Source organism: Mesorhizobium sp. WSM1293 (genome assembly GCF_000513875.1).
Lineage (GTDB): Bacteria > Pseudomonadota > Alphaproteobacteria > Rhizobiales > Rhizobiaceae > Mesorhizobium > Mesorhizobium ciceri.
Genome location: NZ_AZUV01000014.1, coordinates 1 through 55,413, shown reverse-complemented (window position 1 = coordinate 55,413; position 55,413 = coordinate 1). Strand labels below are relative to the sequence as shown.

Genomic DNA, 55,413 nt, shown 5'->3' with positions numbered 1-55,413 from the left:
CCCTGATCAGGGCAGCGGCTGCCTGCCGCTGCCCTTCCGGATCTCTGATCCGCGCCTTCATGCCTTCCAGCCCGTCGAGCAGCATGTCGGCAAGCAGTTGCGCCGACAGGCCCCTGGCCGCCAGATCGACGCCGTTCCTGGCTGCCTCGCCCTCTATCGCGGCGCCGATGTGTTGGCCAAGCCCGCCGCGCCAGCAGCCCACCAGATCGCCAAGGCTCGATTTCATGTCCAGCAATTCGGCGCCGTGCGGCGAGGCAACGACCGCGCTCATCATCGAAATAAAGGCCTCATCGATGGCTCGCATCATGCGCTCGTTGAAAGGGCCATCGCCGGCTAGGGCAAACCTTGCCGCCTCGACCGAGCGCGACAGGATCATCATGGCGATGGCGCGGAAAATGTCGGTCTTGTTCTTGAACAGGAGATAGAGCGCCGGGCGCGACATGTCGGCGGCACGGGCGATGTCGTCCATGGTGGTGCGCGAGAAGCCATAGGCCAAAAACACCTTCATCGCGCCATCCAGAATACGGGCGCGTTTGGGATCGGCGGTGGCGATGTCTTCGATCTGGTTCATCGAGCAATTCTATCCTGCAAAATCCTAATTGACAAAATGACGAAATTTGTCAATCTGTATCGGAGCGAAACGGCCGGGAGGCCGCTTCGCCCTTGGCAGTGGACGACAACAAAGGGTATCCCCATGCGCCTCACCGTCGACGGTCAGTCATTCGATATCGACGCCGATCCGGACATGCCGCTGCTGTGGGCACTGCGCGATCTCATTGGCAAGACAGGGCCAAAATTCGGCTGCGGCATCGCCGCGTGCGGCGCCTGCACCGTGCATGTCGACGGTCAGCCGGCGCGTTCCTGCTCACTCCCAGTTGGGCAGGTCAGCGGCGCTGTCACGACTATTGAAGGCATCGGCACGGCAGGCGGACTGCATCCGGTGCAGCAGGCATGGCTGGAGGAACAGGTCGCGCAATGCGGCTACTGCCAGGCCGGCCAGATCATGAGCGCGGTGGCGCTGCTCGATGAAGTCGCCGACCCGAGCGATGCCGACATCGACAACGCCATGGGCGGCAATCTCTGCCGCTGCGGCACCTATCCCAAAATCCGCTCGGCCATCAAAAAGGCCGCGGCGCTCAAGACGGCGGGGCTCTGACCATGGCCAGTGTCGGAAAGATCGCCCGCCGCACGTTTCTGATTGGCGCTGCCGCTGTCGCTGGCGGCGTTGCCGTCGGCTATTACTACTATCGCAAGCCGTTCCCGAACCCGCTCGAGGCCGAGCTTGGCAAGGGCGAGGCGACGTTCAACCCTTATGTGAAAATCGGCGCCGACAACACCATCACCATCGTCGCGCCGCGCGCCGAGATGGGGCAAGGCATTTCGACGACGCTTGCGGCCATGGTCGCAGAGGAACTCGACGTCGGGCTCGACCGGGTCATGGTCGAGCATGGACCGGCATCCCATGCCTACTACAACGCCGCGATCCTCGAGGAGGGCGGTCCGTTCGCCTTCTTCGATGAAAGCCTGACCGCGCAGGCGGTGCGTTCCGGTCTCGGTGTGGTCGGCAAATTCCTTGCCCTGCAGGGCACCGGCGGTTCGGCTTCGACACGCGACGGTTTTGACAAGATGCGGCAAGCGGGTGCCGCTGCCCGGCAGATGCTGGTCGCAGCGGCAGCGCAAAAACTGGGTGTCGCGGCGGCCGATCTGGAAACGGCCGACGGTTCGATCCTGCACAAGGCGTCGGGCAAATCGCTGACCTACGGCGCGGTCGCCGCGGCTGCCGCCGCGATGGCGCCGCCGGCCGAAGTCAGGCTCAAGGACCGGGCCGACTGGAAGCTGCTGGGAAAGCCGCAGAAGCGCATCGACATGCTGGCAAAGCTCACCGGGGCGCCGATCTTCGGCATCGATGTCCGGCTGCCGGAGATGGTCTACGGCACGGTCAAGATGAGCCCGCGCTTCTGGTCGAAGCCGGTCAAGGCGGACCTCTCCAAAGCCGAGAAAATGCCTGGGGTGATCAAGATCGTGCCGCTCGAGACGAATTACGGCCATGGCTTCGGTATCATCGCGAATAATACATGGGCAGCATTCAAGGCGGCCGAGGCGATCGACGCCCAGTGGTCCGATCCTGAATATCCGCTCAGCAGCGCCGCCATTTCAGATGTGCTGAAGCAGGCGCTTGCCACCAAGGGGTCGGTGATGCGCGACAATGGCGATGTCGAAACCGCCTTTGCCGACGCGCCGCGCGAAAGCATCATCGAGGCAGACTATGCCGTGCCCTATCTGGCGCATGCGACGATGGAGCCGATGAACGCCACGGCACAGTTCAGGGACGGTGCGCTCGACATCTGGTGCGGCAACCAGGCGCCGACCCTGGTGCGGCAGCTTTGCGCCAACGCGGTCGGCATCGAGCAGGACAAGATCAATGTGCACACCACCTTCATGGGCGGCGGTTTCGGCCGGCGCGTCGAGATGGACTACGCGCTGTGTGCCGCGCTGATGGCGAAGGAGACGGGCGGACGCCCGATCAAGGTGACCTGGACGCGTGAAGAAGACATGCGCCACGACGCCTATCGACCGGCCGCAATAGGCAAGTTCCAGGCGCGGCTCGGTGACGATGGCATGCCGATCGCGGTCGACATGAAGATGGCCTCGCCATCGGTGATCGCCGGTACGCTGCGCCGGCTGTTTCCCTCGATATCGCCGCTCGGTCCCGACAAGACCATTGTCGACGGCGCCTATGACCAGCCCTACACCATCCCGAATTACCGGGTCAGGGGTATCGCGGCGCCGGTCTCCATCCCTGTCGGCTCCTGGCGTTCGGTCGGCAGTTCGGTCAACGGCTTCTTCCATGAGGGCTTCATGGACGAGATCGCGGTCGCCGGAAAAATCGATCCGGTCGAGATGCGCAAGAGACTGATGGCCGCCTATCCCTCGGCGGTGAAGGTGGTCGAGAAAGTCGCCGCGATGGCGAAATGGGGCGAGGCGCTGCCCGCCGGCAAGGCCAAGGGCATGGCCTTCACGCTGTCCTTCGGCAGTTGGGTCGGCGAGATCGTTCAGGTGGCGGACACGCCGGCCGGCATCCGCATCGAGAAGGTGTGGATCGCCGCCGATGTCGGCACCGCGCTCGATCCCGGCATCATCGAGGCGCAGTTGATTTCCGCCGCCATCTACGGCCTTTCGGCAGCGATGGGTCAGGAAATTACCTTCGCCGACGGCATGGTCGAACAGTCGAACTTCCACGATTTCGATGCCATGCGGATCTTCCAGTGCCCGGTCTTCGAAGTCGCCATCCTGGAAAATTTCCACAAGATGGGCGGCGTCGGCGAGATCGGCACACCGCCGGCGGCTCCAGCACTCGCCAACGCCATCTTCGCGCTCACCGGAAAGCGCATCCGCACGCTGCCGCTGTCGAAAACGGTGGCCTTCGCATGAAGAAGCTCCTCATCATGCTGACGCCTGCTGCCATGCTCGTGCTCGCAGCGCCGTTTGCGATTGCGCAAGAGAGCCAGACGCCGGCGCCGGCGACCGTCGACGCGGCGAAAGGCCTGTCCGAATGGGACAAGGTCTATGCGGTGTTCTCGCATCCGCGCTGCGCCGACTGTCATGTCGCGGACGACCGGCCGCGATGGTCGGGTGCGCACTATCGCGGTACGCGCGTTCACGCCTTCAATGTCCAGCGCGGTGCTGACGGGTCGGGCTTCGGCAATCCGGGCCTGCGCTGCACGACTTGCCATTTCTCCAGCAATTCCAAGGCATTGCACGGGCCACCCGGGGCCGAGAACTGGCATCTGGCGCCGGCCGAGATGGCCTGGTTCGGCAAATCCTCGGCCGAAATCTGCGCCCAGATCAAGGATCCCCTGCGCAATGGCAACCGCAGCTTGAAGGACATCGCGCTGCATGTTCGCGACGACAGATTGGTCGCCTGGGGCTGGGCGCCGGGGCCGGATCGTGAACCGGCTCCGGGCTCTGCCGAAGCGACCTATCAAGCGATCGAAGACTGGGCCGCGGCGGGCGCATCTTGTCCGCCGGGGCAATGATCTTGCAACTTTCAGACTATATTGCGGTGCAACTTTGATGTAGAAGCGCGCTTCGCCGATCACGGCAAATTGAACACGGCTTGGCGCGCACCCATATCGGCGACGCGCCCGCGTTATGAGGACGCTGGCCGAACCCGCAGTGGAAAACAACGACGATGCCGAGAATCAGGTTTCACAAGCTTGCAGCCATTGTTGTGCTCATTGGTTTCGCGGCGTGGATGGCGACAGGCGAGTTTTCGTCGGTCGGCAGCGTAGCCGCCAACAAAGCCAAGGCAGCCGAAGCCGAACAGGCCAAGGCGCCGGACGCGGCCAAGCCGAAGGCGGCTGAAGCCGAGCCGAAGGCACCGCTGCGCACCGTTGCGGTGGTGACGCCGCCACGCAAGACCTATGCACGCGCCATCCGCATTTCCGGGCTGACCGAAGCCGACAAGCGGGCGGTGCTGGCGACGCGCGTCGCCGGTGTCATCGACAAGCTGCCTGTCAAGCAAGGCGATCACGTCAAGACCGGGGATCTGGTGCTGATGCTTGCAGCGGAAGAAAAGATCTCGATGGTCGACAACGCCAAGCAGTTGGTGGTGCAGCGCCAGGCCGAGTTGGACGCAGCCTTGCGGCTGATGAAGACCGGCAATCTGCCCAAGCTGCAGCTCGACACCGCACGCTCGAACCTGACCTCGGCGCAGTCGCAACTGGAAACGGCACAGGCCGAACTCGACCGCAACGAGGTGAAGGCGCCCTTCGACGGCGTTATCGACCGGGTGCCGGTGGAACTTGGCAGTTCCATCATGCAGGGCGGCGAGGTGGCAACCATCCTCAAGCTCGATCCGGTGATTGCCCGCGGCGAAGTCAGCGAGCGCGATCTCGGCTACCTAAAACTCGGGGACAAGGCCACCATACGGCTGGTCAGCGGCCAGACCGTCGAAGGCACCGTGCGCTACATCAGCCGCGACGCCACTTCGGCGACCCGCACCTTCCGCGTCGAGGTTGCCGTCCCCAATGCCGACGGCTCCGTGCCGGCCGGCATGACGGCGGAAATCGCACTCAGCGCGCTGCCGACCGATGCGGTGCTGCTGCCGCGCTCGGTGGTGACGCTCGGCGACAAGGGCGACCTCGGCATCCGTGCCGTCGGCAAGGACAACAAGGTTGCGTTCTTCCCCATCGACCTCGTCGACGACACGCCGACCGGCCTGGTGCTTGGCGGCATCCCTGCCGATGCGCGCATCATCGTTGCCGGCCAGGAACTGGTGAAGGAAGGCGATGAGGTCAAGCCGGTCGAAGCCGACCAGGCAACCATCCAGAAACTGCTGGGCGAAGCGACCGCCGGCACGCAGTAGCTGGGGTACGGCGGACAGACCCCGGGCGGGGACACTTGGCTGCGACGCAGCTCGTGAAATTCAAGAACAGGCGTTAGCCATGGATATCGTCAGACTCGCAATCAACAATGCCCGCCTGACCATTTCGGTCCTCGTCTTCCTTCTGCTCGCCGGCTGGGTCGCCTATCAGTCGACGCCGAAGGAAGCCGAGCCCGACGTTCCGATTCCGATGATGTATATCAGCCTGATCTATCAGGGCATTTCGCCTGAGGATTCGGAGCGCCTTCTACTGCGGCCGATGGAAAGCAAGCTGAAGAGCCTGAAAGGCCTCAAGGAAATGCGCTCGGCCGCCTTCCAGGGCGGCGGCTATGTGCTGGTCGAGTTCCAGCCGCAGACAAATCTGGCGACGGCCTTGCAGGACACGCGCTCCAAGGTGCAGGACGGCAAGGCCGACCTGCCGCAGGCGGCCGAAGAGCCGGTCGTTACCGAAGTCAACATCTCCGAATTCCCCGTCCTCGTCGTCACCCTGTCGGGCGAATTGCCCGAACGCGTGCTGACCGCCGCCGCGCGCGAACTGCGCGACCGTATCGAGGAAGTGCCAGGCGTCCTGGAGGGCTCGTTGCAGGGTTCGCGCGACGATCTTGTCGAAGTCGTCATCGATCCGATGAAACTGTCGTCCTACGGGTTGCAACTCGATCAGCTGATCGGCGCTGTCGGGGCCTCCAACAGTCTGGTCGCCGCCGGCAATATCGAAGGCTCGGAAGGCAAATACGCCGTCAAGGTGCCGTCACTGATCGAGACGCCCGAGGACGTGGCGGCCTTGCCCGTGGTCGCCGGCCCCAATGCCGTGGTGCAGGCCAAGGACATCGCGACGATCCGCTCGACCTTCGCCGATGCCACGACGATCACGCGCCTCAATGGCAAGCCGGCCATCGCCATCGAAGTCAAGAAGCGCATCGGCGCCAATCTGATCGACACGCTCGCCAAGGTGAGGGAGGTGTCCGACGCCTACGTCAAGACGATGCCGCAAGGCATGAACGTCACCTACACGCAGGACAAGTCGGTCTTCGTCAACCAGTTGCTCGGCGATCTGCAGAACCACGTCATGATCGCCGTCATCCTGGTGTTCATCGTCATCCTCTACGCGCTGTCGGGTCGTGCCTCGCTGCTGATCGGCCTGGCCATTCCGTCGTCTTTCCTGATCGGCATCCTGCTGCTGGCGATGATGGGCTACACGATCAACATGATCGTGCTGTTCAGCCTGATCCTGGCTGTCGGCATGCTGGTCGACGATGCCATCATCGTCACCGAGTTCGCCGAACGGCGGATGAGCGAAGGCATGCCGAAGGCGGAAGCCTTCGCATTGGCCGCCAAGCGCATGGCCGGTCCGGTCATTGCCGCGACGATGACGCGCATAGCCGCCTTCTCGCCACTGCTGTTCTGGCCGGGCATCATCGGCGACTTCATGAAGTACATGCCGATCACCCTGATCGTCACGCTGTCGGCCTCGATGCTCTATGCGCTGGTGTTCGCGCCGACGCTGGGGGCGATCTTCGCCAAGGCGCCGGAGCATCATGAGGATGATAATCGCGACGGCTGGTACATGGCGATCGTCAAGCAGGCGGTGCGGTTTCCGATTACGGTGGTTTTGCTGACGGTCGCTCTGCTGTTCGGCGTCGGCTTTGCCTATTCGAAATATGGCGCCGGTGTCGAATTCTTCCCCAGTGTCGAGCCCGACTACGGCCTGCTCTACGTGCACGCGCGCGGCAACCTTTCGCTGGCCGAAATGGATACGGCGACCAAGATTGCCGAAAACAGGATGCTCGGCTGGCCCGGCATCAAGTCGGTCTACACCCGCGTCGGCAAGACACAAGGCGGCGGCCAGGATGTCCCTGAAGACGTCGTCGGCGTCATCCAGTACGAATTCATAGATTGGCGCGAGCGCAAGTCGGCGAACCAGATCCTGAACGATTTGCGCGGCGTCATGGCCGGCATTCCCGGCGTCGATGTCGAGGTGCGCGTGCCGGAGGCCGGTCCGCCGACCGGCAAGCCGATCCAGATCAGGCTTTCGGCCGTCGACCCCAAGGGGCTCGACGACAAAGCGCGCGCGGTTGCGGCACGCATCGGCAAGGTGCCTGGCGTCATCGACATTTCCGACGGCCTCCCGCCGCCCGGCGTCGACTGGGCGCTCGAGGTCGACCGTGCCAAGGCAGCGCAATATGGCATCAGCCCAACCGCTGTCGGCACAGTGGTGCAACTGGTGACCAACGGGCTGAAGCTTTCGGAATACCGGCCTGCCGGCGCCGACGACGCCGTCGACATCAGGCTGCGTCTGCCGGAAGACCGGCGCACGCTGTCGACGCTCGACGAGCTCAGGGTGCAGGCCTCGCAAGGCTCGGTGCCGATCTCGAATTTCGTCGTGCGCAAGCCGGAGCCGACGGTTGGTATCCTCAACCGTATCGACGGCGCGCGCACGGTGGTCGTCCAGGCAAACGTTGCCGCAGGCGCCCAGGTCGCGGCCGTGCAGGCGGAGGTCACCAAGGCCGTCTCCGAGATGGATCTCGGCAGCGGCATACGTTGGAAGCTGGCCGGCTCGAACGAAGACAGCGCCGAGGCCAGCGCCTTCCTTGGCAAGGCCTTCGGGGCGGCGATCTTCCTGATCTTCCTGGTGCTGCTGATGCAGTTCAACAAATTCACCAGCGTGCTGATGGTGCTGTCCTGCGTGGTCATGGCGACGGTTGGCGTGTTCCTGGGGCTGCTGATCACAGGCGAGACCTTCGGCATCGTCATGTCGGGCATTGGCGTCATCGCTCTGGCCGGCGTGGTGGTGAACAACAACATCGTGCTGATCGACACCTATGACCGGCTGCGCGAAGAAGGCTGGGACAAGATGGACGCGGTGCTGCAGACCTGCCGCGAGCGCGCCCGGCCGGTGGTGCTGACGGCGGTGTCGGCGATCCTCGGCGTGTTGCCGATCGCCTTCGGCCTTGGGCTGGAAATCTTCCATCACGAGACGACGATCAACGCGCCGTCGACGCAATGGTGGATTTCGCTGTCCTCGGCGATCGTCTTCGGCCTGTCCTTCGCCACCTTGCTGACGCTGGTGGTGACGCCGTCGATGCTGATGATTTTCACGCGCAGCAAGAACAGCCGCTTCTATGCGTTTTTCCGCCGGCTGTTCCGGCGCGGCAAGGGAACGGTTTCGCCGACCGACAGGCCTGGCCAGGAAGCAGGCGACGAACCGGAAATCGCCTTTCCGAAAGCCGCCGAATAGACCCCATCGCCGATTTGACCGGCAGAGGCCGCCCGGAACAACCGGGCGGCCTCTGCATTGTCTCTGAGCGAAACGTCGAAGCGAGGGCTTCTCATGCCGATCACCACCATCGTCATCATCGTCCTGATCCTTGTCCTCATCGGCGCGGTGCCGGCCTGGCCGCATTCGCGCTCCTGGGGTTATGGGCCGTCGGGTATTGTCGGCGTCGTGCTGGTGGTGCTCATGGTGTTGCTGTTGATGGGACGGCTCTGAGGCGCCCTCTCGTGGGAGATTGTTCAGTGTGCGGAGGGGCGGCGCCCGTGATCGCGGAAGTCAGGCAGCTTTCGCAACGCCATTCACGGTGGCAATGCCGATATCGCCAAGAGCTTCAGCAACCGCCTGATCCAACGGCGTGTGCGGGATCTCGCCGACGATGCCTTCCAGGCGTATCGAAGCCAGTTGATGCGGCTCGAAGCGCAGGTAGGACATGGAGACGATCTCGCGCCACATCGCGACGAACGGGCTGCCAGCGCGCAGCACCCACCAGGGCATCGAAGTCATCTTGAGCGGACGACCAATAGCCTTCTCGGCAGCGGCCTTGATCTGCAGATCGGTGACCGCGTGGCCCGGAAAGTTCAGCGCTTCATAGAAGCCGAGCTTGTCCAGATTGCGCGCCAGCGCGACGAAGCCCATAGCGAAGTCAGGCAGATAGGCCCATTCATGCACGAGGTCGACCGGGCCAGGCGCGGTGTAGATACCCTTGTTGATCTTGGCGGCAACGATCAGGTCGAACCATGATCCGCTGCCGGTGCCGCCGAAGAAATCGCCGGCCCGCAGAAGAATGGTGCGGACGCGGCCCGCGTCGGCCTCGCGACGAAACAACTCCTCCATGGCGCAGCGGATGCGGCCCTTTTGCGTGGTCGGGTGGAAGGGTGTGTCTTCCGATATCACCGCCGGCATCGGCGAGCCGTAATTGTAAACGGTGCCGGGGAAGAGATGCAGTGCGCCGTTCGCATGGCAGGCGGCCATGACATTCTGCGCCATCGGCAGGCATTTGCCCCAGTTGGTGTAGATCGGGTTGAGGCCGTTGAAGACGATATCGACACCTTGCGTGGCGCGGATGAGGGCCTCGCGGTCGAGAGCGTCACCGGCAACGGCTGTGGCGCCTTTGAGTTCGGCCGGCACCTTGCCGTTGCGGGTGACGGCGCGGACCTCGTAGCCCGCGTCGATGAAGGCCTTGGCGACCACGCGGCCGAGCCGGCCACCGGCACCGAGAATTGCGATCTTGGTCATTGGAAGCACTCCTGGTTGGGATTTAGGTGGTCGGTCGGGCGATCGATATCAGCGACAGCGCGATCGAGATCAGCGGCTGCCGAAGAGATCGCGGTTGCTGCCCTGTGTGACCGGCTTCCGGATGGCCGCATCGGGGTTGTGAATCGAAGCGGTGGCCGTGTCGTCGGTGCTGGTGGCGGCCGGCTGGCTGGCGCCGTTCGAACCAAACTTGTCGCTGCCGGCAAAAGCGGCGCTGATGGAAATGAGGATGGCGGCGGTGGTGAGAGCGATCTTGGTCATCTGAGTTCTCCTGGTTGGTGTTTGCAGTCCGTGTTGGTGTCTGCAGCTGGAATATGGTCGCTCCGAATGCGAATGGAAATTGACTGCAGATGGCGTTCTGATATTCATAAATGAATGGCAGAAATCGACTGGAACCTGATCAAGAGCTTTGTCACCGTGGCGGAATCCGGCAGCCTGTCGGCTGCCGCGCGGAAGCTTTCGGCCAGCCAGCCGACGCTTGGCCGTCACATCGGCGAGTTGGAACAGGCGCTGGGCGTCACGCTGTTCCGTCGAGGACGGCACGGCTACGAACTGACGGAGGCCGGCAGCACGCTGTTCGAACGCGGCAAGGCTGTCAGCGAGCAGGCAAGCGCCTTCTCACTCCTGGCACTGGGTTCGGTCGAGGCTATCGAAGGCACGGTGCGTATCGCCGCCAGCGAGGTCGCGGCGGCCTATGTCCTGCCTGAGATGACGATGCGGCTGGGGATCGAGGAGCCCGGCATCGAGGTCGAGATCGTCGCCTCCAACCAGGTTGAGAACCTGCTGCGTCGAGATGCCGACATCGCCATCCGCATGGTCAAGCCGGCGCAGAACGAGCTGATGGCACGCAAGGTCTGCGACATCGAGCTCTGCGCCTGCGCGGCCAAATCCTATCTCGACAGGCGCGGCCGTCCGCTGAAGCCTGCCGATCTTGTCGACCACGATCTGGTCGGCTTCGACCGCGGCGACGAGATCATCAGGGGTTTTACCCGGCACGGCATCCCCGTCACCCGGAGCAGCTTCCGCTTCAGGGCCGACAACCAGATCGTTTTGTGGGAAGCGGTGCGGGCGGGAAACGGCATTGGTCTTGGCCAGGAGCCGCTGGCCGACAGGGATCCTTTGATTGAGAAGGTGCTGCCTGACCTGCCGCTGCCAGTTCTGCCGGTGTGGCTGGCGATGCATCGCGACGTGCGTACCAGCGTGCGCATCCGCCGTGTGGTGGATTTCCTTCACGAGGAGCTGAAACGCTATTCGGCGGGTGCTGGCGCGAATTCGGCGCGGTGAGCGAGCCCGGCCATCAGCAACACGATGATCAGCAGTCCCGACATGGTGATGAAGATCGGGCCGAAGCTGGAATGCTCGGCAACGAAGCCGATCGCCGACGGCGCCACCAGTATGCCGCAGTATCCGATCGTTGTGACCACGCTCATGCCGGTGCCGGAAGACATGCCTTCCTGGTTGCCGCCGGCCGAAAAGATGATCGGCACCATATTGGCGATGCCGAAGCCGCAAAAGGCAAAGGCTGCAATGGCGAGCCAGGGCGAGGGCGCCAGGCCAGCCACCAGCATGCCGACCGCGGCTACGAGGGCCGACGCGCGTAGCGTCGTCACCGCGCCGAAGCGATTGCGTATGCCGTCGCCGAAGAACCGCGTAACCGCCATGACGCCTGAAAATCCGGCGTAGGCGAGGCCGGCGACGGCGAGATCGGCGCCGAACTCCTGGCGCAGATACAGGGCTGCCCAGTCGAGCACCGCGCCCTCGGAGATCATCGCCAGCAACGCCATCAGCCCGATCAGATAAACCAGCGGGTTTGCCGGCAGTGCGAATTTGTGGTGCTCGGCCGCCTGCGGTCTGTCTTCGGCGAGGAGATGGCGAACGGCCACCGCGATCACCGCGAAGGCAAACGCCGTTACTGCCGCCGCGTGGACGAGGTGGCCGTAATGCTGGATGGCAAAGCCGCCGAGGCCGCCACCGGCAAAACCGCCGAGACTCCAGAAGCCGTGCGAAGACGACATGACGGCGCGGGAGAGCCGCCGTTCGACCACCACGGCGTTGGCATTCATCGCAACGTCCATGCCACCGATCGAGCCGCCGAAGATGATCATGGCAACGGCCGCCAAGGGTACGTCGGGCGCCAGCGCCACGACCATGAGACCGAGGCTGCCGCACAGGGCGAACCAACGCAGTACGGTGCGCGAACCATGTCTGGAGATCAAATGACCACACCAGGTCATCGCGACGACGGCGCCGACCCCAAACAAGAGAATCAGCAGACCGAGCGTGAACTTCGAAATCTCCAGCCGGGTCAGGAACACCGGAATCTGCGGCGCCCAGCTGCCCGTCAGGAAGCCGTTGGCGAGGAAAATGGCCGCGAGCGCCCATCGGCCGCGAATGGCAGTCAGCTTGGCAGTTGACGCGTTCATGAGGCGAATCCCGCAAGAAATGGCTTCGCGCGGCAAATTAGATCGATTCAATTTTCAGTCAAGGCTCTTTCGGGAAGCATTTTTTGAGCCAAACACAGCCTTGAGTGATCGCCGGCCTTAATGGTCCTTGGGGCGCCTTGCCTCGAATTCGGCCTTCTTGGCGTCGGAGGCCTCGGTCTGGTTGAGCGCCTGCCATTGCGCATAGGGCATGCCGTAGACGATCTCGCGCGACTGATCCTTGGTGAGATCGACGCCCTCGGCATTGGCCGCCTCGCGATACCAGTTCGACAGGCAGTTGCGGCAGAAGCCGGCGAGGTTCATCAGGTCGATGTTCTGCACGTCGTTGCGTTCGCGCAGATGCTCGACCAGCCGGCGGAAGGCGGCCGCCTCGAAATCGCGTTGCTGCTCGTCGCTGAGTTCGGTCATCGAAACCTCCGTCATAGCGGCCCGGTGCGCGAGCCGAACATCTTCACCACATGTATATCGGGACGGCGGTCGATGGCGTCAACGATCGGCGCCAGCCGTTCGGCCCAGGCGAGCGCGCCCTTCTGGTCCGATATCAAATCCTGTCGGATCTCGATCAGCGCATGGGCGAAGCCGTTGACGATGGCGTGCTTGTACATGGTGTCGCCGCGCAGCGCGCCGTCATAGGGTTCGTTGTCGCCGACGACGAGGTTCCTGTCCTGCGCCAGCATGTCTATCAACGGCCGCGCCACGCGGTCGTCGAGGTCCCACAGGATGCCGACGTGCCAAGGACGCTGGATTCCTTGCATGGCCGGGGTGAAGGAATGCACCGAGAAGATGAAGGGCGCCTGGGCGGAAGCCTGTGCGACCGAGGCGATCATGGCGCTGACGGCGTCGTGATAGGGCCGGTAGAACCCGTCGAGCCGCCTCTCGCGCTCCTCGGCAGTGATGGGGTAGTTCCCAGGTACGACCGTGCCGTCATAAAGCTGGCGAATGAGCGTCGGGTCGTCTTCGCCGCGATTGGGATCGATCAGCAGCCGCGAAAAATTGGCGAGCACCGCTGGCACGCCCAGCAGGGCAGCCAGTTCGCGCGTCACGCCCTCGACGCCGATGTCATAGGCGATGTGGCGGTCGAACTCCGCTGAGGGCAGGCCGAGGCTGCCATAGTCGTCGGGCAGGTCGCGACGGGCATGATCGCCCAACAGCACGATGCCTCGCTTGCGGTCGCCCTCGATGATGTCGAAAGGCGCGAAAACTGTGGATCGGGTCATTGGCGGGAAATGGTCTGTTCGCTGGCTTCCGGGGAGGATGCTATCGTCATTCCACGAAGACGACGCTTGCGCAATGCCGTTGTTTGGCCAAGGTTTCCCGGGAAATCTGGCACAAGTCGGCGAATTGTGCGCCGGAGCCTTTCTAAATCGATTGGAATTGGACAAAACGGTGCGTTGACATGCGCCCGGACTTTTCCGAAAAGGGGCGCAGAGAGATGCTGATGTGGTTTTTGAGGGGTTTTCGGATGAGTTCCGCCGGCGGGCAGCGCATGCGCTCTGCCTTTGCCATGCCGCTCCTCACTCTTGCCATCGGCCTGTCGGCCATGGTCGTGGCTTCGCCGGCGCGTGCCGATTTCCGCGTCTGCAACGCCACGCAGAACCTGGTTGGTGTCGGCATCGGCTATCGCGCCAAGGCCGGCTGGATCACCGAAGGCTGGTGGCACATCGAGGGATCGAGTTGCAAGACGCTGATCGAAGGGCCGCTGTCATCAAGGTTTTACTATCTTTATGCAGAAGACGCCGAACGCGGTGGACGCTGGGACGGCCCGATCAACATGTGCGTGGCTGAAAAAGAGTTCAAGATCGCAGGCGTAACCGACTGCGTCGCCCGGGGCTTTCAGCGCGCCGGATTCCAGGAATATGACACGGGCGAACAGGCAAGCTGGATGGTCCAGCTGACCGATGAGTCCACAACGGGAGGCGCTCCAGCCACCCCGGGAACAAACAGTCAATGAGACGTAGCCGCAAGGTCAAGATCCTAGCCACCATCGGTCCTGCCTCCTCCTCGGAGGAGATGCTGAAGAAACTGTTCGAAGCGGGCGCCGATGTGTTCCGCATCAATATGAGCCATACCGACCATGAACTGATGCGCACGCTGGTCGGACGCATCCGCGCTGTCGAGGAAGCCGTTGGCAGGCCGATCGGCATCCTCGCCGATCTGCAAGGGCCAAAGCTGCGCGTCGGCAAGTTCGCCAACGGCAAGGAAGTGCTGACGCAAGGCCAGACCTTCACGCTCGACGACAATCCCGAGCCCGGCACCTCGACCAGGGTCTATCTGCCGCATCCGGAAATCCTGAGCTCGGTCGAAGCCGGCCATCGCCTGCTGATCGACGATGGCAAGCTCGAGCTGAAGGCGGTGAAGAGCGACGGCAAGTCGATCGTCTGCACCGTCGTCGCCGGTACCACGATTTCCGACAAGAAAGGCGTCAGCCTGCCTGACACGGACCTGCCGGTCGGCGCGTTGACCGAGAAGGACCGCAAGGACCTCGATGCCGTGCTGGCCACAGGCGTAGACTGGGTGGCGCTGTCCTTCGTGCAACGGCCGGAGGATCTGGCCGAAGCGCGCAAGATCGCACGCGGCCGGGCGCTGATCATGGCCAAGATCGAGAAGCCGCAGGCTGTCGCCCGGCTGGCCGAAATCATCGAACTGTCCGACGCGCTGATGGTCGCCCGCGGCGATCTCGGCGTCGAGATGCCGCTCGAGGCGGTGCCCGGTATCCAGAAGCAGATCACGCGCGCCGCACGCCGCGCCGGCAAGCCGGTGGTGGTTGCAACGCAGATGCTGGAATCGATGATCACGGCACCGGTGCCGACCCGCGCCGAGGTGTCCGATGTTTCGATCGCCGTCTTCGAAGGCGCCGATGCCATCATGCTGTCGGCGGAATCGGCGGCGGGTGCCTATCCCGTCGAGGCCGTGGCAATGATGAACCGTATCGCCACCAAGGTCGAGACCGATCCGACCTATGCCGGCATCATCAACGCCCAGCGCTCCGAGCCGGAAGCGACCGGCGCCGACGCCATTTCGCTGGCCGCGCGCGAGATCGCCGAAACGCTGAAGCTGTCGGCGATCATCACCTACACCGCATCAGGCACCACGGGCCTGCGCGCCGCCCGCGAGCGGCCGCAAGTGCCTGTTATCGCGCTGTCGCCGATCCTCAACACGGCGCGGCGGCTGTCGCTATTGTGGGGCACGCATTGCGTTGTCTCGCCCGACGCCGTCGACCTCGACGACATGGTCAACCGCGCCTGCCGCATCGCCTTCGACGAAGGCTTCGGCAAGCCGGGCGACCGCGTCATCATCACCGCGGGCGTACCGCTGCGGACACCGGGTTCGACCAACATGCTGCGCATCGCCTATATCGGGTCGGACACACAAGTCAGCCGCTAGATTCCTAAAGCGTGTCGGCTCTGAACGGTTCGGGCGACCCGCTTCAGGTCGGCGCGAGTTCGGCCTGCGGTACCTTGATATCGGCGCATCTGCCGGCGCCGTAGGCGTCGCCGGCGATGCGCGCCTCCACGGTCCTGGCCATCGCCTGCAGGTCGATACTCTTGCCGGCGACCTTCTCGATGGCGCCGACGGTCAGGTCGGGCGCGATCCAGTCTGGCTTGTGACCGAGATTGTGCACCCAGACGAGTTCGGCACCGGCAATGTCGCGCGCCAGACCGACCGAATGGATATGTGCATAGACCACCTTGTCGCGATCGCCTGAAATGACCACGGTTGGCGCCTTGATCTCGTTGTAGCGCGGTGCGGCGTCGAGGGCATAGCGATAGAGCCCGGCGACATCGGTGGCGTTGGCGCGAAAGGCTTTTGGTCGCAGCACCAGCGGGATAGAGGCCATTCCGAGATAATTGTCCGGCACCTTGTTGGGCGAGAAAACGCAGGTGGTGGCGTCGGCCATCTGCAGTGTACCGGCCGGATAGGTCAGCGTTTCGGAAAACAGCCAGCCGAGCACGGGAATGGTGGTCAGATCGTAGTACCAGGCGGTTGCGCCGCCCGGCCATGGATGGGTCGCCGGTGCGAGGAAGACCAGTCCAAGTGTCTTGTCTGGATGCTCGCGGCCGAAGGCCGATGTCACCACGCCGCCGAAGGAATGGCCGACGATGACAGCCTTCCTGATGCCGAGATGGTCCATCAGTGCGGCAATGGTGTTGGCCTGCGCCGACGGGTTCTCGTTGTTGGTGCCGCGACCCGACCAGCCATGGCCTGGCCGGTCGAAGAACAGCATTTCGGCGCGGCCTTCGAGCAAGGGACGCAGCGGCATCATCTGGTCCCTGAGATTGGCGCTGGCGCCGTGGATGAAGACGATCGGCGGCAGCTCGGCGTTGGCGGGTGCCGGAACATGGACATAGTGGATGCGGGCGCCGTCGATGTCGGCGAACTCGCCGAACGGCGGATCGCGGTGCTCGATCAGCCATGAGCCGACGCGGGTGATGCCGACAAAGCCGAAGACAAGCGCCATCAGGAAGGCAAGGGCGGCGTAGATCAGGTTCATGGGGGGAGATACGGAGGTGGAGGAGGATAAGTTGTAGGGGAGTAGGGGAGTAGGGGAGTAGGGGAGTAGGGTGTGTTCCGCGGGTGCAATCTGCCCCTACGGTCTTACTGCCCTATTCCCTTACTCCCCTAGAGCAATCAAATGCCTTCACCGGCAAGTTCCTCCGAAATCGTGCCGACCTGGTCCTGGGCGCTGCGCATCATCGGATAGATGGCCAGGACCTTTTGCCAGGCCTCGAGCGCCGATTGCTTGTGGCCGGTCAGCGCCATGATCTGCGCCAGGCCGGACAGCGCACCGAAATGGCGCGGCTCGAGCTGCAGCGTATGGTCGATGTCGGACATCGACTTGCCGTAGTTCTTCATCATGAAATGGACGGTGGCACGTCGGTTCCAGCCTTCGGCATAAGTCGGCTGCAAAGTCACCACTTGGTCGAGGAAATCGAGCGCGACGTCGAACTTCTGGCCCTCGACGGCTTTTTGCGACCATTGCATCATCAGGTCGATCGAGGCGCTGCCGGATTGCGACCACTCGCTCCAGATGTTGCCGGCGATGCGCTCCGCCGCCTTTTCGTTGCGTTCGCGTTTCAAGTCGCTGAACAGCTGATCGAGGCGGGCTTGTTTCGTCGTTGCGGCGGGCGGCGCATCCTGAGTGGCCGGCGGCGCGACAGCACCATCCGCCCATGCCGGGCCATAAATGACGCCGGAAACAAGCAGAGATGTCAAAAATGCAAAAGGAATCCGCATCGCCGGACTCTAGTCCCGGGCGAGAGAACGTCAAACTGAATTTGGCGTGAAAAGGCCGGCAGACGGCGACAAGCATCAAATGGGCGGAGGCGACAGCCTCCTGCCCGAAAACTCAGCCCTGACGTGCCTTGTAGCGCGGGGCGGTCTTGTTGATGATGTAGATGCGGCCCTTGCGGCGAACCAGCTGGTTGTCGCGGTGACGCGCCTTCAGCGCCTTGAGCGAATTCTTGATCTTCATGGTCTTGCCTGTCAGTGTGGACCCGGTTGGGTCGAAATTTTAAGGCGCGCCAGAAGACGCGCCTTTGAACTGTGGGTGGCTCATAAACGAGGAGCCTTGTCCCTGTCAACCGCAAGCGTGCTCCATAGCGGCTGTGAATCATCCCTGTCATCAATTATCCGCCATGTCGGCCTTGCGGCATTGCGCGGCCCTGGGCCGGCTGGGATGATGCGGTCGCCGTGAAATGATTTGGAGACGTCTATGCGCCGGATGTTCCTGTCCGCCTGCCTGGTCCTGCTGGCGGCAGCTTCGGTTGCGCGCGCGCAGGAATGCGACCGCAGCGACGACAGCCAGCAAATGATGAACATCTGTGCCGGCGAGGACTACCAGGCGGCCGACGCCAGGCTCAACACGGCCTATCAGAACCTCACCAGCTCGGACGATGCCAACGGCAAGAGATTGCTGCAGGTGGCGCAACGCGCCTGGATCACTTTTCGCGATGCCGAGTGCGCGCATTCCACCGCCGCCAGCGAAGGCGGATCGATCCATTCGATGGAAGTTTCGCAATGCCTGACCAGATTGACCAATGACCGCGTCAAGCAGCTCGCTGCCGCGGCCAATTGCGAGGAAGGCGATGGGAGTTGCGCCAATCCAGGGCAGGACGAGAGCGACGACGCGCAGTAGGCAACCTTATGAGGCGCGACGTCTGATCCGAGTGAAATGACCCATCTTGCGACCGGGCCGCGCTTCGGTCTTGCCGTAGAGATGCAGCATCAGATCGGGCTCGGCGAGAAGCTCCGGGACGCGCAGCACATCGTCGCCGATCAGGTTTTCCATCACGCAGTCGGAATGGCGGTCCGGGCCGCCGAGCGGCAGGCCGGCGATGGCGCGGATATGCTGCTCGAACTGCGAAACGACACAGGCGGCTTCCGTCCAATGGCCGGAATTGTGCACGCGCGGCGCGATCTCGTTGGCCAGCAGCGAGCCATCGGCCAGCACGAAGAACTCGACGCCGATGACACCGACATAGTCGAGCGCCGCAAGGATCTTCGATGCGGCCGTTCGGGCTGCTTGCGCCGTCTCCGGCATAATGGCGGCCGGCAAGGTCGATGTGTGGAGAATGCCGTTGCGATGGATATTCTCGGCTGGATCGTAGGCGACAACCGCACCGTCCAGCCCACGCGCCGCGATCACCGATATCTCGCACTCGAACGGCACGAAGGACTCCAGAATCAGCGGCACATTGCCCATCGCCTCGCATGTGCCGGCAAAACCGCCGGCTTCCATGTTGCGGAAGACGCGCTGGCCCTTGCCGTCATATCCCATGCGCCGGGTCTTCAGGATGCCGCTGCCGTCGGATGCTTTCAGCGCCGCCGCCAGCTCGTCATCATTGTCGACGGCGTGGAAATCGGCGGTGGCAATGCCGATGCCGTTGAGGAATGTTTTTTCGTCCACCCGGTCCTGCGCCACTTCCAGCGCACGCGCCGGCGGATAGACCGGAACCTTGGCCGCCAGCGCGCTGGCCGCCGCGACCGGGACGTTCTCGAACTCGTAGGTGATGACGGAACTCGACGCTGCCAGGTCGGCAAGGGCGGCCGGGTCGTCATAGGCGGCTGTTATCTGCCGGTTGGCGACCTGTGCGGCCGGGCAATCCGCTTGCGGCTCCAGCACCACGGTGCGGTAGCCGAGACGGGCGGCAGCAACAGCCAGCATGCGGCCGAGCTGGCCGCCGCCAATGATGCCGATGGTCGATCCGGCGGGCAGGCTCACGGCGTATCCGTCGGTTCAGCCGCGACCTTGGCAGTCTGCGCGGCGCGCCAGGCATCCAGACGGACGGCAAGGCTGTCATCGTTCAGGGCCAGCACGGCGGCGGCCAAAAGGGCTGCGTTGGTGGCGCCGGCCTTGCCGATGGCCAGCGTTCCAACGGGAATGCCGGCTGGCATCTGGACGATGGACAGCAGCGAATCCTGCCCGGAAAGCGCTTTCGATTCCACCGGCACGCCGAACACCGGCAATGGCGTCATCGCCGCCGTCATGCCGGGCAGGTGTGCTGCACCGCCGGCGCCGGCGATGATCACCTGGTAACCGGCCGCCTTGGCGCCCTTGGCGAAATCATAGAGCCGGTCCGGTGTGCGGTGCGCGGAGATGATGAGCCGCTTGTGCGGGATGCCAAGTGCTTCCAGCGTTTCGGCGGCATGGCGCATCGTCGCCCAGTCGGACTGGCTGCCCATGATGATGGCGACGTCGGCGCGTTGATCGTCCAAGTCCGTGTTCCCCGGCGACAAAGGCGCGCCTTAGCGGAATTCGCACGAGGCCGCAAGGATAGGCGGCCGCTGCTGCGGTCTGGCAAGACGGAAACCAGCCGGTCAGATGCCGTCGCGCTCGGCCTCTGGCGTCGAGACCAGCAAGGCCGAAGCCGCGTTGGCGGCGGTGATGGCCACCCGCATGGTCTGCCCACGGGCAAGTCCCGCGGCCAGCGCGCCAACGAATTCATCGCCGGCGCCATGCGTGCTGGCGACCTTGACCGGGATGGCGGACAGCGCAAAGGCCTCGCCGCTCCGGTCGCAACAGGCGACACCTTCGCCGCCCGCCGTGACAATTGCCACCGGATAGAGATCGGCCAATAGCCGTGCGGCTTGCGCGGCCCCGTCGAGTGTCTCGACCACTGCCGTGCCAGCCAGGAATTCCGCCTCGATGGCGTTGACCACCAATATGTCGACCAGGGCGATCAACTCCTCGGAGAGTTTGCGCGCGGGGGCCGCGTTGAGCACGACGCGACCGCCCCGTGCCTTGACTGCGCGTGCGGCGGCAATGTTGGCGGCTTCCGGCACTTCGTTCTGCAGCAGGAGCACCGCCGTCTGTCCCACCACATCGGAAGCAGAGGCACTGTCGGCATGGCCCAGTGCCAGATTGCTGCCCGAGACGATCACCGCGCCATAGTCGCCGCCTTGGTCGAAGATCGCCACGCTCATGCCGGAGCCGGCGCCAGCGGCCACCCGCACGAAGCGGCGGTCGACCTTGGCGCGATCGAGATTGGCCAGCAACGCCCGCCCGAAATCATCGTCGCCGACGGCGCCGATCATCGCCGCATACACACCGGCCCGCGCCGCCGAGACGGCCTGGTTGCCGCCCTTGCCACCGCATTTGGGGTGCCAGGCATGGCCGGTCACCGTCTCGCCCTTGCGCGGGCGGTCGGGGGCGTCGACCATAATGTCGTAATGCAGGCTGCCGAACACGGTCACCAGCGGCGTTGTCGTCATGAGCCCCGGTCTTTTCGTTTCGATGTCACCGCCGACATGGTGCGGCCGAGATTGCGCTCCGCCGCCTGATAGTCGCGCTGCGCCACCGCGACGAACAACGCGTCGAGAATGTTGAGCTGGGCAATGCGGGCCGCTGCGTTCTCGCCCATCAGCGGCGAGCCCTGCGCGGTCGAGCACAGAACGATATCGGCGACGGCGGCCAGGGGCGAGTTGTCGTAATTGGTGATGGCCAGCGTGCGGGCACCGTTCTTGCGGGCCAACTGGATGGCGTCGATAACGGCCGACGTGTTGCCCGAATGCGAGAAGCCGACGGCGATGTCGTCGCCGCCGAGCAGCGAGGCCGACATCAGCATCATGTGCGAATCGTCGTAGACGGATGCGCGGATGCCGATGCGCAGGAATTTGTGCGAAACGTCGCGCGCGATCTGCGCCGAGCCGCCGACGCCATAGAAATCCCGGTTCTTGGCACGGAAGAGCAGCTCGGCGGCGCGGTCGAAATCCTCGATGTCGAGGATCGCCAGCGTCTCCTCCAGCGCCTGGATGGAGGTGCGGAACACTTTTTGCACGATCTCGGCCGAACTGTCGTCGGATGACAGTTCCTGGTGCATCTCGGCGGTCGGCAGGCGACTGTATTCGTAGACGGCGGTGCGGAAATCGCGATAGCCGGAAAAGCCGAGCTTCTTGGCGATCTTGACCACCATCGCCTCGGACACGCCGGATTCCTCGGCGATCTGCTTCAGCGGAATGCTCTCGTCGAAGCCGCGCCGGCCGAAGACGGTTTCCACCACCTTCGCCTCCAGCGGAGTGAGATGCGGCATCATCATGCGGATGCGCGGTCCTACCGCTTTCAGGTCCAGCCCGCTCAAGGTCATCCACGCCCCCTCGTCACGCGATCGATAAGCATCGCGGCGAGGATTATAAGACCAGTTGCCAGAAGCTGATAGAAGGACTGGACGTTCATCAGCGTCAAACCGTTGCGCATGGCGCCGAGGATGACGGCGCCCAGGATGGTGCCGACGACGCTGCCCTTGCCGCCCATCAGCGAGGCGCCGCCGATGGCGGCAGCCGCGATGGCGTCGAGCTCCCAGAGATTGCCGAGGATGGGTTCGGCGGCGCCCAACCGGCCGATCAGGATCTGCGCGGCAAGCGCCGCCAGCAGGCCTGAGATCATGTAGGCGGCGATCTTGGTGCGGGCAATCGGCACGCCGGCGATGTAGGCCGCCTCCTCGTTGCCGCCGACGGCGAGCAGATATTCGCCGAAGGGCGTCTTCTTCAAAACGACCCAGGCGACGACAGCCACGCAGGCGACGATGACGACCGCCAGAGGCAGTCCGAACAGCGAACCGTTGAAGACGGCGCGAAAGCCTGGGGGCAGGCCGAGGACCGGATTGCCGCCGGTGTAGATCAGCGCCAGTGCCCGATAGGTGCTGAGTGTTCCCAACGTGACGATGAAGGGCTGCAGCCCAACATGGGCGACGAGCACGCCGTTGACGAGGCCGCAGGCAAGACCAATGGCGAAGCCGGCGGCGATGGCCAGCGGAAACGGCACGCCGGCGACCATCATAGAGGCCGAGATGACGGCCGAGAGTGCCGCCGTCGGCCCGACCGACAGGTCGATGCCGCCGGAGATGATGACCAGCGTCATGCCCAGCGCCAGACAGGCATTGATGCTCGACTGCTGCAGGATGTTGATCAGGTTGCGCTCGGCGAAAAAGCCGGGCACCAGCGCGCCGAACACGGCCAGGATCACGACAAGCCCGATCAGCGTGCCGGCGTCGCGCATGGAAACACCGCGCAGGAATTCGGCCTGGGGCCGCACCAGAGTGGCATCCGACATATCCGTCACCTACTGCCTTGCCGGCTGTGCGGCCGGCGTTTGCGTTTGCGGGATGGCGTGCGCCGCGATCGCCTGTTCTGAGAGATTTGCCCTATCGAGTTCGGCGGCGATGGTGCCGTCGCGCATGACCAACACGCGGTCGGCAAGCCGGATCACCTCGGGCAGTTCGGAGGAGACGACGACCACCGCATGGCCCTCGGCGGCGAGTTCCTCGATCAGATGATAGATCTCCGCCTTGGCGCCGACATCGATGCCGCGCGTCGGCTCGTCGAACAAGAGGATGCGTGTTCCCGCCGCCAGCCAGCGGCCGATGATCGCCTTCTGCTGGTTGCCGCCGCTGAACAGGCGGATCGGCCGGTCGAGCAGGAATGGGCGCAGATTGACGCGGCTCATCTTCTCGGCCGCCACCTGTTTCAACCTGGCGTGATCGATGAGGCCGCGCGGCGCGAACACGGCCATCGAGGCCAGCGCCATATTGCTGGTGATCGAGCGCAGCGGCACGATGCCTTCGCGTTTGCGCTCCTCCGGCACCAGTCCGACGCCGGCGGCAATCGCGTCACGCGGGCTGAAGAACCGTGCCGCCTTGCCGTCGATTGCAATCGTCCCGGCCGTGGCGCGATCGGCGCCGGCCAAGAGCCGCAGCAGTTCAGTGCGGCCGGAACCGACCAGGCCGGCAATGCCCAGCACCTCGCCGCGATGCAGATCGAACGACACGTTGCGCACCTTCGTCGCCGAGGAGAGGCCACGCGCGCTCAGCATGACCTTGTTCGTGGCATGGGAATTATGCTGTTCCTGCGCCAGTTCGCGGCCGACCATCATCGCCACGACCGCTTTCTCCGACAGGTCGTTCAGATCGACGGAATCGACGACGACGCCATCGCGCATGATGGTGGCGCGCCGGCAGATGCCGAACACCTCGTCCAGCTTGTGCGAGACATAGACGACGGCGACGCCGTCGCGGGCGAGGCCGGTGATGACTTGCGCCAGCCGTTCGAATTCGCTCGGCGTCAGGCTCGATGTCGGCTCGTCCATGGCAACGATGCGGGCGCGATCGAGCAGCGCGCGGGCGATCTCGACAATCTGCCGCTGCGCCACCTTCAGGGTACCGAGGGGTGCAGCCGGATCGATGGAGGGATCGATGGCCGCAAGAGCCTCCGCAGCACGGCGCTCCTGTTCGCGCCGGGCGACGAAGATGGCGCCGCGCGTCAGCGGATGGCCTAGGAACATGTTCTGGGCGACGCTAAGGCGTGGTACCTGCTGCAATTCCTGATGGATCATGGCGACGCCCGCAGCGCGTGCGGCGACCGGGTTGGCGAGTGTAACCGGCTTGCCGTCGATGAGGACGCTTCCCGCTGTCGGCGTGTGGACGCCAGACAGGATGCGCAGCAGCGTCGACTTGCCGGCGCCATTTTCGCCGAGCAGGCCGTGGATTTCACCGGCACCTACCGAGAACGACACGCCGTCAAGCGCCCGCACGGCCGGAAACAGCTTGGAAATGCCCTGGAATTGCAGCCGGGGTGACATTGGGTTCTATCTCCGGGCAACGGTGCCGGCGGGAGCGAATTGCTCTGGCCGGCACTCGCCGACTGGCCTTACTGGCCCGCAGCCGCGTCCTCGAGCAGTGCCTTGCGCGCGCCGGCGCCGGAATAGCGGTCGGCATTGTCCTTGGTGATCAGTGCCTGGGGCGTGGCGACGACGCGGGGCAGCTTCTGTCCCGCGACGAGACGCAGAGCAGTTTCCAACGCCACTTCGCCGGTCAGCACCGGGAAACTGTCGACCGTGCCGGTCAGTTCGCCGGCCCGTATGGAGGCATAGGCGTCGGAAATGCCGTCGGTGCCGAAGACCGCAACCTTGTCCTGCAGGCCGGCGGCCTTGACTGCCTCGACGATGCCGAGCGCCATGCCGTCATTGTTGGCATAGAAGCCGATCAGGTCGGGGTGCTGCTGCAGGATGTTGGTGGCCGCATCATAGGAGGTCTGGCGGTCCCAGTTGCCGGGAACGCTGGCGACGACCTCGAACTTGCCTGCCTCGGTGATGGTCGACTTGAAGCCGTCGGTGCGCTGCACGGCGGCATAGACGCCAGCCTGGCCTTCGACGATGGCGACCTTGCCGCCATCCGGACGGTTCTTGATGAACCATTTGGCGACGCGCACGCCATTGTCGCGCTGGACATTGCCGACATAATGTTCGGCCTGCGGGATCACGGCGTCATTGACGTTGACCACCGGCACGTTGGCGGCCTTGGCTTGCTCCATGATCGGCTGCAGATTGGCATCCGTCTGCGGCGAGACGAGCAGCACGTTGTAGCCCTGCGTCACCAGGCCTTCGGCAATGGTGAGCTGGCCGAGCTGGTCGCCCTCGCTTTGCGCTGCCTGATAGACGACGGGAACGCCGACCTTGGCGCCGAATGCCGTGTAGCCCTCGCCCAGCGAGCGCCAGTATTCATTGGTCAGCGTCTTGGAGACGGCGCCTGCCTTGGTGCCTTCGGGCAGCTTGGGGAACGCGCCGAATTTGGCCTCGACCTGCGACCAGTCGATGCGGTCCTTTTCCGTGTCGGAATTGAGCGGCGCGAGGTCGGCCGAAAAGGCAGAGCCGATCGACAGCGCCATCAGTGCGGCGGTAGCCGTGGCAAGCAGAAGTTTCATTGTATTCCTCCCTTGTTGAAAACGATAATGGTGCGCATGCCTCAGCTATCCGGCCCGAGCATGATTTCCTGGATGATGGCCTGCGACGTCACCGCATCCTGGCTGTCCATGGCGGCGGACAGGCGATTGTCCTGCCCCAGCCGGTCGACGACGCGCAGCATGCGCTTGACGGTGGCGATGTTGACTTCGCACTCGCGCACCGGATCGAGCCCGGTCATGTCGGGGAACGTGTCGAAATAGATGGCGCCGGCGTAACCGTCGCGGCGAATCTGCCTGAGCAGCTCGATGGTCTGCAGCGTGTGCACCGCGCCGACCATCAGGCCGTCGTCGCGCTTGGCGTAGCCGTCGTTCAGATGCACGCCGAGCAGCTTGCTGTGGCGCGCCACCAGGGCCGCGGCAAAGGCCGGCTGTTCGTCGGCATAGAGCACATGGGCGAAATCGAGGGTGACGCCCAGATTGGGCAGGCCGACATCGCGGATCGCCAGCAAGGTCGTCGCCGCATCCGGCATCAGGCTGTAGGAGCGTGGTTCGTTCGGTTTGTACTCAAGGCTGATCTGACAGTCGGGATCATGCGCGGCTACTTCACGAATCCCATCGATTTCGTGTTGCCAAAGCGTCACATAGTCGGCCTGGAAGGCGTAGTCGAAGCCATCCTGGCCGAGCCACAGCGTCATCAGGCTGGCGCCGGCCTCACGCACGGCGTCGATGCCGGCTTTGGTCAGGTCGATGGCCTCGCGGCGCACCGCCGGATCCGGATTGGTGAATGCGCCGAGCTTGAAGGCGGGGTTGGAGTAGTAGCGCATGGCAAAGCCATTGATGGAAAGCCCGAGATCGCCCAGTTTGAGGGCGATTTCCGCAGGCTTTTCACTGACATGGTCGGGAAAGTTGAGGTCGAGATCGGTAAGCCCGCCGACCTTGGCGGCGCGCGCCGCCATCTGCAGCAGCGACGGCTTGCCGGTAAGATCAGGCCATTCGGCCTGCGGCTGCGAGGCAAAGGAATTCAGGCGCGTGGCGAAACGAGTGGCTGTCATGGTCGATCCTTCAATCGTCATGACTTCACATAAACACAAATATTTGTAAAGTCATTGTTTTGAGGGGCGGACGGTGAGCTGTGTCGACGGCCGGGGCTGAGCCGCGCGAAGGCGCAGGTTTCCCAGCGGCGTCACCGGACAATCCGTCAGAACGGCGGGATCAGTGACTGGGGAGGACCGTCCTCAGCCGCCGTTTTGCGGAAACGTGCGACGAAGCCGTCGAGTTCGAGGTGCTCCATGTGCGAGATCGCCCGGCAGGAGGCGCCTTCGCGGCTAGTGCGCCGGCGAAAAAGAGCCCAACGATTGACCGGCCAAAGGCACCGTCACACGACCGCGCAGGGAGATGCAGATCGCCGCTGCCTGGCGCTCGATCAGCGTCAGTACTTCACATCGTTCAAGCAATGATGTCGGGAATGATCTTGTCTTCCAGCGCCATCAGCCGGTCCTTGAGGAACAGCTTCTTCTTCTTCATGCGCTGGATCTGCAGCGGATCGCAGGCCATGGCGATCATCGCGTTGATGGCTGCATCGAAATCGGCGTGTTCCTGCTTCAGGCGGGAAAATTCGAGGCGAATATCGGCCTGTTCCTGATCGGACATTCTCTACCGTCTGCACGTCTGCGGCGCCCAAAGCTGGGCCTGATTGGGCGGGGCCGGGTGTTTTGTCACCGGCGTGCAGCCCATATCACATTTCACAGTGTCGTGGAATGCTACCACGGATCATTCGACATCGCCCGCGGAAGGTGACACACTGTCACCGTGCCGTCACAGAAGCGAACCTGCGGTGGACGCGCCGTGACGGTTGCAATCGAGGAAAACCATGAAAGGGAGAACCAATCATGTCTCTTGCATCCCATCTTGATGAGTTGCAGCGGAAACACGGCGACATCGAACGTGAAATCGATGACGCGATGAATCATCCATCGGTCGACGACCTCGAAATCGTGAATCTTAAGCGACGCAAGCTGGCACTCAAGGACGAGATTGAAAAACTAAGAGGAAAACCGACCACGCATTGATGCCCTCCTGACATAGCCGCCCGGTATCCGCGGCCTCTTTTCCCGGCGGCTCCCCGCCGCCGGCGTGGAGGGGTTTGATTTCCCAGCACCGGTCTGTCAGCCGAAGCTGGACTTGCACCCGGCTTAATATCCGCTTCGGCTGTCGCCCGTTCGCCAGATCATCGATTGTTTTTGGTCGTTGGCGGCGTGCCGATTCCGGCCAGTGGCGACCTGTCGCCATTGACAAGCCATCTTTGCTCCTCCACCTCATGCCCGGACCTCAGCGCATCGGCCCGGGGCGTCGTTGTGCGCCCATGCAGGACACAAGATGCTCCAGAGACAAAAGGCTGCCGGCATGACCGGATATTTTTCCTCTCCTTTCCCCCGCCGCACCTCGGTCGGCGTCGATGTCGGCGGCGTGGTCGTCGGCGGCGGCGCGCCTGTTGTCGTCCAATCGATGACCAACACCGACACGGCCGATATCGACCAGACCGTCGCGCAGGTCGCAGCACTGCACCGGGCCGGCTCCGAGATCGTGCGCATCACCGTCGATCGCGACGAGAGTGCCGCCGCCGTACCGCGCATTCATGAGCGGCTTCAGCGACTTGGCATCAACGTGCCGCTGGTCGGCGACTTCCACTATATCGGCCACAAGCTCTTGGCCGATCACCCGGCCTGCGCCGAGGCGCTGGCCAAATATCGCATCAACCCCGGCAATGTCGGCTTCAAGGACAAGAAGGACCGGCAGTTCGCCGACATCGTCGAGATGGCGATCAGGCATGACAAGCCGGTGCGCATCGGTGTCAACTGGGGCTCGCTCGACCAGGAGCTTTTGACCCGGCTGATGGACGACAACCAGGACAAGGGGTTTCCGCTGACGGCGCAGGAGGTGATGCGCGAGGCGATCGTGCAGTCGGCGATCCTGTCGGCCGAGATGGCGGAAGAGATCGGCCTTGGCCGCGAGAAAATCATCCTGTCGGCCAAGGTCAGCGGCGTGCAGGACCTGATTGCCGTCTATGCCGAGCTCGCCACCCGCTCCAACCATGCGCTGCATCTCGGCCTGACCGAAGCCGGCATGGGCTCGAAAGGCATCGTCGCTTCGTCGGCCGCCATGGGCATCCTGCTGCAGCAAGGCATCGGCGACACCATCCGCATCTCGCTGACGCCGGAGCCGAATGGCGACCGCACGCGCGAGGTGCAGGTTTCGCAGGAATTGCTGCAGACGATGGGGTTCAGGCAGTTCGTGCCGATCGTCGCCGCGTGTCCCGGCTGCGGCCGCACGACCTCGACCGTGTTCCAGGAGCTCGCTCAGAACATCCAGGCAGATCTCAGGAAGAACATGCCGGTGTGGCGCGACAAATATCCCGGCGTCGAGAACCTCAAGGTCGCGGTGATGGGTTGCATCGTCAACGGCCCGGGCGAGTCCAAGCATGCCGATATCGGCATTTCGCTGCCCGGCACCGGCGAGACGCCGACGGCGCCTGTCTTCGTCGACGGCAAGAAGGCGGCGACGCTGCGCGGACCGTCGATCGCGGCGGATTTCGAGAAAATGGTCGCCGACTATATCGAACAGCGGTTCGGTCGCGGCGGCAAGGCCGCGGCAGAGTAGGTCAAATGCAGCGTTTCCTGTGGGCGACGCTGGTCCTGCTGTGTGGGCTAGTCTGGTCGACACTGGCTCAGGCCGATCCGCCGCAATCCGCCAAGCAACGGCTTATCGACAAGGTCTGCAACCTGATCCAGGCGCATGCCGACCAGAATGGTTTGCCCAGGGATTTCTTCGCCCGGCTGATCTGGAAGGAGAGCCGTTTCGATCCCAACGCCGTCAGTCCCGTCGGCGCCGAAGGCATTGCCCAGTTCATGCCGGGAACCGCCAAGATGCGCGGGCTTGCCAATTCCTTCGACATCAATCAGGCGATCCCGGCTTCGGCGAAATATCTCGCCGAAATGAAAACCGGCTACGGCAATCTCGGCCTGGCGGCCGCCGCCTACAATGCCGGCGAGAGCCGGGTGTCGCGCTGGCTCAGTTCCGGCGGTTTCCTGCCGATGGAAACCGAAAGCTATGTCTTCGACATCATGGGCGAACCAGCCGACAAGTTCACTGACCGAGCCTATGCCGGAAGGGTCGAACCGCTCGACGCTAAGGCGGATTTTGCCGTCGCTTGCCGAAAACTGCCGGTGATCATGTCGCGGACCGTGGCGATGGCCTCGATCAACGTAAAGCCATGGGGCATCCAGGTGGCCGGCAATTTCCGCCGCAGTGCCGCGATCAACCAGTGGCTCAGGGTAAGGAGCCGGTTCCCGGCCCTGCTCAACGGGCACGATCCCGTGGTCAGCCGGGTGCGCACGCCAATCGGCCGGCGGGGTATCTATGCGGTCAGGATCGGTGTCGACCACCGCGCCGATGCAAACGTCATCTGCCAGAAATTGCAAAGCATCGGTGGGGCATGCGTGGTGGTGCGCAACCGGTGATTTGACCCCTGCCGGCAGGGTGTTTTGTCTGAGAGAGGCATTTAAAAAAGCGACAGCCGTGACGTCGCATCCAGCAAGGATTTCAGCTATGGCGGCGGCCATCTTACCAGGAGCGACAGCCCCTGCCTTTGACAAGCCGCGTGGGCACAACATGTTCGATGGATACATTATCTGCGGCACACCGAGGACCGGAAGCACTTTGCTGTGCAAGCTTCTGGCATCCACCAAGACGGCCGGCGATCCACACTCATTCTATCGGCGCCAGGACGTGGTGGAGTGGGCCGAAGAGTGGAAGTTGCCCGATCGCGCCGCGATGAGCGAGCTCGAATTCGATGCCGCGTATCTCGATGCCGCGATCGCCGCCGGTAAGGGTGGGACCGACCTCTTCGGCCTCCGCTTGATGCGCGAAAATCTGGATGAGCTTTCGGCGATCCTCGACCGGATTTTCCCAAAACGGCCATCCGACAGAGCACGGTTCGAAAGAGCATTCGGCAATGTTCTCTACATACACCTCTCGCGGGAAGACAAGCTTGCGCAGGCTGTCTCCCTGATCAAGGCAGAGCAGACCGGTCTTTGGCATATCGCTCCCGACGGTACCGAGATCGAAAGGGTCGCACCGCCGAAAGAGCCCCAATATGATTTCGAGCGGATCAGGCGTGAGGTCGCGGAACTCGAGACCTATGATGCGGCCTGGAACATCTGGTTCGCAGCACAAGGCATATCCCCGCATCGGGTTGGCTACGAGCGCCTTTCGAGCAATCCGGCGGCGACATTGCTAGGCATCTGCGAAGTCTTGGGCGTTCAAGCGCCGAATGCCGATGACGTGAGGCCCGGCGTTGCAAAGCTCTCCGACGACACGAGCCTCGACTGGATGCGCCGCTATCGTCTGGACGCAGCCGCCTGACGCATTGATGGGCTGCAGCTGGAAATTGGAGTATGGGCAGAGACTATGACCGACCCTATCTACAGCGATCCCGACTTCGTCCAGTTCTATGATATCGAGAACCAAAGCGGCCGTGCCGATTTTGATTACTGTATCGGTCTTGCCGTAAATCGCGGCTCGGTCCTCGATCTCGGCTGTGGCACTGGCCAACTGGCTGCCGAACTTGCCGATGGGCATAATGTCACTGGCGTTGACCCGGCATCGGCGATGCTCGACGTGGCGCGGCGCAGGGCCGGCGGCGACAGGGTCGACTGGGTCGAGGCCGACGCGCGAACTGTTCGGCTCGGGCGGCGTTTCGACCTGGTCCTGCTCACCGGGCATGCGTTCCAGGTTTTCCTGACAGGCGAGGATCAGATGGCGGTGCTGGGCACCATCGCCGAGCATCTCGCTCCCGGCGGGCTCTTCATTTTCGACACACGAAATCCCGCCGAGGAGGAATGGCTGGAATGGACACCGCAGCGCTCCGAACGGGCAGTTACACATCCCGGCCTCGGCACGGTCAAAGCCTGGTATGATGCCGAACACGATGCCGCTACCGGCATCGTCACCTACTCGACCTTCTATGACATTCCGGGCGGTAGACCTGTTCTGAGCGCCGAATCCAAGATCGCGTTCCCCAAGAAGGAAGATCTTGCGGGGATGCTGGACGAGACTGGCCTGTTGGTCGAGCAGTGGCTGGGTGACTGGCAGGGCACACCTTATGGTGTGACCTCGCCGGAAATCATCCCGATCGGCCGGTTGCGCTGATCCGGCCTGACCAATAGGGCCGGCTTTTACGCCGTCTTGGCCACCACGGTCTCGCTGAGCCAGGTGCCGATCTTGGTGCCCAGTCGGTCGGGCGAAACGGGCTTCGGCAGATAGTCGTCCATGCCCGATTCGATGCACTTGTCGCGATCGCCCTTCAGCGCATGCGCGGTGACGCCGATGATCGGAATGTGGGTGCCCGTCGAGGTCTCCATGGCCCGGATCGCGCGGGTCGCTTCGTAGCCATTCATCTCCGGCATCGAGACGTCCATCAGGATCAGCTTGGGGCGCAGCGCCCGGTACATCTCGACCGCCGTGCGGCCGTTGCCGGCGATGCGGTAGCTCAAGCCCAAGCCATTGAGGATCTGGCCGAAGACCAGCTGGTTCACGTCGTTGTCCTCGGCAATCAGGATGTCGATCGGTCCGTTCGGCGTGGTTGTCGATTCCGGTGCTGCCGCGACTGGCAGCGCCGGGCCGCGGATGACGGTAAAGGCGGGCGGCGCTGCCGGGGGGGCCTGGACGATCGGTTCGCGGACAAACTGCGCCTTGCCGACCTGCGAACGGGCCTTCTGCACGACCGAAATAACGGTGCCGAGCAGGACCGCGGAGCGCGCCGGCTTGGTCAAATGCGCGGCAATGCCGAAGTCGATGATCATCTTGCCGAAATCGACCTGGTCGACCGAGGTCAGCAACACCACCGGGATGGAGGACAGCCGGCTGTCGGAAGCAATTGCCCTGGCGACGTCGGCGCCGTTCATGCCAGGCATCTGGTAGTCGAGGATGATGCAGTCGACGGCGGCGCCCAACTGAAAGGCGCGATCGAGGAAGGCCAGGCCGACGGCGCCGCTTTCGGCGGCGGCACAGTCGAAGCTCCAGCTCCTGAGCTGCTCGAGCAGGATTTCGCGGTTGACCGGATTGTCGTCGATGACCAGCACGCGCGCGCCGGTGACGTCGACCGGCACGATCTCGTCGCGCGCCGCGGCCTGATGCGCGGGCAGCGGCACCGCGAACCAGAACACCGAGCCGCGGCCGATCTCGCTCTCGACGCCGATCTTGCCTGCCATCAGGTCGACGAGGCGTGCTGCGATGGCCAAGCCCAGCCCCGTGCCCTCGTGACGGCGGGTGGACGAGCCGTCGACCTGCGCGAATTTTTCGAACACGTTCTGCAGTTTCTCGGCCGGTATGCCGATGCCGGTGTCCTCGACGCGGATCTTGAGCTGGACCACGTCGTTGACGATCTCGCCGCCGACGTCGATCAGCACGTGACCCTTCTCGGTGAACTTCACTGCGTTGCCGAGCAGGTTGGTGATGATCTGCCGGAACCGGCCGGCGTCGCCGACGACATGGGCCGGCAGGCGCGGATCGACGCGCACGATCAGTTCGAGGTTCTTTTCGGCGACGCGAGCCGAGACCAGCGTCGCCACGTCCTCGACCGCCTCGGAAAGGCGGAAGGGAGCAGGGTCGAGGGTGAGCTGGCCAGCATTGATCTTGGAGAAATCGAGGATGTCGTTGATGATGGTGAGCAGCGCGTTGCCGGACTTCACGATAACGTCGGTGAAGGTCTTTTGGCGTGGGGTCAGATCGGTCTTGGCTAGCAGTTCGGCCATACCGAGCACACCGTTCATCGGCGTGCGGATTTCGTGGCTCATATTGGCCAGGAATTCCGATTTGGCGCGGTCGGCGGCCTCGGCCTTGAACAGGGATTCGGCGGATTCGGCAAAGGCGCGGCGGATCGCCACTTCCATCGGACGGAAGATCCAGAAGGCGACGATGGCAAGGGCCGCGAACAGGATCCCGCTGGCCCACAACAACAGCCTGTCGCTGGAGGCATCGGCCAGATGGCGCTCATCATCCATGGCGGTGCGGACGCGAACCAGCATGGGTTGGGCGAACAGGTCATTCTGGTTGCGGATTTCGCGATAGCTCCACTCATCGACCTTCTGCGCCACCGACATCAGGTTGAAATTGCGCACCATGTCGCGCGGCGACCAGAACAGATCGCCGTTAACTGAAGCGGATTGGAGTTCGTCGACGGTCTTGATCGACAGCCGCGGCTTGATCGCCGCAAGCTGGGCGGTCAGCGTCTCGATCTCGCCGGTCAGGCGCTCCGAATGGCCGCGCGCCGATGTGGTCAGGGCATCGCGTGTCTCCGCCCGCCAGGCGGTGCCGGTCGTCTCGGCAAAGCTGGTCGCGTTGCGCAGGTCTCGGGTGAAGATGACGAGATTGCTGCTCAGCGCATCGATGTCGCGGCGAAAGGAATTGACGCGATCAAGCGCAATCACGATGCCTGCGGAAGCCAGCGCGAAGATCAGCAACCCTGAAATATAGCGGATCCGGACCGACCGGATGAAGGACGAATATTCAGGCATGCGCAACCCCAACACATACGCACCATTTTAATGGCCGGGATTACGCTTCATTTACATTAAAATTTCGTTCGTTCGGGCAGGCGAGCCGTGCGAGCCGCCGGATGGACAGCGCGCCTAGGCCGCGTCCACGACGAGGGCGCGGATGCGGCCACTCACCGGGCCTTCCCCGAACCGTTTCCCAAGGGCATTCGCCACGTATCGCGTCACCTCCTCCAGCGAGCCACCGCGCGCCTCGATCTCGGCCCGCAGGGGCGTGCCCTGGCAATAGGCCGTGGCCGCCTCATATGGCGAGGAAGCGGCGCTGACGGCATCCAGCGGCTCTATGGTGATGTTACGGAAGCCGGCGGCATGCAGGTCGGCGCGGATGACGTCCGCATCGTGATAGCCATGCGGTGTCCTTGCCATGAAGCGAGGCGGATCGGCCGGGAAAAAATGGCCGAGCGCACGCGTCACCTCATCGGCAAACTCGTTCTCTTCGATGGCACCCCAGACGTTGAACAGGAAGTGCCCGCCCAGCCGCACCACGCGCCGAACTTGCCCGTAGGCGCCCACCCGATCGGGGAAGAACATCGCGCCAAACTGGCAGACCACGGCGTCGAACTGTGCGTCCTCGAAGGGCAGCGCCTGAGCATCGGCCTGCTGCCAGGTGATGCGAGGATCGTCCACCATCCGCGTGCGTGCGTGGTCGAGCATGGGCTGGTTGAGGTCGGTGACCACGATGCGCGCTTGCGCCGGCAGCTTTGCTGCGAGCGCACGTGTCACCACACCGGTGCCCGCCGCCACTTCGAGCACCGATTGCGGCCCGAGCTTCGACACCCGCTCCGCCAGATCCCGCGCATATGGCTCGAAGATCAGCGGCACCATCGCCCGGTCGTAGATCTCGGGAATGGAACCGCTGAACAGCTTGTCGGTGGTCGACATGGCATCCTCCAACTCTTATCCGCACCGCGTGCTTGCCGTGCGGATGTCAATCCTCTGCCTCGGCAGGCTTCCGCTCAAGTTCTATTTCAGAACCGGCCGGCGGGGACGTGCGTGCAATCAGTTCGATGTTCCGGCTGGCACCAACCTTAGCTGTTACGCGCCGCCACGAATGTCGCCGCTTCTTTCAGCAACTGGGCATCGTCGCCATAGGGCTCAAGCAGCGCATGCGCCTGCGCGACGAGGCCGTGCAGCTGGCCGCGTGCCCAATTTGCACCATGCAAGGCCACCAGCGTCGCCTTGCCGGCGGCGGCGTCCTTGCCGGTCGCCTTGCCCATCTGGCTGGCGTCGGCGGTCAAATCGAGCAGGTCGTCGGCAAGCTGGAAGGCAAGACCGATCGCCGAGCCGAATTCGGCCAGCCGCTCGCGGTCATCGGCCGGGGCGCCGGCGATGAGGGCGCCTGCCTCGCAGGCGAAGCGGATCAGCGCGCCGGTCTTCATCGCCTGCAGCCGGATGATGCCGGCCTCGTCCGGCGGCGTCTGTTCGGCTTCGAGATCGAGCTTCTGGCCGCCGACCATGCCGCCTGCTCCGGCGGCGCGGGCAAGCGCCAGCACCAGGGCTGCCCGCCGCTCCGCCGGCAGCGCGGTCGACTCGCCGGCAATGATGTCGAAGGCCAGCGTCAGCAGGGCGTCGCCGGCCAGGATCGCGGTCGCCTCGTCGAAGGCCTTGTGCACGGTCGGCTGGCCGCGACGCAGGTCGTCGTCGTCCATGGCGGGCAGATCGTCGTGTATCAGCGAATAGCAATGCACGCATTCAAGTGCGGCGGCGACACGCAGTGCCGCCTCGCCGTCGGCGGAAAAAAGGGCGGCGCTTTCCATGACCAGGAAGGGCCGCAGGCGCTTGCCGCCGTTCAGCACGCCATGGCGCATCGCCGCCATCAGCCGGTCCGGCCGGGCGATCTCGCCCGAAAGCGCGCGGTCGTCGAGCAGTCGCCGCAGCAGCACCTCGACGGCGGCTGCCCGCCTGATCAGCGCCATTTCGAACGCCATTTGGTCGTCATTCGTCATGGCCGGGACCGGTAGCCGACACTCAGACGTTGCGCAAGAAGGCAAGCGCCATTATGCCGGAGCAGTATGAGCCCGTTCGGAAACTCTACTCCTGCGGTCATCTGAGGGCGTTTTCTGCGCTTCCGGTGCTTGCGTACTCTAATGTACGCTCCGCTCCGGTTCTCGAAAACACCGTCACATGACTCACAGGAGCGCGTTTCAAAACGAGCTCTCTGGCACGGGTTGGGCGGCTTGGCGGAACCGATCGTCGATCATGAAACCGAAAAGCTGGACATGGCGACGAGATCGCGGGGCGTAAACCGCCGTGGTCTCAAGCGCTGGGTCCGGCGCGGCATCGTCGTGGCCGCGGTGCTGGCTTTGATTCCGGTCGTGCTGACGTTTCTGTACCTGCCGTTCTTCGTGCATCCTGTCTCGACGCTGATGCTGAAGGACCTGGCGACCTTCTCCGGTTACGACCGCCGCTGGGTGTCGATCGACGACGTGTCGCCGGTGCTGGCCAATTCCGTCATCATGTCGGAGGACGGGCAGTTCTGCTTTCATCGTGGCGTCGATCTCGGCGAGCTGAGAGGCGTCGTCGACGATGCGCTGGCCGGCGAAGCGACGCGCGGCGCCTCGACCATCACCATGCAGACGGTCAAGAACCTGTATCTCTGGTCGCGGCCGCTGGGCTCGGTGCGCAAGGTGGTCGAATTGCCGCTGGCCGTCTATTTCGATGCGGTGATGTCGAAACGGCGCATCATGGAAATCTATCTCAACATCGCCGAGTGGGGGCCGGGCATCTACGGCATCGAGGCCGCGGCACAGCACCATTTCGGCGTCTCGGCAAAACAGCTGTCGCGACGGCAGGCCGCCCTGCTTGCGGTCTCTTTGCCAAATCCGATCGCCCGCAATCCGGCCAAGCCCGGGCCTGGCCTGAGGCGGCTTGCCAATCTGATCGAGCGGCGAGCCGGCCGCTCGGGCGCCTATGTCGGTTGTCTCCGCTAGCCGATCCAAAAAAATTCGCGCCAGTGCTGGCCAAAACGGCACAGGGCGTGTATAGGCACCCGACTTTCTCAGATTTAGGCCCCGACATGGCCCTTTCACGAGGGCGGGCGGGGCTTTTGACCATGTAGTGGAGCATATCCATGGCCGTTCCGAAACGTAAAACCTCTCCGTCCAAGCGCGGCATGCGCCGCTCGGCCGACGCCCTCAAGGCCCCGACCTATGTCGAGGACAAGAATTCCGGCGAAATGCGCCGTCCGCACCATATCGACCTGAAGACCGGCATGTATCGCGGTCGCCAGGTGTTGACGCCCAAGGAAAGCTGAGACCAGCCTTCCAAAGGTCTGAATTCCAAAAGGACCGGCCGGTGGCCGGTCCTTTTGCGTTTGGGGGGCGGGGTAGCGCGCATCTCGACGCGTGGGCGGCAATCGTTGCAGGCAACCAGCTGACATTGTTGTTGCGTGCGGTCTTCGACCGTGTTCAACGCTGCCATCGAAACATCTTGACGGCGTGCCTGTGGCGCATTCTACAAAGGATTGCCCCCACATGGAGACGCCAGATGTTCGGTGCCATTCCGCTGCTGATCGTGCCTTTCGTGCTCTACAATCTCGGACTGCTGGGAATATTCGGCAGCGGTGACGATCCGTGGGCAAGCGAGGTCTTCTCATTCAGCATGATGTCGGGTGGCGTGTTCTCGATGACGCTTGGCGATCTGATGGTGCTGATCGGGCTGATCTTCCTGTTCCTCGAAATGGCGAAGTCGGTGCGCACCACCAATGCCTCGATCATGGACCATCTTCTGTCGACGCTGGTCTTCGTGGCCTTCCTGGTCGAGTTCCTGCTGGTGAAGGGTGCGGCCCATTCCGTCTTCTTCACGCTGATGGTCATCGCGCTGTTCGACGTGCTGGCCGGATTCGCGGTGTCGATGCGGTCGGCCAGCCGGGACATCAATTTGAATTAGGTCCCCGGCGCGGAAGGCGGAAGTTTGACGGGCGCTTGCGCTGACAGTTGGCGCAAACGCCCCTAACGTCGTCATCCCAGGGCGTAGCAAGGAGCGTAGCGACGCGGCGCAGACCCCAGGGTCCAAGCCGCGACACGTGAGCGTTTCAGCGGTCCAGAATTCTGCTCCGCTGCACTCTACGGCTGATGTTACGGAATGGATCCTCGGGTCTGCGCGACGGAGCCTCGCTCCTGCTCCGCCCGTGGATGACGAAGTTCCCGACCTCACCCCGGATCGGCGGTGAAACCGGCGGCCTCGATGCCGGCGATTGCCGCGGCTTCGTCATTGTCCGACGTGTCGCCTGAAATGCCGACGGCGCCGATGACGGCACCGGCCTTGTCGCGGATCAGCACGCCGCCGACGACCGGCAGCACGCGCCCGCCCGAGACGTCCGAGATGCCGGCGACGAGATGCGGGCGCTCCTTGGCAAAGGCCTCGACTTTGCGCGAGCCCATGCCGATGGCGAGCGCACCATAGGCCTTGCCGGCCGACATTTGCGGACGCAGGAACGAGGCGCCGTCCTGGCGCTGGAAGGCGACCAGATGCCCGCCGGCGTCGAGCACCGAGACGCCGAGCGGCTTGAGCTTGAGATCGGAGCCCTTGGCAAAGGCGGTTTCGATGATTTGCCTGGCTTTTTCGAGCGGCAGTGCGGTCATGGCGGTCTCCTGTTTGAAACGCGTCGATCATCGATCGTCGGCGGGTGAGATAACATCCCGGTTCCGGTTGAAATTGCTTCGCGTGAAAAGGCAGGATGGAAAGCAGCCTTCGCCGGCTCTTCCGGATAAGCGTTGCCGCTTGTATGGCTCCGGACGTGGCTGGGCTACTTCTTCTTGGCGCGGGCCGGTTTCTTGGCGGGTTCCGCCGGCGCGTTGGCGAGGTCTTCCGCTTCCTTGGCGAGACGCAGTGCCCGCAGCTTGTTGGTCTTGGCCTGGCGGGCGTCGCTCTCGGCGGCGTATTCGGCCATCGCCTTCTGGCGGACGGTTGCCGCCTCTTCCTGCTTCTTGAAGCGCAGGTCGGCGCGTGCGCGGGCAGCATCCCGAGAGTTCTCAACCAAGACCTTATCCAATCCCGTGAATTGTGATTTTCCGCTTCTTCTAGCAGAGCCGGCCCCAAAACGGGAAAATAAGTTGGTTACGCGGCCGGGCTGGCGGCGAGGGCCTTGCTGGCAACCACCGCCTCGTAGGCGGCCTGCAAGGTCGCGCGGACAGAAGGGCCAGACCTTGTATCGAGCGGCATGCCGAGATGCTCGTGCCGCAACTCGTCCATGAATTTGTCCCACATAGGCTGTCCGCCCTTTTCCAGCAGTTCGGCGCGGATCGACAATTCGTCGCTGACCGGCAGCCAGACGCGGCCCCAGGCGCCGAGATGGGCCAGGATCGGAACCAGCGTGATCGCCATCTCGGTCAGGCTGTAAATCGCCTTCTGCTTGTGCGAGGGATCGTCGGCCTTGGTCAGCATGCCCAGCTCCATCAGGCGCTTCAGCCGGTCGGCGAGGATGTTGGAGGCGATGCCTTCCATCGATCCGTTGAGCAGCTCGCGAAAATGGCGCCTGCCGCCGAAGATCATGTCGCGAAGGATGATCAGGCTCCAGCGGTCGCCGAAGACTTCCAGCGACAGATTGATCGGGCACCCGGACCGGCGATCCATGCTCATGAGATTTTTCTCCAAAACCGGTTGCATTATCGTATCAGTTTTATTATCGTGCAACCGATTGCAAAATGCAATCAGTTTTGCAGAGAGGAGACTGCGTGATGAGGACCACCGAACGCCCTGAGATTATATCCGAAGTCTTTGGCGATCCGGCGAACCCGCCGCTGTTGCTGATCATGGGAGCGATGGCCTCGATGCTGTGGTGGCCGGAGGCGTTCTGCCGGAAACTGGCCGGTGCCGGCCTGTTCGTGATCCGCTACGACAATCGCGATACCGGCCGTTCGACGAAATACAAGCCGGGAGAGCCGCCCTACACGTTCGATGATATGGCCGACGATGCAATGCATGTTCTGGACCACCACGGCATCGGCAAGGCGCATGTCGTCGGGATGTCGATGGGCGGCATGATCGCGCAGCTTGTGGCGTTGAAACATCCCTCGCGTGTCGTATCTCTGACTGTGATCAGCAGTTCGCCGGTGGGAATCGACACATCCGGCCTTCCCGGGACGACCGAAGCCTACATGGAACACTCGGCCGAGGGCGCCAAAGTCGATTGGTCGGACCGTGGTCAAGTGGTCGATTTCATCGTCAGGGATGCGCGGGCGATCGCCAGCACCACGCATTCATTCGATGCGGCGGGGATACGGGCCTTTGTCGAGCAGGATTACGACCGCTCCGGCGGCTTCCTGAGCGCGACCAACCATTTCATGCTCAAGGGCGGCGCCGCCTGGAAGGGCCGCCTGCACGAGATCGCGGCGCCGCTGCTGGTCATTCACGGCACGGCGGATCCGATCTTTCCGGTCGAACACGGCGAGGCGCTGGCCGAGACGGTCACCGGCGCAAGACTCATTCGCATCGAAGGTGGCGGCCACGAGCTGCATCCGGACGACTGGGCCGAGATGTCCGCAGCGATCATCGCGCATGTCCAAGCCGGTTGAAGCAGCATAGGCTGGTTTGACGGACAAGGCTAACCGCAACAGGCGTGCCGCAGGGTAGCGGCCACCGACAATCCACGAAACAGACGAGCAAAAAATGTCCCTGACACTTCATTTCCATCCGCTGGCCTCCTTCTGCTGGAAGCCGTTGATCGCGCTGTACGAGAACGCCACGCCGTTCACGCCTGTCATCGTCGACCTTGGCGATGCTGAATCGCGCGCGGCCTTCCTGAAGATCTCGCCGGCCGGCAAGATGCCGGCGCTGCGCGACGATGCGCGTGGCCGTACGGTGCTGGAATCGAGCATCCTCGTCGAATATCTGGCCGCGCACTATCCGGGGCCGGTCGACCTCGTTCCCGCCGAGATCGACATGGCGTTGGCCGTCCGCCAAGCTGACCGTTTCTATGATTTCTATGTGCAGGAGCCGATGCAGAAGATTGTCGGCGACCGGTTGCGCCCCGGCGACAAGACCGACCCGTTCGGCGTCGAGCAGGCTCGCGACCGGTTGCGCAATTCCTACGCCATCATCGAACAGGACATGCAGTCGAAGATCTGGGCGATGGGCGACAGCTTCACCACGGCCGATTGCGCAGCCTCCCCCGCGCTGTTCTATGCCAACAAGGTCGAGCCGTTGGGCGACAGGTATCCGGCTGTGAAGCGCTATCACGACCGCCTGCTGCAGCGCCCCGCCTTCGCTCGGGTGATCGGGGAGGCGCAGCCCTACTTCAAGTTCTTCCCCTACAACAACGGTTGATCGGGGTTAGGCTTCCCAGAACTGATCGAGCCAGATGTTGAGTTTGAGGAAGCCAGTGCCGCTCACCGTATAGACGCGCCTTGTTCCTTCCGGCTTGGCGTGGACCAGGCCGGCATCGAGCAGCACTTTCAGATGTTGCGACACGGCTGGGCGCGAGACCGGCAAGCCGGCGGCCAGTTCGGTGACGGTTTTCGGGCCGCGGCGAAGTTCTTCCAGAAGATGGCGCCGGTTGGGATCGGCAATCGCCATGAAGGCGTCGGAAAACATCATGCCTGTATTAGTGAGGCAAAGCCTTTCGAATCTCAACCGTCTGCTTCTGCTTTTCTTCTGGGATCAAGCCGCAATGCTTCCGGGGTGACCGAGCGGTCGGCCGGCTGCGTCTTGAAGGCGTCACGATCCCCGATCGGCACCGGCGCGCGGCGGCTGATGCGCAGCAGCGTGTAGCCCGCCAGGCAGAGATGCGCGAAGGCGGTCGCCAGGAACAGACCTTCCGGGCGCATCCAGCCCATCAGGGCAGCCGCAAGCAAAGGTCCGATCATCGTGCCGAAGCCATAGAGCAGCAACAGCCCGCCAGATACCTTGACGAAATCCTCCGAGCGCGCGTGGTCGTTGGCATGCGCCACGGCGATGGAATATAGCGTATAGGCGAAGGCGCCATAAGCGGCGGTGAAGACGATGACGAAGACGCCGGAGCGTGGCTCGAACAGGAAGATCATGAGCGCGAAGAAGGCCCCGCCGAAAGCCGCCCCCGCCAGCACGAAGCGCCGGTCGGTCTTGTCGGACAGGCGCCCGGCCGGAAGCTGCATGGCGGCACCGGCAACGACCACAAGACTCATCATCAGGGCGATCTCGGCCGTGGAAATGCCGATGCGTGCACCATAGACCGCGCCAAGCGTGCCCCAGGCGCCGTTGGCGATGCCGATCAACACGCAAGCGACCGCCGACACCGGCGAATTGGCATAAAGGCCCCTGACATCAAGTGAGACATCCTGCAGCGGCTTGGGGTGGGAGGCGGTCGAGACCGCCGTCGGAATGAGCGACAGGCAAAACAGGATGCCGGTAATCATGAACAGCGACGCGGACTTCACGTCGCCGCCGGCGACGATCATCTGCCCGCCCATGATCGAGGCATAAGTCACCATCATGTAGAGGCCGAAGACGGTGCCACGGTTCTCGTTGGTGGCCTTCTCGTTCAACCAGCTTTCGATGACCATGAAGGCGCCGGCCATGGTGAAGCCGGTGAAGGCGCGCAGCAGGATCCAGACATACTCGTCGATGATCAGCCCGGTGAGCAGCGCCACGATGGCGCCGGATGCGGCAAAGGCGCCAAAGGCGCGCACGTGGCCGGCGCGGCGCACGATGCGCGGTGCGAAGAAGCAGCCGGTGACGAAGCCGCCGGCCCAGGCCGTGCCCATCAGGCCGAGCGATGCGGTCGAGAAGCCTTCCAACTGACCGCGCAGGGGCAGAAGCAGCCCATGCAAACCAGATGCCGCGAGCAGGAAAGCGGTGCCGCGAAGCAGCGAGAGGATCGGTCGGTAGGTTGCGAACATTGGTTGATCCGGCTCAGGTTTGGCGGGGACGCTGCGTCTGAAGACAGTCGCATTCGGGCTTTTCGGCGGCGGGCTTTACGCCCGAGCGCCTATCCGCGGCGGAACAGTGCTTCGGCCGCGGATTTGGTGGTGTCCTTGGCCTTGAGTTCGGCTTCCAGGCGGGCGATTTCGTCGCGCAGGATGCCGATCCGCTCAGTCAAGTCGCTGACGGAAAGCAATGACAGGTCCTGCCCGATCTCGTGCGGGCGCGCCTTCTTCTTGGGTTCGTCGTCGAAGATCGCCATCGTCGCTCCTCCTCCGCCAAGACCAGATTGGCCATTTGCCTGATTTGGCAATCAGCATACATAGGGCAGGGGCGTCGATGCAAACAGCCGGTCGGATAACGGCGAGGAAAGACGGGAAATCTCATGGCGAGCGGACAGAAAATTCCGGCAAGAATGACGGCCATCGCGATCTCGGAGCCAGGTGGCCCTCGGGTGCTGAAGCCGGAAACACGCGACGTGCCGCAGCCCGGCCCCGGCGAGATCCTGATCAAGGTGCATGCCGCCGGCGTCAACCGGCCCGACGTCCAGCAGCGCAAAGGCGCCTATCCGCCACCGCCCGGCGCATCCGACCTGCCGGGCCTCGAAGCATCGGGTGAAGTGGCGGCCCTTGGCGACGACATATCACGCTGGCGCATTGGGGACCGCGTCTGTGCGCTGACGCCCGGCGGCGGCTATGCCGAATATGTCAAGGTCCATGCAGGGAGCGTGCTGCCGTTGCCCGCCGGCTTCACCCACACCGAAGCCGCGGCGGTGCCGGAGAATTACTTCACCGTCTGGCACAATGTGTTCGAGCGTGGCGGCCTCAAGAAAGGCGAGACGCTGCTCGTCCATGGCGGCTCGTCCGGCATCGGCACGACAGCAATCCAGCTTGCCTCCGCCTTCGGCGCCTATGTCATCACCACTGCCGGCAGCAAGGAGAAATGCGACGCCTGCCTGAAGCTCGGCGCCGACCGGGCGATCAATTATCGCGAGGCGGATTTCGTCGCCGCGGTCAAGGAGGCAACGGGTGGCAAAGGCGCCAATGTCATCCTCGACATGGTCGGCGGCGACTATGTGGCGCGCAACTACGAAGCCGCGGCGGTCGAAGGCCGCATCGTCCAGATCGCCGTTCAGGCCGGCGCTGTCGCAAGCGCGGACTTTTCGAAGATCATGGTCAAGCGGCTTACCCACACAGGTTCGACGCTGAGGCCGCGAACCGTCGAGTTCAAGGCGGCGATCGCGGCGGCGCTGGAAGCGCAGGTGTGGCCGCTGCTCGGCACGCGCAAGGTTGCCCCTGTGATGGACATGATCTTCCCGCTCAGCGAAGCCTGGCGGGCGCATGAGCGCATGGAAGAGGGTGAGCATATCGGCAAGATCGTGCTCGACATAGGCTGACAGCGCGCGAGGTCAGCGCCTCGCTGCCCACAAGATGAACAGAAGCTTAATGCTGCAATGCAGCATTTGCATCATTGCTATGCAAAATCAGCCATTCAAGTCCTCATCGATGACGCCTATTTGAGCACCATCGAAACGAACATCATTCTGGAGGGACTACCATGAACCCGATCCGCGCTTTCCGTAACTGGCGTATGTACACCGAGACCGTCCGCGAACTGAACCGTCTCAACGCACGTCAGCTCAGCGATCTCGGCATCAACCGCGCCGACATCGAAAAGATCGCCCGCAGGGCTATCTAAAGCCACGTCTGGTCCGCTCCGGCGGACCAAGCCGCGGAAGCCAGAGCCGCACCAGACGACTTTTGTCGCGGTTCCGAGCCCGCTGGACCCAGTCCGGCGGGTTTTGTCGTTTTGGGGCCGGCAACTGCATGCGGCTCGACAGCAATCTGAGGTTGACCTCAGCTTTCAGCATGGCATTTTGATCTTGCGGGTATCGGTTGGCGTGTGGGAGCGCGTTGACGATCCGAGCCGGCAAGACGCTTTCTCTGAAAGAGGCTGTGCGCTCTCATGTTCGATGATCTTACGGACAGGATCTACGAGGCCGCGTTCGTGCCGGATTTGTGGGCGGGTGCTCTTGAAGCGGCCAGCGAGCTTTCGAGTTCGGCTGACGGCGCGATCTTCCTGTTCAGCGACGGCTCCCCTGTTCGCGGTCGGTTGAGTGACGAGCTTCCCGGGCATGGCAATTCCCTTGAAACCGTCCGCTCCCTGTTCGATGAATTCATCGCCGGCGACAGCTGGAAATTCTCCGATGCGATTCAGCGCATGTGCAGCCTGCAACCGGCGAGTTTCGTGCAGGTCGAAGATTTTCTGACTGCTGACGAGCTCGAGCATGATCCGGTACGGATACAATTGAGGGCGGCGGGTATCGGTGCTCATATCTGTTCGGCGGTTGCCATGCCGAGCGGTGAACTGGTCACATTTGTCTTTCAACGCTGGACGCGGGATGGCACCTACGATCAGACATCGATCGATAGGCTCGATCAGCTTCGTCCCCACTTTGCGCGCGCCGGCCTGGTGTCGGCGCGGTTGGGCATGGAGCAGGCCAAAGCGAGCGTCTCCGCACTTGAGGCCCTTGGTCTGCCGGCTGCGGTAATGACCGCATCGGGACGCGTGCTGACGGCCAATGTGCTGCTGGAAAACATGCCATCCGTTTTCATCGCCGCCGCACATGGCGGCATGGCACTTGCCGACGTGTCCGCCAATGAGCTTTTCCGGCAAGCCATTACGCACAATTTGCACAACCGGGTCGTGCGTTCCATTCCCATTCCTGCCAGGGAAGGCCAACCGGCGTTGGTCATTCATCTCCTGCCGCTGCGCCGTGCCGCGCACGAGATCTTTTCCGGGGCTGACATTCTGGTTGCGGCGACGGCGATGAGCGCCAGCGCCACCGTGCCGTCGCCAAGCTTGCTTGCCGGCCTGTTCGACCTGACGCCCGCAGAGGCGCGGCTGGCGGCCTCCCTTGCGCAAGGGCGGCCATTGAAGGAGGCAGCGGCAAGCTCCAACGTCACCGTCAAAACCAGCCGCACCTATCTCGAACGGATCTTCGCCAAGACCGGGACGCGGCAACAAAGCCAGCTTGTCGCTTTGCTGAAGAGCGCGGAACTGCCCAGCCGCGGATGAGAAGAGGGCGGCTACAGCCGCCGCTCAATGTCCAAATGCGGAGAAGCCGAGCGCCACCAGGGTTCCTCCCAGCGCGATGTCCGCATGCTTTCGAAAACGACTGTAAAATCGCTGCGCAACCGGTTGGGAGATACAAAGGCCGAGCAGCCCAAACCAGGCAATGGCTATGGCAAAAACCAGCACAGCCAGGGGTAGGTGCGTTGCCCCGCGCGCATCCAGATTCAGCGTGGAGGACGCGAAGAACAATGCAGTTGCAGGGTTTGCCACTGCCGTGACAAAGCCCAGCCGAAAATATCGCGTGATTGGAACGGGCTTGGGCACGTCGGAGCCAACCTTGATCGACAGCGCCCGCCGCATCGAATTCCAACCGATGAAGACCAGCATTGCACCGTAGAGGCTGGCGGCCATCTGGTGTGCAAAGCCCCCTGACGGCAACGCTCCGGCGCCGGTCGCGACGACGGTCGCCAGCGAACTCGCGCCCAAGGCGACACCGGCGGCAGCCGACAGAGCCGTGGTGCGCGAAGCGGTTAGCGCGGCTTGCGTGACGACGGCGAAGTTGGCGCCGGGCAGCATTGCCACCAGCGCATAGGAAATGGCGAATGGAAGCAACCCCGCCACCACGGCGTGTCCGGTTTCGAACATCGACTTTCCCCGCATCGACAGCGCCCCCTCCTCAAGCGAGGCCGCTACAATCGGGGTCGAAACTTGCACACAATGCTTTGCCTCCGACAGTCGGCATATGCCGACTGTCGGGTTCCAAAAATCAGGTTTCTACCTGCGCCCGCTGAGCGGTTCGGTGCTCTTGAGCAGCGCCACCAGTTCACTCTGCTGGCGGGTTTCGGTCTTGGCGAAGATACGTTCGAGATAGGTGCGGCCGGTCTTTACTGTGATGTTGGACGCTGCCGCGACCTCCTTCAGCGAGCGTCCCGACGCCAGTTCCGTAGCCAGGCGGGCTTCGGCCGGCGTGAGGTCGAACAGCTCGCGGACATGCAACTCGAAGCCATCGGGAATACGGCGGGCGACCTCCGTCACCATGACCACCGCGCAACGTTCGGACGCCAGGCCATAGGCGCGGGCATCGACGAATGGCGCCACCGACAGCACCAGCCGCGCCAGGTCGGATTGCCGGCGATCGGACGGCACCAGCAGTGTACCGCCGACGCCCGGCATGACCCCGTCATGCAGCGAGCAGGCGTCGGCAACGAGCCGCTCCAGCTCCTGCGTATCCTCGGCACTGGCGGCCGCGATTGTGCCATCCCTCAATCGCAGCGGACTGTCGGGCCGTGACAGCATCGCTTCGGCGGCCTCGTTCATCTGTGCGATCTGCTGATGGCCGTTGATCAGAAACACGCCGAATGGCAGATGCGAAAACGCCGACGCCAGGGCCGACGTTTTCTCCAGCTGCTGGCCGATCTGTCCGGCGCGCCGCATGTGCGGCACGATCTTGCGCAACAGGTCGATGTCGTCGGCGCCGAAGGTTTCCTGGCCTGGGCCGCGATCGATGCTGAGCATCCAGTGCGAGTCGTTCGACGAGAGCAGGTTGGAGACGAGGCCGTGATACATGTCGCGCGGCCGCAGCCAGTCCTGCCAGAGTTCGCGGCGGCGGAACGCCGCCACCTCGTCCGCCAGGGGCCAGCGACTGACCACGCCGAGGGGCAAGGCGGCCGATGCCGCCGCCAGCGGATCGCGCAACAGGGCTTCGATGCCCTTTTGCGAGGTGAACTCCGGATCGAAATCGGATGCAACCGCATCGAATGTGTGTGGGCTGATGCGCACGATACAGGAGCGCGAGCCGCCGAACAGATCGCGCAGGCCAGTTACCGCATCGAACCAGCGCTCCTGATCGTAAGCGGCCTCATAGACCTTGCCGACCACCGCGGAGACCGCTTCGATGCTCACATTGGACATTGACCGCTCACGGATGCTTTGCAAACGACACTGGAGTTCCGCAGCAATTTGAAGGGTGTGAATATCATCTGCGCCCGCTGAGCGGTTCAGTGCTCTTGAGCAGCGCCACCAGTTCGCTTTGCTGGCGGGTGCGGGTCTTGGAGAATATCCGTTCGAGATAGGTGCGACCGGTTTTTACGGTGATGTTGGAAGTGTCGGCGGCTTCCTTCAGCGACCGGCCGGACGCCAATGCCGTAGCAAGCCGCGCTTCGGCCGGCGTTAGGTCGAACAGCTCACGGACATGCGTCTCGAAGCCGTCGGGGATGCGTCGGGCGACCTCCGTCACCATGATTACCGCGCAGCGTTCGGATGCCAGACCATAGGCGCGGGCGTCGACGAAGGGCGCCACGGACAGCACCAGCCGCGCCAGGCCGGATTGCTGCCGATCGGACGGCACCAGCAGCGTCCCGCCTGTGCCGGGCGTGACGGCGTCGCGCAGCGAGCAAGCGTCGGCGACAAGCCGTTGCAGCTCCTGCGTATCCCCCGCATTGCAGATTATTATGGCCCCGTCGCTCAGCTTCAGCGGACTGTCCGGCCGCGCCAGCATCGCTTCGGCGGCCTCGTTCATCTGTGCGATCCGCTGGTGACTGTTGACCAGGAAGACACCGAAAGGCAGGTGAGAAAAAGCAGATGCCAGTGCTGACGTGTTCTCCAACTGCCGACCGATCTGCCCGGCGCGCAGTACATGCGGGACGATCTTCCGCAACAGTTCGACATCCCTGACCTCGAATGCATTCTGCCGGGAACTGCGATGGATATCCAGAAACCAATAGGAGCCATTGGAAGCCAGGAGATTGCAGGCGAGGCCATGATACATATCGCGCGGCATATACCAGTCTTGCCAGAGCTCGCGACGGCGGAAGCCGGCTCCCCCTTTCATTATCCGCGTGCGATCATAGACGCAGCCTACAGGCAAGGCTGCGGCGACCTGGCTGATGGGATCACGCATGTGGGCAGCGGTTACCTCGGCAGATGAGAACTCGGGATCATAGACTGTCGAGACCGCGTTGCTCGTCTTGGGATCGAGTCGCACGATGCAGGAGCGCGAGCCGCCGAACAGATCGCGCAGGCCGGTCACCGCATCGAACCAGCGCTCCTGATCGTAAGCGGCCTCATAGACCTTGCCGACCACTGCGGAGACCGCTTCGATGCTCACGTCACCCATTGGTGTCCAGCTTTCAAAGGACCATGCTCAAGGAGCCTAACATACAAAAAATATCTATCAAGTTATGGTTACGGCTAGCTAAGTAATGCTGGAGTTCAAGCCAAGGTCTCTTAATATTAGTAATCGGCAATGTGTCACCTGCCGGCTACAGCCGTCGCGTTAAGGTGGTAGCGGCCCCACAAAGCGACGAACAGTCGTCATATGACGACTGTTCGGATTGTGTCCTACCTGCAATCTCGGTCGCACTGGCAGTTCGATCGAGGTGGGAACGCGATGGCGAGAATTATCAGGTCGGTGGGGGGTAGGTCGGAAAACATGGCGTCATGCTTTTGCGAACGAGCTTGTCGGCCTTCCGAGAGGGACGTCAGCCGTCGTGATGCACCCGGCATGTCGATCCTGACCTTGGCCGGTTTGATGGGCTTGGCTGTTTTCGCGCTTGCCTCGGGAAATGCGCGGGCAGGCGAATGTGCCGGCGGCGATGACGGTGGAAATGTCACAAGTCTCGCTTGTGGTGACGGGCCGGACGCATCGTATGACGCTTTTACATATTCGGCATATGCAACAGCAATAGGCTCCCACGCTCGGGCGGATGGAGTGGAAAGCAGCGCCTTGGGTTACAGATCCAATAGCGGCACGGGCGGGCAGAATACGGCAATGGGGGCGTTTGCCAAAGCAGGCGATCTCGATGAAACAACTGATTTCAACAGTTCCGGTACAACTGCGATCGGCACGGGCGCGAAGGCCGGCGCCGTAGCCAACGATCAAAATGAGGCAACGGCGCTTGGTCACCTGGCGGAGGCCAACGCCGCTTTTGCGACAACACTCGGGGCTCAATCCAAGGCCAATTACACGGGATCAATGGCTATCGGTCATGGCGTGGAGACCACGCGCGACAATCAGGTGAAGGTCGGCAATGTTAATAACACCTATACGCTGGCGGGCGTCACTTCGGACGCGAGCAAGGCGGCGCAAGACCTAAACCCGGTCGATCCGGTCTTCTTGGTGACGACGGATGCTGCAGGCAATCTGGCGGCATCGACATTCGATGTGGCCGCGCTCGAAGACCTGCCGGAAAAGGTTGCCGATCATGAAATTCGCATCGCCAGCAATACGAATAACATCAACGCCTTGAACACGACCGTGGGTGGCCACACGACCGAGCTTGCCGACCACGAGGGTCGCATCGCCAGCAACACCAATGCGATCGCTACCCATACGACTCAACTCCTTGATCTCGATACGAGGGTGATCGACAACACCAGCAACATCGCGGCTCTCGACGGGCGCGTCGGCGCGTTGGAGTCCGGCTTTCAGAACCTTGGCGGCGAGATCAGCGAAACCCGCACGGAAGCGCGTGCCGGCACCGCGCTGGCGCTGGCTACTGCGGGGCTGCGCTACGATGACAGGCCCGGCAAGCTGTCGCTGGCTGGCGGCTTCGGTCATTTCAAAGGGCAATCGGGGCTGGCGCTCGGCCTTGGCTACAACACCAGCGAGGAGTTCCGCATGAACGCTGCCGTATCGGCAACCACCGGCCGTGGCGACGTCGGCGTCAGCGTCGGAGCCTCATGGACACTGAACTGACGCGGCCGGGATGATGCGGGGTTTGGGGCTTCAGCATTCCGTGCCGTTGCAGTGGCGGGTGCCCGGTTGGCGGACTTCGGGCGCCCGCGGTTTTTTTGCCGCATTGGTGGCCATCACGCTGATGGCCGTCGCGGTGCCTGCGCAGCCCGGGCATGCGCAAGCCAAGGAAAAACGGGTGGGGCAAAAGACGGCGCGGCCTGCCGGTATCGACCGCAATGGGGTGCTGATCCTGATCCGCGGTGCGCTTTTGGCGCTCGATCAGGCCAACAAGACCGGCAATTACACGGTGCTGCGCGATCTCGGCTCGCCGAATTTCCAGGCCAACAGTGCCGCACAGCTCGGCGACATCTTCGCCAACCAGCGCAAGCAGGCACTCGACTTCGGCGCCGTCGCGGTGCTCGAGCCGCAACTGACCCTTTTGCCGCAGATCGAGCCGAACGGCATGCTGCACATGGCGGGCTTCTTCCCGTCGGTACCCTTGCAGGTCAATTTCGAGCTTATGTTCGAGCCAACTGACCGGCAGTGGAAGATCTACGGCGTGTCCGTCAACCTGACATCAGGTGGCCCGCAAGCGCCCGACACGCCGGTGGCAGAGCAGTCGAAGCCGGACGCCGCCGGCCCGCCGCCGGAGGGGCCGTCGATGGCCGTGCAGCCGAAGAAAGAAACCAAACCGGTCAAGCCGTAGCGTGTGGAGCGTTCATGCACTGGTTACTCCAAATCCTATCCTCCGCCCCGATGTCGGAGCACCTGAGTTGACCGATGGAAAAAGGCGCCAGAGGTACGTTTGCATACTCGACCCGACCAACGCATGGACGGTGGGATTGCGAGATGGAGATGCCGGCTTCACTGGGAGGCCAGCATCTGACCGGGCGGCCGAAGGAACGAGCCGAGGCTGCCCGCGCAATTCTGGAGCGTATCCACAAAAGCAAGATGGATGGTGGTAGGCCAAATCAGCTCGTCGATTAATCGTGCTCTCTGTTCATGCCTGGCCATGAGCAAGACCGCTTTATGGTCGGCTTCGCCAGCTGGCGACGCAGTGCCGGCTCAAGGCGCTTCGGCGTCGAAACCGTGATCCCTGAGCCCAATGCTCCAAAGCCGGCCCCTGGTGCTGTCGGTCATGTTGCGCTGGGCAACAGAGGCGCCAGACACGCCTGCCGCGGAGCAGCCGCAGGCGACTGACGCCGGTTCCCCAGATGCACCTTCAAAGGCCGCCTAGCCGAAGAAAGCAACAAACCTTAGGAACGCGGTGTACCTTGGGCTGACTGCTTTCGAAGGCCAACGGAAGCTCGCTGCAGTCCGCCGCCCACCCTTCGATAATTAGCCAGACGGAATGTGTATCCCGGATGTAACAGCCCGGCTCCCGCAAGCCTTCAACGGCGGCATAAAGCGTCAGACCCTCGTCATATGACGACTAGGAAAGCCGATCGCATTCGATCAGCCATTGGCAGGAAACACCGACGATTGCTTCGGCTTACCGCCGAAGGCGATCTGTCGGGATGGGGGCAGGGGCAGACCATGAATTTCAGCAATCGCAATCGTCGCTATCGCAACCGCCTGCTGGTCAGCACGGCGATGGCCGGAGCGACGCTGCTCGGCTTTGGCCAGAGCGCCGACGCCGCCTGCGCGCCGGCGGCACCCCCCAATTATGTCTGCTCCGGTGCCAACACCACCGGCCAGATCGTACCCACCACGATCGGCTTGCCGCTCGACCTGGGCGACTTCATCGCCCTTGCCCTTGCTCCGGCCAACCCTTCGGTCACCACCGATCCGGGGTTCAGCGTCACCACCAGCGATCCCTTCGCGCTTGGCATATTGGGCAGCGGCGCGGTCAGCTACACCGATGCCAATGCCTCGCCGCTGAGTTCGACGACAGGCATCGGCCTTGGCGTCGTGTCGCTGGTTCCGCAGATAGCGCCTCCCTATTACGGACCCAATCCGGGCGGCTCGGTGACCATCGACACCGGCGGTGCCATAACCGGCGCCCTGATCGGCGTTGCCGCCATCAACACCGGCGACGGCGCAACCACCGTCAACGCCACCGGCGACATCCAGTCGACAGATGCCAGCGGTTATGGTGTCGTCGTCTACTCGCAAGGTTCTGCTGCTACCGTCACCGCTGGAAACGTGAGCGGCGCGGCCGTCGGCATCTACGCCATCAATCAGGGCCTGACGGCAGATCTCAGCGTCACCGCCACTGGCGATGTCACCGCCAGCAGCAGCGGATACGGCATCTATGCGATCAATGGCGGGCAACAGCTCGATGTCGTCAACACGGTTCTGAACGGCACGCCGACCTTTTCTGGCCCGATCGCCCATGTCGGCAAAGACCTGACTGTCATCGCCGAAGGCACAGTCAGCGGTGGCACCGGCATTGTTGCCCAGAACCTCGGCACTGGCGCCACCAGCGTCACGGCGAAGGCCGCAGTGACCGGGAGCAATACCGGCATTAATGCCTACAGCGGCAGCACGGCGACAGACCTGACGGTTCGCGCCGAAGGCACCGTCAGCGGCGGCGTCTTCGGCATTAATGCCTCAAACGACGGCACTGGCACCACCAGCGTCACGGCGACAAAGGCGGTAACTGGAACAGACGGCGACGGCATTTATGCCGTCAACGGCACTACGGCGAAGGGCCTGACTATCCTCGCCGATACGGTCAGCGGCTACTTCGGCATCGAGGCCAAGAACAATGGCACAGGCGCCACCAGCGTCACGGCGAAGGCAGCGGTTACCGGGATAAGCGATACCGGCATCTACGCCTTCAACGCTGCCTCGGCGATGGGCGGCCTGACGGTCGACGCCATGGCGGTTAGTGGCGCCACCTACGGCATTTATGCCGAGAACAGGGGCAGCGGCGTGACCAGCGTTACCGCCAAGGGCGACGTAGCGGGAACCGGCTACACAGGCATCGTAGCCGTTAACGGCACCATCACGCTCAATCCAGAGGGCACGATTGCCAGCGTTGCGGCAAACGCCAACGCCACCGATCTGACGGTCGACGCCATGGCGGCCAGTGGCAGCGAAGAAGGCATATACGGCTACAACGCCGGCACCGGCGCGACGAAAGTCACGGCAAAAGGCGCGGTGAGTGGCCTTACCGGCATTCGTGTCACCAACGCCGGCAGCGCGACGAGCCTGACCGTCGAGGCCGTGGCGGTCAACGGCTACACCGGCATCTATGCTCGCAACTTCGGCACCGGCGCCACCAGCATCACGACGACCGGGGCGGTGACCGGGATAGCCGGTCCCGGCATCGATGTGGCCAATTACGGGACAGACCTGACGGTCGACGCCATGACTGTCAGCGGCGACAACACGGGCCTCGCTGCCTTCAACTTCGGCACCGGCGCCACCAAGGTCACGGCGAAAGGTACGGTGACCGGTGCATCCGGTGCCGGCATCCTGGCAAGAACCGGTACCACAACGACAGGCGGCATCATAGTCGACGCCGCCGGAGCCGGTGGCGGCCTCACCGGCATCCAGGTCGAAAACAACGGCGCCGGCGCCACCACCATCACGGCCACCGGCACGGTCGAAGGCGGCAACGCCGCGATCAAAGCAATATCGTCCGCAGGCCAAGCGATTTCCATCACCACCAGCGGCCTAGTGCGCAACAGCTCGCAGATAGCTAGCCTTGTGGCGGTAGAGACCTCGGGTGGGCCGGTGACCTTCACCAACAATGGCGGGCTGCTTGGCACCGTCAAGCTCGGCACTGCCGCCAATATTGTCGCCAACAACGCAACCTGGAACACCGCCGGCATCAATGAGTTTGGTGGCGGCACGCTGACCAATGATGTTGGCAAGGACATTGTCACCGCCGCCGTCGGTTATGATAGCCCGGTGACGACGACATTCAAGGCGTTGTCCAACTTCACCAACAATGGCAGGCTGACCATGGCCAATGGCATTGCCGGCGATGTCACCAACCAGTTTGCCGGCGATGCGACGTTCGCGGCCGGCTCGGTGCTGGCCGTCGATATCAATGGCACGGGTGCAGCCGACCGGTTCGCAGTCGAAGGAACAGCCGATCTGTCCGGCGCGACGCTGGCGGTAACGGCTCAGGGCCTCGCCGTCGGCACCTACACGGTGGTGTCCGCCGGCAGCGGGCTTGGCGGGACGACATTCCAGGCGTTGACCGGTGTCACCAGCACAGCATTCCTGTCTGTGACCGACACCTATGACGCCTACAACGCCTATCTCGATGTGACCAAGGTGCGCGACTTCGCCGATGCCGGGCTGACGCCCAACCAGATCGCCACCGGCGAAGGGCTGGACAGCCTGACTGGTGGGGCTGTGTTCGGCGCCGTCGCCGGGTTGGCCACCGATGCCGAGGCACGCGCTGCCTTCGACCAGCTTTCGGGCGAAGTCCACGCCTCGGCCAAGGGCATGCTGGTCGAGGACAGCCGCTTCGTCCGCGATGCGGCCACTTCTCGTATCCGCGCCGCTTTCGGCGACGGCAGCACCGCTGCTTTGCCGGTCATGGCCTATGGCGATGGTGGCCCTGAAATGGTTGCCGCCGATACTGATCGCTTTGCCGTCTGGGGCCAGGCTTTCGGGTCCTGGGGCAANACCGACAGCGACGGCAACGCTGCTGCCTTCGATCGTTCGACGGGGGGCCTGCTGGCGGGCGCCGACACGCTGGTGGGCGGCTGGCGTGTCGGTCTGCT

Annotated in this window: 56 protein-coding genes (1 of these 56 only partly in view); 26 read left to right on the top strand and 30 right to left on the bottom strand. The window is 63.4% G+C overall.

Annotation, left to right across the window (positions count from 1 at the left end; genetic code table 11):
- Positions 1-571, bottom strand: the 5' portion of a protein-coding gene (locus M729_RS0118790; protein ID WP_027162498.1) for a TetR/AcrR family transcriptional regulator. 26 nt of this gene lie to the left of the window's left edge; 571 of the gene's 597 nt are visible here — the first part of the coding sequence; the start codon lies at positions 569-571; the stop codon falls past the left edge of the window.
- Positions 572-694: 123 nt separating this feature from the next.
- On the opposite strand from M729_RS0118790, the gene M729_RS0118785 reads away from it, so the two are divergent.
- From M729_RS0118785 to M729_RS1000000137380, 6 genes are all read left to right on the top strand, one after another.
- Entirely contained in the window at positions 695-1,156 is a 462-nt protein-coding gene (locus tag M729_RS0118785) for a (2Fe-2S)-binding protein (RefSeq protein WP_027162497.1), read from the top strand.
- A gap of 2 nt (positions 1,157-1,158) precedes the next feature.
- Positions 1,159-3,432 (top strand): xanthine dehydrogenase family protein molybdopterin-binding subunit, encoded by a 2,274-nt coding sequence (locus M729_RS0118780; protein WP_027162496.1) that lies wholly within the window; start codon positions 1,159-1,161, stop codon positions 3,430-3,432.
- Positions 3,429-4,037: a hypothetical protein gene (locus M729_RS0118775; protein ID WP_027162495.1), complete on the top strand. Its 609-nt coding sequence runs from the start codon at positions 3,429-3,431 to the stop codon at positions 4,035-4,037. The genes M729_RS0118780 and M729_RS0118775 overlap by 4 nt, the downstream gene beginning before the upstream one ends.
- A gap of 155 nt (positions 4,038-4,192) precedes the next feature.
- Positions 4,193-5,368, top strand: a complete 1,176-nt coding sequence (locus M729_RS0118770) for an efflux RND transporter periplasmic adaptor subunit (protein ID WP_027162494.1) — start codon at positions 4,193-4,195, stop codon at positions 5,366-5,368.
- A gap of 79 nt (positions 5,369-5,447) precedes the next feature.
- Positions 5,448-8,621 carry an efflux RND transporter permease subunit gene (locus M729_RS0118765; protein ID WP_027162493.1) on the top strand — a complete coding sequence of 1,058 codons (3,174 nt, stop codon included), beginning with the start codon at positions 5,448-5,450 and terminating at the stop codon, positions 8,619-8,621.
- 93 nt (positions 8,622-8,714) lie between these two features.
- Complete coding sequence (locus tag M729_RS1000000137380; RefSeq protein ID WP_013529196.1) at positions 8,715-8,873, top strand: DUF3309 family protein; 159 nt, start codon at positions 8,715-8,717, stop codon at positions 8,871-8,873.
- 60 nt (positions 8,874-8,933) lie between these two features.
- On the opposite strand, the gene M729_RS0118755 is transcribed toward M729_RS1000000137380, so the two are convergent.
- Together M729_RS0118755 and M729_RS0118750 are read right to left on the bottom strand one after the other, a co-directional pair.
- Entirely contained in the window at positions 8,934-9,893 is a 960-nt protein-coding gene (locus M729_RS0118755; protein ID WP_027162492.1) for an SDR family oxidoreductase, read from the bottom strand.
- A gap of 69 nt (positions 9,894-9,962) precedes the next feature.
- Positions 9,963-10,172, bottom strand: coding sequence for a DUF680 domain-containing protein (locus M729_RS0118750; protein WP_027162491.1), 210 nt, complete (start codon positions 10,170-10,172; stop codon positions 9,963-9,965).
- A gap of 114 nt (positions 10,173-10,286) precedes the next feature.
- Here M729_RS0118750 and M729_RS0118745 point away from each other — a divergent pair, with 114 nt between their 5' ends.
- Complete coding sequence (locus tag M729_RS0118745) at positions 10,287-11,195, top strand: LysR family transcriptional regulator (protein ID WP_027162490.1); 909 nt, start codon at positions 10,287-10,289, stop codon at positions 11,193-11,195.
- Here M729_RS0118745 and M729_RS0118740 read toward each other — a convergent pair.
- From M729_RS0118740 to M729_RS0118730, 3 genes are all read right to left on the bottom strand, one after another.
- On the bottom strand, positions 11,159-12,334 hold the full coding sequence (locus tag M729_RS0118740; RefSeq protein WP_027162489.1) for an MFS transporter: 1,176 nt from the start codon (positions 12,332-12,334) through the stop codon (positions 11,159-11,161). The genes M729_RS0118745 and M729_RS0118740 overlap by 37 nt on opposite strands.
- 117 nt (positions 12,335-12,451) lie before the next feature.
- Positions 12,452-12,760 carry a DUF1244 domain-containing protein gene (locus M729_RS0118735; RefSeq protein ID WP_013529201.1) on the bottom strand — a complete coding sequence of 103 codons (309 nt, stop codon included), beginning with the start codon at positions 12,758-12,760 and terminating at the stop codon, positions 12,452-12,454.
- An 11-nt stretch (positions 12,761-12,771) separates the two neighbouring features.
- Entirely contained in the window at positions 12,772-13,569 is a 798-nt protein-coding gene (locus M729_RS0118730) for an N-formylglutamate amidohydrolase (RefSeq protein WP_027162488.1), read from the bottom strand.
- Between the two features lie 245 nt (positions 13,570-13,814).
- Here M729_RS0118730 and M729_RS0118725 point away from each other — a divergent pair, with 245 nt between their 5' ends.
- Complete coding sequence (locus tag M729_RS0118725) at positions 13,815-14,303, top strand: DUF1036 domain-containing protein (protein ID WP_013529203.1); 489 nt, start codon at positions 13,815-13,817, stop codon at positions 14,301-14,303.
- Entirely contained in the window at positions 14,300-15,736 is a 1,437-nt protein-coding gene (pyk, locus tag M729_RS0118720) for a pyruvate kinase (RefSeq protein WP_013529204.1), read from the top strand. The genes M729_RS0118725 and pyk overlap by 4 nt, the downstream gene beginning before the upstream one ends.
- Before the next feature lie 43 nt (positions 15,737-15,779).
- Here pyk and M729_RS0118715 read toward each other — a convergent pair whose 3' ends face one another.
- The 3 genes from M729_RS0118715 to ykgO all read right to left on the bottom strand — a co-directional run bounded on the left by M729_RS0118715 (position 15,780) and on the right by ykgO (position 17,825).
- Complete coding sequence (locus M729_RS0118715; protein WP_027162486.1) at positions 15,780-16,844, bottom strand: alpha/beta hydrolase; 1,065 nt, start codon at positions 16,842-16,844, stop codon at positions 15,780-15,782.
- 137 nt (positions 16,845-16,981) lie between these two features.
- Entirely contained in the window at positions 16,982-17,587 is a 606-nt protein-coding gene (locus M729_RS0118710) for a hypothetical protein (protein ID WP_027162485.1), read from the bottom strand.
- 112 nt (positions 17,588-17,699) lie between these two features.
- Positions 17,700-17,825 carry a type B 50S ribosomal protein L36 gene (gene ykgO / locus M729_RS0118705; RefSeq protein WP_006203764.1) on the bottom strand — a complete coding sequence of 42 codons (126 nt, stop codon included), beginning with the start codon at positions 17,823-17,825 and terminating at the stop codon, positions 17,700-17,702.
- A gap of 240 nt (positions 17,826-18,065) precedes the next feature.
- Between ykgO and M729_RS0118700 the strand changes: the two genes are divergently transcribed.
- Positions 18,066-18,488: a lysozyme inhibitor LprI family protein gene (locus M729_RS0118700; RefSeq protein ID WP_027162484.1), complete on the top strand. Its 423-nt coding sequence runs from the start codon at positions 18,066-18,068 to the stop codon at positions 18,486-18,488.
- A gap of 6 nt (positions 18,489-18,494) precedes the next feature.
- On the opposite strand, the gene M729_RS0118695 is transcribed toward M729_RS0118700, so the two are convergent.
- From M729_RS0118695 to M729_RS0118655, 9 genes are all read right to left on the bottom strand, one after another.
- Positions 18,495-19,574 carry a 5-(carboxyamino)imidazole ribonucleotide synthase gene (locus M729_RS0118695; protein ID WP_027162483.1) on the bottom strand — a complete coding sequence of 360 codons (1,080 nt, stop codon included), beginning with the start codon at positions 19,572-19,574 and terminating at the stop codon, positions 18,495-18,497.
- Complete coding sequence (gene purE, locus M729_RS0118690) at positions 19,571-20,068, bottom strand: 5-(carboxyamino)imidazole ribonucleotide mutase (protein ID WP_024502962.1); 498 nt, start codon at positions 20,066-20,068, stop codon at positions 19,571-19,573. Before purE ends, M729_RS0118695 begins: the two co-directional genes overlap by 4 nt.
- 102 nt (positions 20,069-20,170) lie before the next feature.
- Positions 20,171-21,064: a ribokinase gene (locus M729_RS0118685; protein WP_027162482.1), complete on the bottom strand. Its 894-nt coding sequence runs from the start codon at positions 21,062-21,064 to the stop codon at positions 20,171-20,173.
- Entirely contained in the window at positions 21,061-21,936 is an 876-nt protein-coding gene (locus M729_RS0118680; RefSeq protein WP_013529211.1) for a MurR/RpiR family transcriptional regulator, read from the bottom strand. The genes M729_RS0118685 and M729_RS0118680 overlap by 4 nt, the downstream gene beginning before the upstream one ends.
- The gene (locus M729_RS0118675; protein ID WP_013529212.1) at positions 21,933-22,901 is read right to left on the bottom strand and encodes an ABC transporter permease; all 969 of its coding nucleotides are present in this window, start codon (positions 22,899-22,901) and stop codon (positions 21,933-21,935) included. The genes M729_RS0118680 and M729_RS0118675 overlap by 4 nt, the downstream gene beginning before the upstream one ends.
- Before the next feature lie 9 nt (positions 22,902-22,910).
- Positions 22,911-24,425 carry a sugar ABC transporter ATP-binding protein gene (locus M729_RS0118670; RefSeq protein WP_027162481.1) on the bottom strand — a complete coding sequence of 505 codons (1,515 nt, stop codon included), beginning with the start codon at positions 24,423-24,425 and terminating at the stop codon, positions 22,911-22,913.
- Positions 24,426-24,493: 68 nt separating this feature from the next.
- Entirely contained in the window at positions 24,494-25,546 is a 1,053-nt protein-coding gene (locus M729_RS0118665) for a substrate-binding domain-containing protein (protein ID WP_024502965.1), read from the bottom strand.
- A gap of 41 nt (positions 25,547-25,587) precedes the next feature.
- Positions 25,588-26,577: a TIM barrel protein gene (locus tag M729_RS0118660; RefSeq protein WP_027162480.1), complete on the bottom strand. Its 990-nt coding sequence runs from the start codon at positions 26,575-26,577 to the stop codon at positions 25,588-25,590.
- Between the two features lie 394 nt (positions 26,578-26,971).
- On the bottom strand, positions 26,972-27,175 hold the full coding sequence (locus M729_RS0118655; RefSeq protein WP_013529216.1) for a DUF465 domain-containing protein: 204 nt from the start codon (positions 27,173-27,175) through the stop codon (positions 26,972-26,974).
- A 239-nt stretch (positions 27,176-27,414) separates the two neighbouring features.
- On the opposite strand from M729_RS0118655, the gene M729_RS0118650 reads away from it, so the two are divergent.
- The 5 genes from M729_RS0118650 (at position 27,415) to M729_RS0118630 (ending at position 31,732) form a co-directional block, all read left to right on the top strand.
- Positions 27,415-27,594 (top strand): YdcH family protein, encoded by a 180-nt coding sequence (locus tag M729_RS0118650; RefSeq protein ID WP_013529217.1) that lies wholly within the window; start codon positions 27,415-27,417, stop codon positions 27,592-27,594.
- A gap of 334 nt (positions 27,595-27,928) precedes the next feature.
- Positions 27,929-29,182, top strand: a complete 1,254-nt coding sequence (ispG, locus tag M729_RS0118645) for a flavodoxin-dependent (E)-4-hydroxy-3-methylbut-2-enyl-diphosphate synthase (protein ID WP_024502967.1) — start codon at positions 27,929-27,931, stop codon at positions 29,180-29,182.
- A gap of 5 nt (positions 29,183-29,187) precedes the next feature.
- The gene (locus M729_RS0118640) at positions 29,188-30,042 is read left to right on the top strand and encodes a lytic transglycosylase domain-containing protein (protein ID WP_013529219.1); all 855 of its coding nucleotides are present in this window, start codon (positions 29,188-29,190) and stop codon (positions 30,040-30,042) included.
- Positions 30,043-30,130: 88 nt separating this feature from the next.
- Entirely contained in the window at positions 30,131-30,946 is an 816-nt protein-coding gene (locus M729_RS0118635; protein ID WP_084652670.1) for a Stf0 family sulfotransferase, read from the top strand.
- Positions 30,947-30,991: 45 nt separating this feature from the next.
- Positions 30,992-31,732, top strand: a complete 741-nt coding sequence (locus M729_RS0118630) for a class I SAM-dependent methyltransferase (RefSeq protein ID WP_027162478.1) — start codon at positions 30,992-30,994, stop codon at positions 31,730-31,732.
- 26 nt (positions 31,733-31,758) lie between these two features.
- Here M729_RS0118630 and M729_RS0118625 read toward each other — a convergent pair whose 3' ends face one another.
- The 3 genes from M729_RS0118625 to M729_RS0118615 all read right to left on the bottom strand — a co-directional run bounded on the left by M729_RS0118625 (position 31,759) and on the right by M729_RS0118615 (position 36,083).
- Positions 31,759-34,098, bottom strand: coding sequence for a response regulator (locus M729_RS0118625; protein ID WP_013529222.1), 2,340 nt, complete (start codon positions 34,096-34,098; stop codon positions 31,759-31,761).
- Between the two features lie 114 nt (positions 34,099-34,212).
- Complete coding sequence (locus M729_RS0118620; protein WP_027162477.1) at positions 34,213-35,019, bottom strand: class I SAM-dependent methyltransferase; 807 nt, start codon at positions 35,017-35,019, stop codon at positions 34,213-34,215.
- Between the two features lie 146 nt (positions 35,020-35,165).
- Entirely contained in the window at positions 35,166-36,083 is a 918-nt protein-coding gene (locus M729_RS0118615) for a polyprenyl synthetase family protein (protein WP_027162476.1), read from the bottom strand.
- A gap of 273 nt (positions 36,084-36,356) precedes the next feature.
- On the opposite strand from M729_RS0118615, the gene M729_RS0118610 reads away from it, so the two are divergent.
- The 3 genes from M729_RS0118610 to M729_RS0118600 all read left to right on the top strand — a co-directional run bounded on the left by M729_RS0118610 (position 36,357) and on the right by M729_RS0118600 (position 38,025).
- The gene (locus tag M729_RS0118610; protein ID WP_224620082.1) at positions 36,357-37,067 is read left to right on the top strand and encodes a transglycosylase domain-containing protein; all 711 of its coding nucleotides are present in this window, start codon (positions 36,357-36,359) and stop codon (positions 37,065-37,067) included.
- 140 nt (positions 37,068-37,207) lie between these two features.
- Positions 37,208-37,390 carry a 50S ribosomal protein L32 gene (gene rpmF, locus M729_RS0118605; RefSeq protein ID WP_008834724.1) on the top strand — a complete coding sequence of 61 codons (183 nt, stop codon included), beginning with the start codon at positions 37,208-37,210 and terminating at the stop codon, positions 37,388-37,390.
- A gap of 233 nt (positions 37,391-37,623) precedes the next feature.
- A complete protein-coding gene (locus M729_RS0118600) occupies positions 37,624-38,025 on the top strand; it encodes a hypothetical protein (protein ID WP_013529226.1) in 402 nt (133 codons plus the stop codon).
- Positions 38,026-38,288: 263 nt separating this feature from the next.
- Here M729_RS0118600 and M729_RS0118595 read toward each other — a convergent pair whose 3' ends face one another.
- The 3 genes from M729_RS0118595 to M729_RS0118585 all read right to left on the bottom strand — a co-directional run bounded on the left by M729_RS0118595 (position 38,289) and on the right by M729_RS0118585 (position 39,717).
- Entirely contained in the window at positions 38,289-38,720 is a 432-nt protein-coding gene (locus tag M729_RS0118595) for a heme-binding protein (protein WP_024502974.1), read from the bottom strand.
- A 164-nt stretch (positions 38,721-38,884) separates the two neighbouring features.
- Positions 38,885-39,118, bottom strand: a complete 234-nt coding sequence (locus tag M729_RS0118590) for a hypothetical protein (protein WP_013529228.1) — start codon at positions 39,116-39,118, stop codon at positions 38,885-38,887.
- Between the two features lie 77 nt (positions 39,119-39,195).
- Positions 39,196-39,717 carry a helix-turn-helix domain-containing protein gene (locus M729_RS0118585; RefSeq protein ID WP_027162475.1) on the bottom strand — a complete coding sequence of 174 codons (522 nt, stop codon included), beginning with the start codon at positions 39,715-39,717 and terminating at the stop codon, positions 39,196-39,198.
- A gap of 98 nt (positions 39,718-39,815) precedes the next feature.
- Here M729_RS0118585 and M729_RS0118580 point away from each other — a divergent pair, with 98 nt between their 5' ends.
- Complete coding sequence (locus M729_RS0118580; RefSeq protein WP_027162474.1) at positions 39,816-40,652, top strand: alpha/beta hydrolase; 837 nt, start codon at positions 39,816-39,818, stop codon at positions 40,650-40,652.
- 94 nt (positions 40,653-40,746) lie between these two features.
- Entirely contained in the window at positions 40,747-41,403 is a 657-nt protein-coding gene (locus M729_RS0118575; RefSeq protein WP_027162473.1) for a glutathione S-transferase family protein, read from the top strand.
- Positions 41,404-41,409: 6 nt separating this feature from the next.
- On the opposite strand, the gene M729_RS0118570 is transcribed toward M729_RS0118575, so the two are convergent.
- From M729_RS0118570 to M729_RS0118560, 3 genes are all read right to left on the bottom strand, one after another.
- On the bottom strand, positions 41,410-41,673 hold the full coding sequence (locus M729_RS0118570; RefSeq protein WP_013529232.1) for a metalloregulator ArsR/SmtB family transcription factor: 264 nt from the start codon (positions 41,671-41,673) through the stop codon (positions 41,410-41,412).
- A gap of 32 nt (positions 41,674-41,705) precedes the next feature.
- Entirely contained in the window at positions 41,706-42,953 is a 1,248-nt protein-coding gene (locus M729_RS0118565; RefSeq protein WP_024502978.1) for an MFS transporter, read from the bottom strand.
- An 89-nt stretch (positions 42,954-43,042) separates the two neighbouring features.
- On the bottom strand, positions 43,043-43,237 hold the full coding sequence (locus M729_RS0118560) for a DUF1192 domain-containing protein (protein ID WP_023810953.1): 195 nt from the start codon (positions 43,235-43,237) through the stop codon (positions 43,043-43,045).
- A gap of 123 nt (positions 43,238-43,360) precedes the next feature.
- On the opposite strand from M729_RS0118560, the gene M729_RS0118555 reads away from it, so the two are divergent.
- The 3 genes from M729_RS0118555 to M729_RS0118540 all read left to right on the top strand — a co-directional run bounded on the left by M729_RS0118555 (position 43,361) and on the right by M729_RS0118540 (position 46,053).
- Positions 43,361-44,371, top strand: a complete 1,011-nt coding sequence (locus tag M729_RS0118555; RefSeq protein WP_032808842.1) for an NAD(P)H-quinone oxidoreductase — start codon at positions 43,361-43,363, stop codon at positions 44,369-44,371.
- Positions 44,372-44,532: 161 nt separating this feature from the next.
- Positions 44,533-44,673, top strand: coding sequence for a DUF1127 domain-containing protein (locus M729_RS1000000137375; protein ID WP_013529236.1), 141 nt, complete (start codon positions 44,533-44,535; stop codon positions 44,671-44,673).
- A 267-nt stretch (positions 44,674-44,940) separates the two neighbouring features.
- Positions 44,941-46,053 carry a helix-turn-helix transcriptional regulator gene (locus tag M729_RS0118540; RefSeq protein ID WP_027162472.1) on the top strand — a complete coding sequence of 371 codons (1,113 nt, stop codon included), beginning with the start codon at positions 44,941-44,943 and terminating at the stop codon, positions 46,051-46,053.
- Between the two features lie 24 nt (positions 46,054-46,077).
- Here M729_RS0118540 and M729_RS0118535 read toward each other — a convergent pair whose 3' ends face one another.
- From M729_RS0118535 to M729_RS0118525, 3 genes are all read right to left on the bottom strand, one after another.
- Positions 46,078-46,695, bottom strand: coding sequence for a LysE family transporter (locus tag M729_RS0118535; protein WP_027162471.1), 618 nt, complete (start codon positions 46,693-46,695; stop codon positions 46,078-46,080).
- Positions 46,696-46,824: 129 nt separating this feature from the next.
- Positions 46,825-47,961, bottom strand: a complete 1,137-nt coding sequence (locus M729_RS0118530) for a helix-turn-helix transcriptional regulator (RefSeq protein WP_032808840.1) — start codon at positions 47,959-47,961, stop codon at positions 46,825-46,827.
- A gap of 64 nt (positions 47,962-48,025) precedes the next feature.
- Positions 48,026-49,165 (bottom strand): helix-turn-helix transcriptional regulator, encoded by a 1,140-nt coding sequence (locus tag M729_RS0118525; protein WP_027162469.1) that lies wholly within the window; start codon positions 49,163-49,165, stop codon positions 48,026-48,028.
- A 387-nt stretch (positions 49,166-49,552) separates the two neighbouring features.
- Here M729_RS0118525 and M729_RS0118520 point away from each other — a divergent pair, with 387 nt between their 5' ends.
- The 3 genes from M729_RS0118520 to M729_RS01000000135435 form a co-directional block, all read left to right on the top strand.
- Entirely contained in the window at positions 49,553-50,746 is a 1,194-nt protein-coding gene (locus M729_RS0118520) for a YadA-like family protein (protein ID WP_245267596.1), read from the top strand.
- Between the two features lie 58 nt (positions 50,747-50,804).
- Positions 50,805-51,431 carry a hypothetical protein gene (locus M729_RS0118515; RefSeq protein WP_245267595.1) on the top strand — a complete coding sequence of 209 codons (627 nt, stop codon included), beginning with the start codon at positions 50,805-50,807 and terminating at the stop codon, positions 51,429-51,431.
- Between the two features lie 830 nt (positions 51,432-52,261).
- Positions 52,262-55,413: autotransporter outer membrane beta-barrel domain-containing protein (locus M729_RS01000000135435; RefSeq protein ID WP_198032113.1), on the top strand; the 3,152-nt coding region annotated here is incomplete at its 3' end.

What these genes read in the sequence shown, in the direction of transcription:
- M729_RS0118670 (WP_027162481.1), bottom strand. Translation starts at nt 24,425, where the DNA reads ATGTCACCCCGGCTGCAATTCCAGGGCATTTCCAAGCTGTTTCCGGCC.
- M729_RS0118755 (WP_027162492.1), bottom strand. Translation starts at nt 9,893, where the DNA reads ATGACCAAGATCGCAATTCTCGGTGCCGGTGGCCGGCTCGGCCGCGTG.
- M729_RS0118680 (WP_013529211.1), bottom strand. Translation starts at nt 21,936, where the DNA reads ATGACCTTGAGCGGGCTGGACCTGAAAGCGGTAGGACCGCGCATCCGC.
- M729_RS0118685 (WP_027162482.1), bottom strand. Translation starts at nt 21,064, where the DNA reads ATGACGACAACGCCGCTGGTGACCGTGTTCGGCAGCCTGCATTACGAC.
- M729_RS0118655 (WP_013529216.1), bottom strand. Translation starts at nt 27,175, where the DNA reads ATGTCCGATCAGGAACAGGCCGATATTCGCCTCGAATTTTCCCGCCTG.
- M729_RS0118535 (WP_027162471.1), bottom strand. Translation starts at nt 46,695, where the DNA reads ATGTTCGAAACCGGACACGCCGTGGTGGCGGGGTTGCTTCCATTCGCC.
- ispG (WP_024502967.1), top strand. Translation starts at nt 27,929, where the DNA reads ATGACCGGATATTTTTCCTCTCCTTTCCCCCGCCGCACCTCGGTCGGC.
- ykgO (WP_006203764.1), bottom strand. Translation starts at nt 17,825, where the DNA reads ATGAAGATCAAGAATTCGCTCAAGGCGCTGAAGGCGCGTCACCGCGAC.
- M729_RS0118625 (WP_013529222.1), bottom strand. Translation starts at nt 34,098, where the DNA reads ATGCCTGAATATTCGTCCTTCATCCGGTCGGTCCGGATCCGCTATATT.
- M729_RS0118595 (WP_024502974.1), bottom strand. Translation starts at nt 38,720, where the DNA reads ATGACCGCACTGCCGCTCGAAAAAGCCAGGCAAATCATCGAAACCGCC.
- M729_RS0118525 (WP_027162469.1), bottom strand. Translation starts at nt 49,165, where the DNA reads ATGGGTGACGTGAGCATCGAAGCGGTCTCCGCAGTGGTCGGCAAGGTC.
- M729_RS0118565 (WP_024502978.1), bottom strand. Translation starts at nt 42,953, where the DNA reads ATGTTCGCAACCTACCGACCGATCCTCTCGCTGCTTCGCGGCACCGCT.
- M729_RS0118750 (WP_027162491.1), bottom strand. Translation starts at nt 10,172, where the DNA reads ATGACCAAGATCGCTCTCACCACCGCCGCCATCCTCATTTCCATCAGC.
- M729_RS0118650 (WP_013529217.1), top strand. Translation starts at nt 27,415, where the DNA reads ATGTCTCTTGCATCCCATCTTGATGAGTTGCAGCGGAAACACGGCGAC.
- M729_RS0118570 (WP_013529232.1), bottom strand. Translation starts at nt 41,673, where the DNA reads ATGATGTTTTCCGACGCCTTCATGGCGATTGCCGATCCCAACCGGCGC.
- M729_RS0118555 (WP_032808842.1), top strand. Translation starts at nt 43,361, where the DNA reads ATGGCGAGCGGACAGAAAATTCCGGCAAGAATGACGGCCATCGCGATC.
- M729_RS0118615 (WP_027162476.1), bottom strand. Translation starts at nt 36,083, where the DNA reads ATGACGAATGACGACCAAATGGCGTTCGAAATGGCGCTGATCAGGCGG.
- M729_RS1000000137380 (WP_013529196.1), top strand. Translation starts at nt 8,715, where the DNA reads ATGCCGATCACCACCATCGTCATCATCGTCCTGATCCTTGTCCTCATC.
- M729_RS0118675 (WP_013529212.1), bottom strand. Translation starts at nt 22,901, where the DNA reads ATGTCGGATGCCACTCTGGTGCGGCCCCAGGCCGAATTCCTGCGCGGT.
- M729_RS0118530 (WP_032808840.1), bottom strand. Translation starts at nt 47,961, where the DNA reads ATGTCCAATGTGAGCATCGAAGCGGTCTCCGCGGTGGTCGGCAAGGTC.
- M729_RS0118740 (WP_027162489.1), bottom strand. Translation starts at nt 12,334, where the DNA reads ATGAACGCGTCAACTGCCAAGCTGACTGCCATTCGCGGCCGATGGGCG.
- M729_RS0118580 (WP_027162474.1), top strand. Translation starts at nt 39,816, where the DNA reads ATGAGGACCACCGAACGCCCTGAGATTATATCCGAAGTCTTTGGCGAT.
- M729_RS0118635 (WP_084652670.1), top strand. Translation starts at nt 30,131, where the DNA reads ATGGCGGCGGCCATCTTACCAGGAGCGACAGCCCCTGCCTTTGACAAG.
- M729_RS0118775 (WP_027162495.1), top strand. Translation starts at nt 3,429, where the DNA reads ATGAAGAAGCTCCTCATCATGCTGACGCCTGCTGCCATGCTCGTGCTC.
- M729_RS0118725 (WP_013529203.1), top strand. Translation starts at nt 13,815, where the DNA reads ATGAGTTCCGCCGGCGGGCAGCGCATGCGCTCTGCCTTTGCCATGCCG.
- M729_RS0118640 (WP_013529219.1), top strand. Translation starts at nt 29,188, where the DNA reads ATGCAGCGTTTCCTGTGGGCGACGCTGGTCCTGCTGTGTGGGCTAGTC.
- M729_RS0118540 (WP_027162472.1), top strand. Translation starts at nt 44,941, where the DNA reads ATGTTCGATGATCTTACGGACAGGATCTACGAGGCCGCGTTCGTGCCG.
- M729_RS0118715 (WP_027162486.1), bottom strand. Translation starts at nt 16,844, where the DNA reads ATGAACCTGATCTACGCCGCCCTTGCCTTCCTGATGGCGCTTGTCTTC.
- M729_RS0118735 (WP_013529201.1), bottom strand. Translation starts at nt 12,760, where the DNA reads ATGACCGAACTCAGCGACGAGCAGCAACGCGATTTCGAGGCGGCCGCC.
- M729_RS0118560 (WP_023810953.1), bottom strand. Translation starts at nt 43,237, where the DNA reads ATGGCGATCTTCGACGACGAACCCAAGAAGAAGGCGCGCCCGCACGAG.
- M729_RS0118745 (WP_027162490.1), top strand. Translation starts at nt 10,287, where the DNA reads ATGGCAGAAATCGACTGGAACCTGATCAAGAGCTTTGTCACCGTGGCG.
- M729_RS0118520 (WP_245267596.1), top strand. Translation starts at nt 49,553, where the DNA reads ATGTCGATCCTGACCTTGGCCGGTTTGATGGGCTTGGCTGTTTTCGCG.
- M729_RS0118600 (WP_013529226.1), top strand. Translation starts at nt 37,624, where the DNA reads ATGTTCGGTGCCATTCCGCTGCTGATCGTGCCTTTCGTGCTCTACAAT.
- M729_RS0118630 (WP_027162478.1), top strand. Translation starts at nt 30,992, where the DNA reads ATGACCGACCCTATCTACAGCGATCCCGACTTCGTCCAGTTCTATGAT.
- M729_RS0118575 (WP_027162473.1), top strand. Translation starts at nt 40,747, where the DNA reads ATGTCCCTGACACTTCATTTCCATCCGCTGGCCTCCTTCTGCTGGAAG.
- M729_RS0118780 (WP_027162496.1), top strand. Translation starts at nt 1,159, where the DNA reads ATGGCCAGTGTCGGAAAGATCGCCCGCCGCACGTTTCTGATTGGCGCT.
- M729_RS0118710 (WP_027162485.1), bottom strand. Translation starts at nt 17,587, where the DNA reads ATGCGGATTCCTTTTGCATTTTTGACATCTCTGCTTGTTTCCGGCGTC.
- M729_RS0118700 (WP_027162484.1), top strand. Translation starts at nt 18,066, where the DNA reads ATGCGCCGGATGTTCCTGTCCGCCTGCCTGGTCCTGCTGGCGGCAGCT.
- M729_RS0118785 (WP_027162497.1), top strand. Translation starts at nt 695, where the DNA reads ATGCGCCTCACCGTCGACGGTCAGTCATTCGATATCGACGCCGATCCG.
- M729_RS0118665 (WP_024502965.1), bottom strand. Translation starts at nt 25,546, where the DNA reads ATGAAACTTCTGCTTGCCACGGCTACCGCCGCACTGATGGCGCTGTCG.
- M729_RS0118620 (WP_027162477.1), bottom strand. Translation starts at nt 35,019, where the DNA reads ATGTCGACCACCGACAAGCTGTTCAGCGGTTCCATTCCCGAGATCTAC.
- M729_RS0118765 (WP_027162493.1), top strand. Translation starts at nt 5,448, where the DNA reads ATGGATATCGTCAGACTCGCAATCAACAATGCCCGCCTGACCATTTCG.
- rpmF (WP_008834724.1), top strand. Translation starts at nt 37,208, where the DNA reads ATGGCCGTTCCGAAACGTAAAACCTCTCCGTCCAAGCGCGGCATGCGC.
- M729_RS0118660 (WP_027162480.1), bottom strand. Translation starts at nt 26,577, where the DNA reads ATGACAGCCACTCGTTTCGCCACGCGCCTGAATTCCTTTGCCTCGCAG.
- M729_RS1000000137375 (WP_013529236.1), top strand. Translation starts at nt 44,533, where the DNA reads ATGAACCCGATCCGCGCTTTCCGTAACTGGCGTATGTACACCGAGACC.
- M729_RS0118730 (WP_027162488.1), bottom strand. Translation starts at nt 13,569, where the DNA reads ATGACCCGATCCACAGTTTTCGCGCCTTTCGACATCATCGAGGGCGAC.
- M729_RS0118585 (WP_027162475.1), bottom strand. Translation starts at nt 39,717, where the DNA reads ATGAGCATGGATCGCCGGTCCGGGTGCCCGATCAATCTGTCGCTGGAA.
- M729_RS0118610 (WP_224620082.1), top strand. Translation starts at nt 36,357, where the DNA reads ATGGCGACGAGATCGCGGGGCGTAAACCGCCGTGGTCTCAAGCGCTGG.
- pyk (WP_013529204.1), top strand. Translation starts at nt 14,300, where the DNA reads ATGAGACGTAGCCGCAAGGTCAAGATCCTAGCCACCATCGGTCCTGCC.
- M729_RS0118770 (WP_027162494.1), top strand. Translation starts at nt 4,193, where the DNA reads ATGCCGAGAATCAGGTTTCACAAGCTTGCAGCCATTGTTGTGCTCATT.